50 protein-coding genes (1 of these 50 running past the window's edge) are annotated in these 56,482 nt (G+C 69.1%); 27 read left to right on the top strand and 23 right to left on the bottom strand.

Annotated features, from left to right (window positions below; translation table 11 throughout):
* Positions 1–237: 237 nt before the first annotated feature.
* From hemE to MFF07_RS15215, 3 genes are all read left to right on the top strand, one after another.
* Positions 238–1,302 (top strand): uroporphyrinogen decarboxylase, encoded by a 1,065-nt coding sequence (gene hemE / locus MFF07_RS15225; RefSeq protein WP_147817461.1) that lies wholly within the window; start codon positions 238–240, stop codon positions 1,300–1,302.
* 133 nt (positions 1,303–1,435) lie between these two features.
* A complete protein-coding gene (hemJ, locus tag MFF07_RS15220) occupies positions 1,436–1,873 on the top strand; it encodes a protoporphyrinogen oxidase HemJ (protein WP_147817462.1) in 438 nt (145 codons plus the stop codon).
* A 35-nt stretch (positions 1,874–1,908) separates the two neighbouring features.
* The gene (locus MFF07_RS15215) at positions 1,909–2,256 is read left to right on the top strand and encodes a lysozyme inhibitor LprI family protein (protein WP_147817463.1); all 348 of its coding nucleotides are present in this window, start codon (positions 1,909–1,911) and stop codon (positions 2,254–2,256) included.
* A gap of 25 nt (positions 2,257–2,281) precedes the next feature.
* Here MFF07_RS15215 and MFF07_RS15210 read toward each other — a convergent pair whose 3' ends face one another.
* The 5 genes from MFF07_RS15210 to ileS form a co-directional block, all read right to left on the bottom strand.
* Positions 2,282–3,565, bottom strand: coding sequence for a M16 family metallopeptidase (locus MFF07_RS15210; RefSeq protein ID WP_147817464.1), 1,284 nt, complete (start codon positions 3,563–3,565; stop codon positions 2,282–2,284).
* A gap of 68 nt (positions 3,566–3,633) precedes the next feature.
* A complete protein-coding gene (locus tag MFF07_RS15205; RefSeq protein ID WP_147817465.1) occupies positions 3,634–5,028 on the bottom strand; it encodes a M16 family metallopeptidase in 1,395 nt (464 codons plus the stop codon).
* A 153-nt stretch (positions 5,029–5,181) separates the two neighbouring features.
* Positions 5,182–5,901, bottom strand: a complete 720-nt coding sequence (locus tag MFF07_RS15200) for a hypothetical protein (protein WP_147817466.1) — start codon at positions 5,899–5,901, stop codon at positions 5,182–5,184.
* 112 nt (positions 5,902–6,013) lie between these two features.
* Positions 6,014–6,529: a signal peptidase II gene (gene lspA, locus MFF07_RS15195; protein WP_147817467.1), complete on the bottom strand. Its 516-nt coding sequence runs from the start codon at positions 6,527–6,529 to the stop codon at positions 6,014–6,016.
* On the bottom strand, positions 6,529–9,534 hold the full coding sequence (gene ileS, locus MFF07_RS15190; RefSeq protein ID WP_238232307.1) for an isoleucine--tRNA ligase: 3,006 nt from the start codon (positions 9,532–9,534) through the stop codon (positions 6,529–6,531). Before ileS ends, lspA begins: the two co-directional genes overlap by 1 nt.
* A gap of 470 nt (positions 9,535–10,004) precedes the next feature.
* Here ileS and MFF07_RS15185 point away from each other — a divergent pair, with 470 nt between their 5' ends.
* The gene (locus tag MFF07_RS15185) at positions 10,005–10,274 is read left to right on the top strand and encodes a hypothetical protein (protein ID WP_147817469.1); all 270 of its coding nucleotides are present in this window, start codon (positions 10,005–10,007) and stop codon (positions 10,272–10,274) included.
* Positions 10,275–10,322: 48 nt separating this feature from the next.
* Here the strand turns inward: MFF07_RS15185 and MFF07_RS15180 are convergent, their stop codons facing one another.
* A complete protein-coding gene (locus MFF07_RS15180) occupies positions 10,323–11,240 on the bottom strand; it encodes a DMT family transporter (RefSeq protein ID WP_147817470.1) in 918 nt (305 codons plus the stop codon).
* Positions 11,241–11,394: 154 nt separating this feature from the next.
* Here MFF07_RS15180 and MFF07_RS15175 point away from each other — a divergent pair, with 154 nt between their 5' ends.
* Positions 11,395–11,577, top strand: coding sequence for a hypothetical protein (locus MFF07_RS15175; protein ID WP_147817471.1), 183 nt, complete (start codon positions 11,395–11,397; stop codon positions 11,575–11,577).
* Positions 11,578–11,755: 178 nt separating this feature from the next.
* Here the strand turns inward: MFF07_RS15175 and MFF07_RS15170 are convergent, their stop codons facing one another.
* The 7 genes from MFF07_RS15170 to MFF07_RS15140 form a co-directional block, all read right to left on the bottom strand.
* Entirely contained in the window at positions 11,756–12,454 is a 699-nt protein-coding gene (locus MFF07_RS15170) for a MarR family winged helix-turn-helix transcriptional regulator (RefSeq protein ID WP_373322361.1), read from the bottom strand.
* Positions 12,455–12,566: 112 nt separating this feature from the next.
* Positions 12,567–12,965, bottom strand: a complete 399-nt coding sequence (locus tag MFF07_RS15165) for a response regulator (protein ID WP_373322360.1) — start codon at positions 12,963–12,965, stop codon at positions 12,567–12,569.
* A 142-nt stretch (positions 12,966–13,107) separates the two neighbouring features.
* The gene (locus MFF07_RS15160) at positions 13,108–14,364 is read right to left on the bottom strand and encodes an adenosylmethionine--8-amino-7-oxononanoate transaminase (protein ID WP_147817487.1); all 1,257 of its coding nucleotides are present in this window, start codon (positions 14,362–14,364) and stop codon (positions 13,108–13,110) included.
* Between the two features lie 169 nt (positions 14,365–14,533).
* Positions 14,534–14,905, bottom strand: a complete 372-nt coding sequence (locus tag MFF07_RS15155; protein ID WP_238232306.1) for a hypothetical protein — start codon at positions 14,903–14,905, stop codon at positions 14,534–14,536.
* A 219-nt stretch (positions 14,906–15,124) separates the two neighbouring features.
* On the bottom strand, positions 15,125–15,874 hold the full coding sequence (locus tag MFF07_RS15150; protein ID WP_147817474.1) for a YebC/PmpR family DNA-binding transcriptional regulator: 750 nt from the start codon (positions 15,872–15,874) through the stop codon (positions 15,125–15,127).
* Positions 15,875–16,011: 137 nt separating this feature from the next.
* Positions 16,012–17,175 (bottom strand): GNAT family N-acetyltransferase, encoded by a 1,164-nt coding sequence (locus tag MFF07_RS15145; protein ID WP_147817488.1) that lies wholly within the window; start codon positions 17,173–17,175, stop codon positions 16,012–16,014.
* Between the two features lie 8 nt (positions 17,176–17,183).
* Positions 17,184–18,536 (bottom strand): lipopolysaccharide biosynthesis protein, encoded by a 1,353-nt coding sequence (locus MFF07_RS15140; protein ID WP_147817475.1) that lies wholly within the window; start codon positions 18,534–18,536, stop codon positions 17,184–17,186.
* A 158-nt stretch (positions 18,537–18,694) separates the two neighbouring features.
* Here MFF07_RS15140 and MFF07_RS15135 point away from each other — a divergent pair, with 158 nt between their 5' ends.
* The 6 genes from MFF07_RS15135 (at position 18,695) to MFF07_RS15110 (ending at position 27,762) form a co-directional block, all read left to right on the top strand.
* Complete coding sequence (locus MFF07_RS15135) at positions 18,695–19,402, top strand: glutathione binding-like protein (protein ID WP_238232305.1); 708 nt, start codon at positions 18,695–18,697, stop codon at positions 19,400–19,402.
* Between the two features lie 163 nt (positions 19,403–19,565).
* A complete protein-coding gene (gene dapD, locus MFF07_RS15130) occupies positions 19,566–20,420 on the top strand; it encodes a 2,3,4,5-tetrahydropyridine-2,6-dicarboxylate N-succinyltransferase (RefSeq protein ID WP_147817477.1) in 855 nt (284 codons plus the stop codon).
* Positions 20,421–21,166: 746 nt separating this feature from the next.
* A complete protein-coding gene (locus MFF07_RS15125) occupies positions 21,167–23,209 on the top strand; it encodes a putative bifunctional diguanylate cyclase/phosphodiesterase (protein WP_238232304.1) in 2,043 nt (680 codons plus the stop codon).
* Positions 23,210–23,377: 168 nt separating this feature from the next.
* Entirely contained in the window at positions 23,378–24,250 is an 873-nt protein-coding gene (locus tag MFF07_RS15120; RefSeq protein ID WP_147817479.1) for an alpha/beta fold hydrolase, read from the top strand.
* Between the two features lie 246 nt (positions 24,251–24,496).
* Positions 24,497–25,348, top strand: coding sequence for an acid phosphatase (locus tag MFF07_RS15115; RefSeq protein WP_147817480.1), 852 nt, complete (start codon positions 24,497–24,499; stop codon positions 25,346–25,348).
* Between the two features lie 143 nt (positions 25,349–25,491).
* On the top strand, positions 25,492–27,762 hold the full coding sequence (locus tag MFF07_RS15110) for a TonB-dependent siderophore receptor (RefSeq protein WP_238232303.1): 2,271 nt from the start codon (positions 25,492–25,494) through the stop codon (positions 27,760–27,762).
* A gap of 140 nt (positions 27,763–27,902) precedes the next feature.
* Here the strand turns inward: MFF07_RS15110 and MFF07_RS15105 are convergent, their stop codons facing one another.
* Both MFF07_RS15105 and MFF07_RS15100 read right to left on the bottom strand, forming a co-directional pair.
* Entirely contained in the window at positions 27,903–28,643 is a 741-nt protein-coding gene (locus tag MFF07_RS15105) for a TerC family protein (protein ID WP_238232302.1), read from the bottom strand.
* A 47-nt stretch (positions 28,644–28,690) separates the two neighbouring features.
* On the bottom strand, positions 28,691–29,623 hold the full coding sequence (locus tag MFF07_RS15100) for a lipid kinase (protein ID WP_147817483.1): 933 nt from the start codon (positions 29,621–29,623) through the stop codon (positions 28,691–28,693).
* Positions 29,624–30,017: 394 nt separating this feature from the next.
* On the opposite strand from MFF07_RS15100, the gene MFF07_RS15095 reads away from it, so the two are divergent.
* Entirely contained in the window at positions 30,018–30,794 is a 777-nt protein-coding gene (locus tag MFF07_RS15095) for a hypothetical protein (protein WP_238232301.1), read from the top strand.
* Between the two features lie 25 nt (positions 30,795–30,819).
* Entirely contained in the window at positions 30,820–32,187 is a 1,368-nt protein-coding gene (locus MFF07_RS15090; RefSeq protein WP_238232300.1) for a thermonuclease family protein, read from the top strand.
* Between the two features lie 106 nt (positions 32,188–32,293).
* Here the strand turns inward: MFF07_RS15090 and MFF07_RS15085 are convergent, their stop codons facing one another.
* Complete coding sequence (locus MFF07_RS15085; protein ID WP_306424641.1) at positions 32,294–32,485, bottom strand: HigA family addiction module antitoxin; 192 nt, start codon at positions 32,483–32,485, stop codon at positions 32,294–32,296.
* A gap of 66 nt (positions 32,486–32,551) precedes the next feature.
* On the opposite strand from MFF07_RS15085, the gene MFF07_RS15080 reads away from it, so the two are divergent.
* Together MFF07_RS15080 and MFF07_RS15075 are read left to right on the top strand one after the other, a co-directional pair.
* A complete protein-coding gene (locus MFF07_RS15080) occupies positions 32,552–33,556 on the top strand; it encodes an SPFH domain-containing protein (RefSeq protein WP_147817178.1) in 1,005 nt (334 codons plus the stop codon).
* A complete protein-coding gene (locus MFF07_RS15075; RefSeq protein WP_238232299.1) occupies positions 33,553–33,984 on the top strand; it encodes an NfeD family protein in 432 nt (143 codons plus the stop codon). The genes MFF07_RS15080 and MFF07_RS15075 overlap by 4 nt, the downstream gene beginning before the upstream one ends.
* Before the next feature lies 1 nt (position 33,985).
* On the opposite strand, the gene MFF07_RS15070 is transcribed toward MFF07_RS15075, so the two are convergent.
* Both MFF07_RS15070 and MFF07_RS15065 read right to left on the bottom strand, forming a co-directional pair.
* Positions 33,986–34,441 (bottom strand): Crp/Fnr family transcriptional regulator, encoded by a 456-nt coding sequence (locus tag MFF07_RS15070; protein ID WP_147817177.1) that lies wholly within the window; start codon positions 34,439–34,441, stop codon positions 33,986–33,988.
* Between the two features lie 215 nt (positions 34,442–34,656).
* Positions 34,657–35,343, bottom strand: coding sequence for a response regulator transcription factor (locus MFF07_RS15065; RefSeq protein ID WP_147817176.1), 687 nt, complete (start codon positions 35,341–35,343; stop codon positions 34,657–34,659).
* Between the two features lie 480 nt (positions 35,344–35,823).
* Between MFF07_RS15065 and MFF07_RS15060 the strand changes: the two genes are divergently transcribed.
* The 4 genes from MFF07_RS15060 (at position 35,824) to hisG (ending at position 39,719) form a co-directional block, all read left to right on the top strand.
* Entirely contained in the window at positions 35,824–36,360 is a 537-nt protein-coding gene (locus MFF07_RS15060; protein WP_147817175.1) for a L,D-transpeptidase family protein, read from the top strand.
* 239 nt (positions 36,361–36,599) lie between these two features.
* Positions 36,600–37,031, top strand: a complete 432-nt coding sequence (locus MFF07_RS15055; protein ID WP_238232298.1) for a MarR family winged helix-turn-helix transcriptional regulator — start codon at positions 36,600–36,602, stop codon at positions 37,029–37,031.
* Positions 37,032–37,597: 566 nt separating this feature from the next.
* Positions 37,598–38,731, top strand: coding sequence for an ATP phosphoribosyltransferase regulatory subunit (locus MFF07_RS15050; RefSeq protein ID WP_147817173.1), 1,134 nt, complete (start codon positions 37,598–37,600; stop codon positions 38,729–38,731).
* Position 38,732: 1 nt separating this feature from the next.
* The gene (gene hisG, locus MFF07_RS15045; protein WP_147817172.1) at positions 38,733–39,719 is read left to right on the top strand and encodes an ATP phosphoribosyltransferase; all 987 of its coding nucleotides are present in this window, start codon (positions 38,733–38,735) and stop codon (positions 39,717–39,719) included.
* 245 nt (positions 39,720–39,964) lie between these two features.
* Here hisG and MFF07_RS15040 read toward each other — a convergent pair whose 3' ends face one another.
* Positions 39,965–40,651, bottom strand: coding sequence for a DNA-binding protein (locus MFF07_RS15040; RefSeq protein WP_147817171.1), 687 nt, complete (start codon positions 40,649–40,651; stop codon positions 39,965–39,967).
* Positions 40,652–40,790: 139 nt separating this feature from the next.
* Here MFF07_RS15040 and MFF07_RS15035 point away from each other — a divergent pair, with 139 nt between their 5' ends.
* The 8 genes from MFF07_RS15035 (at position 40,791) to MFF07_RS15000 (ending at position 52,833) form a co-directional block, all read left to right on the top strand.
* Entirely contained in the window at positions 40,791–41,459 is a 669-nt protein-coding gene (locus MFF07_RS15035; protein ID WP_147817170.1) for a response regulator, read from the top strand.
* Positions 41,459–42,802 (top strand): sensor histidine kinase, encoded by a 1,344-nt coding sequence (locus tag MFF07_RS15030; RefSeq protein ID WP_147817181.1) that lies wholly within the window; start codon positions 41,459–41,461, stop codon positions 42,800–42,802. Before MFF07_RS15035 ends, MFF07_RS15030 begins: the two co-directional genes overlap by 1 nt.
* Positions 42,803–42,914: 112 nt before the next feature.
* The gene (locus MFF07_RS15025; protein ID WP_238232297.1) at positions 42,915–45,779 is read left to right on the top strand and encodes an ATP-binding protein; all 2,865 of its coding nucleotides are present in this window, start codon (positions 42,915–42,917) and stop codon (positions 45,777–45,779) included.
* A 146-nt stretch (positions 45,780–45,925) separates the two neighbouring features.
* On the top strand, positions 45,926–46,852 hold the full coding sequence (locus MFF07_RS15020) for a ring-cleaving dioxygenase (RefSeq protein WP_147817168.1): 927 nt from the start codon (positions 45,926–45,928) through the stop codon (positions 46,850–46,852).
* Between the two features lie 184 nt (positions 46,853–47,036).
* Positions 47,037–47,810, top strand: a complete 774-nt coding sequence (locus MFF07_RS15015; RefSeq protein WP_147817167.1) for a ferredoxin--NADP reductase — start codon at positions 47,037–47,039, stop codon at positions 47,808–47,810.
* A gap of 43 nt (positions 47,811–47,853) precedes the next feature.
* A complete protein-coding gene (gene bioD / locus MFF07_RS15010; RefSeq protein ID WP_147817166.1) occupies positions 47,854–48,528 on the top strand; it encodes a dethiobiotin synthase in 675 nt (224 codons plus the stop codon).
* Between the two features lie 368 nt (positions 48,529–48,896).
* Positions 48,897–51,251 carry a TonB-dependent siderophore receptor gene (locus MFF07_RS15005; protein WP_147817165.1) on the top strand — a complete coding sequence of 785 codons (2,355 nt, stop codon included), beginning with the start codon at positions 48,897–48,899 and terminating at the stop codon, positions 51,249–51,251.
* Positions 51,252–51,261: 10 nt separating this feature from the next.
* On the top strand, positions 51,262–52,833 hold the full coding sequence (locus tag MFF07_RS15000; RefSeq protein ID WP_238232296.1) for a PepSY-associated TM helix domain-containing protein: 1,572 nt from the start codon (positions 51,262–51,264) through the stop codon (positions 52,831–52,833).
* A 58-nt stretch (positions 52,834–52,891) separates the two neighbouring features.
* Here the strand turns inward: MFF07_RS15000 and MFF07_RS14995 are convergent, their stop codons facing one another.
* The 4 genes from MFF07_RS14995 to MFF07_RS14980 form a co-directional block, all read right to left on the bottom strand.
* Complete coding sequence (locus tag MFF07_RS14995) at positions 52,892–54,073, bottom strand: L-dopachrome tautomerase-related protein (protein ID WP_238232295.1); 1,182 nt, start codon at positions 54,071–54,073, stop codon at positions 52,892–52,894.
* 88 nt (positions 54,074–54,161) lie between these two features.
* On the bottom strand, positions 54,162–55,334 hold the full coding sequence (locus MFF07_RS14990; protein WP_147817162.1) for a zinc-dependent alcohol dehydrogenase: 1,173 nt from the start codon (positions 55,332–55,334) through the stop codon (positions 54,162–54,164).
* 134 nt (positions 55,335–55,468) lie between these two features.
* Positions 55,469–56,404, bottom strand: coding sequence for a prephenate/arogenate dehydrogenase family protein (locus tag MFF07_RS14985; RefSeq protein WP_147817161.1), 936 nt, complete (start codon positions 56,402–56,404; stop codon positions 55,469–55,471).
* Positions 56,397–56,482: the 3' end of a pyridoxal phosphate-dependent aminotransferase gene (locus tag MFF07_RS14980; protein ID WP_147817160.1), read on the bottom strand. Its footprint extends 1,030 nt past the window's final position; the window shows 86 of its 1,116 coding nt (coding positions 1,031–1,116); its start codon lies beyond the right edge, outside the window — the gene reads right to left on this strand; its stop codon occupies positions 56,397–56,399. Before MFF07_RS14980 ends, MFF07_RS14985 begins: the two co-directional genes overlap by 8 nt.

The following is a 56,482-nucleotide window of genomic DNA, read 5'->3' as shown; positions in this document are numbered from 1 at the left end:
ATCCGTTAAAGCCCTCTTAACGGCGTGGCGATGGGGAGAGCCTGTGGATGGCTTTGCGAGCCCATGACTCATGCCTCCAAGAGAAGAAACAGAGTCTAAGAGTCTCTCTTCTCTTTAGGAAAGGGCCTGTGGGGGGATTGCGACGTCGCGATCGACCGAAGGGTGCGCAAGGAGGGTTTTCGAAGAGGCGCTTGGCTGTATGCTCGGGAGAACGACAGGACGGGGATCGGAAACGCGATGGGTGAGGCGAGGGCACAGGACCGCAAGGTTCTGCGGGTGCTGTCTGGCGAGGCGATCTCGCCGCCGCCGGCCTGGATGATGCGGCAGGCCGGGCGCTATCTGCCGGAATACCGAGCGACGCGGGCCGAAGCCGGTTCCTTCTTGGACCTCTGCTACAACCCGGCCTTCGCCACCGAGGTGACCCTGCAGCCGATCCGGCGCTTCGGCTTCGAGGCCTCGATCCTTTTTTCCGACATCCTGGTGATCCCGCACGCGCTGGGGCAGGGCGTGCGCTTCGTCGAGGGCGAAGGTCCCCGGCTGGATGCACTGGAGGGCCGAGCGGAATTCGAAAAACTGCGCGATGTCGGCGACGACGCGATCTTTTCGCATCTGGCGCCGGTCTTCGAGGCGGTCACGAGCATCCGGGCGGCGCTTCCCCAGGAAACCACGCTGCTCGGCTTTTGCGGGGCACCCTGGACGGTGGCGAGCTACATGATCGGCGGGCGCGGCACCCCCGATCTCGCTCCGGCGCGGGCACTCGCCGCAAGCGATGTCGGTCTGGTCGAGGCCCTGATCGACCGGCTCGTGTGCGTCCAGACCGAGTATCTCATCCGGCAGTTCCGCGCCGGTGCCGACGCCGTGCAGATTTTCGAGTCTCATGCCGGCGTGCTGCCCGAGGGCGACGACGCCTTGTCACGCTGGTCCTTGAAGCCGATCGCGAAAATGATTGCCGGTGTGCGGGCCGAAGTGCCGGATGCGAAGATCATCGTCTTCTGCCGCGGCTCCGGTCTCGATGGACACGCTCGCGTCGTGCCGGAGACGGGCGCCAGCGCCGTCGGCGTCGATTGGGGGGTCGATCTCAAGGCTCTGCGCGAGCGGGTCCCCACGACCACCGTGACGCAGGGCAACCTGCATCCGGAAACGCTGATCGCGGGCGGTGCGGCCCTCGACGCGGAGGTCGATGCGATCCTGGCGGCGACCCACGGGCTGCCGCACATCTTCAATCTCGGTCACGGCATCACGCCGCAGACGCCCGTCGCCCATGTCGAGCGGATGCTGGCGCGGCTCAGAGAGGGTGTCTGACCGGAGAACGAGGCCTCGACTGGGCGCAGAGAGCCGGGCTATTGGAACCGCTCCAGGCTGATGCCTCGGACGGACGGCAGCTTGGCCGACGTTCAGCGCAAAAAGCCTCTTACAGCCGGAAGCTCTCGAGCCCGTGGACAACCTCTACCTCTGGATCAAGGCCGGCCACGTCGTCGCGCTGATCGCCTGGATGGCGGCGATGCTCTATCTGCCGCGCCTGTTCGTCTACCATGCCGGCTTGCCGGCGGGCTCGGAGGTGCAATCGGCGACGTTCAAGATCATGGAACGGCGCTTGGCCAAGGCGATCATGACGCCGGCGATGATCCTGACCTGGATTTTCGGGATCACCCTCGCGGTCAAGAGCGGTTACTACGCTTCCTACTGGCTGCAGATGAAGTTCCTGTTGGTCTTCGCCATGACCGGCATCCACGGCTGGCTCTCGAAGATGGTCAAGGACTTCGCTGCCGACCGCAACAAGCGCAGCACCAAGTTCTACCGCATCATCAACGAAGTCCCGACGCTCCTGATGATCCTCATCGTCATCCTGGCGGTCGTGAAGCCGGGCGGCTGAATTTTTCACAACGCTGATCGATGTCGAGAAAATCAATGAATCGTGCTCGTCACTTGCTCGCGGCGGCGACGCTGATCTTGCTGCCGGCAGGCGCTCAGGCGGCGAGCTTCCCCTGCGAAAAGGCGGCAACGCCCGACGAGAAGGCGATCTGCGCCACGCTCGGTCTCAACGATCTCGACGTCGAGCTCGCCGTGCGCTTCGAGATCCTGAAGAGCCTGCTGGCCATGGGAAACCGGGCGCAGCTCCAGGACGACCAGGAAGCCTGGCTCAAGGAGCGCGGCGCCTGCTCCGCCGACACCGCCTGCCTGCGACAGGTCTACGAGACCCGGCTCAAGGTGCTGCGCGGCGTGTTTGCGGAATTTGCTAAGCAGGGGCCGCAATAGCGGCGGCCCCGGCAGGCCGCTCGACTCAGAATCCGACGGGTCGGCCGGCCGCCACGACCAGCATCTTGCCGTTCGCGAAGGTGCGCCCCGTGGCACGGCGGATATCGTCCTGTGTCACGCTGGCGACCATGTCGTTGCGCCGGGCGATATAGTCCATGCCGAGGCCCTCGAAGGCGATCTGCACGAGCTGGTTGGCGATCTTGGTCGAGGTGTCGAAGCTCAGGGCATAGGAGCCGGTGAGGTAGTCCTTGGCCTTCTGGAGTTCGTCGTCCGAGGGGCCGTCGGCGATCAGGCGGTTGATCTCCTCGCCGATCACGTCGAGAGCCTCCACGACGCGCTCGTTCTTGGTGGCGGTGTAGCCCCAGGTCATGGCGACGCCGCGATGCGAAGTCAGCGAGGTGCCGACAGAATAGGCGAGGCCGCGTTTTTCGCGCACTTCCTGGAAGAGGCGGGACGTGAAGGCGCCGCCGCCCAGGATGTGATTCAGGACATAGGCCGGGATGAAGTCGGGATCGCGCCAGGCGACGCCGCCGAGGCCGAACCGGATCACCGATTGCGGCACGTCGAGATCGACGACGATGCGGCGGCCGAGATCGTGGATATGCGTGGCCGGAACCGGCTTGAGCGGATCCTTTTCCGGCAGCCTGCCAAAGGCCTGGTCCAGCATCGCGGCGGCGCCATCGGCCTCCACCGCGCCCACGACGGCGACCTTGAGGCCGCCGCGGCCGATCAGGGCCTTGTGCATCGCGAGGAGGTCGTCGCGGGTGATCGCCGCCAGACTCTCCGTCGTGCCCGAGGAGGGGCGGCTATAGGGATGACCCGGAAAGGCCTCGCGAAAATAGCAGCGCGAGGCCATCACGCCCGGGTCGTTCTGCTGGTAGCGCAGGGATGCGATCATCTGCGAGCGCACGCGCTCGATCGCGACCGGGTCGAGGCGCGGTTCGCAGACGGCCAGCGAGAGTAGCCGGATGGCCTCGTCGGCGTGCTTCACCAGCATCTTCAGCGAGCCGCCGACGGAATCGGGGCCGGCATGGAAATGCAGCTCGATGGCGCGGGCCGCCAGCGCCTCCTGAAAGGCGTCCGAACCGAGGTCGCCCGCGCCCTCGTCGAGGAGGCGGGCGAGCATCTGGGCCGTGCCGGCCTTGCCCTCCGGATCCTGTGCGGCGCCGCCCTCGAAGTTGAAGGCGATGGCAATCATCGGGACGACGGGCGAGGGCACGTGCCAGGCCTCGATGCCGCGGGCGGCCGCCACTGGGATCGCCTGGGTGGGCGACGACGCGGTGCGGGTGCCAGTCTCGGCGAGGTTCATCGAAAAAAGTCCTTCGGCGTCTCGACGACAGACGCGGCGGCTCTCGAAGCGCCGGCTGTCCAAAAGAATCAGGCGGTGGCGGCGACGACGGGAGCGTCGAGCTCTTTCGCCTTCATCAGGTAGCCGGTCACGGAGCGGGCCGGAGTGAGGTAGCGCTCGGCCACCGCAGCTAGCCGCTCCTTGCTCACCGCCTCGATGTCGATGGGCCAGCGGCGCACCTCGTCGACGGTCTCGCCGATGGCGAGCGCCGACCCGTAGATGCGGGCGAGCGAGGACTGGCTGTCGGCGGAGTAGATCGTCTCCGCCACGAGCCGGGTCTTGGCCCGCTCGATCGCTTCCGGCGACAGGGCGTCACCGGCGCCGCGCAGGGCCTTGTCGACATGCTCTTCGAGCTGTTCGAGGCTGACGCCCTCGGCCGGCACGGCGTAGACGGAGAAGCGGGTGTCGTCGATCGCCGAGCCCATGTACCAGGCGCCGGCATTCACGGCGACGCCGGTCTCGAGAACCAGCTTGCGGTAGAGGTAGGACGTGGCGCCGCCGCCGAGCACTTCGGCAAGCAGTTCGAGCGCGTGGCACTCGCCGTCGCGCGCGGTCATGCAGGAGGGGGTCAGGTAGAGCCGCTGCAGGGTCGGCTGCTCGACCTTCGGATCGGCCACCGCGATGCGGCGGAGGGCCTTGGGCTCAGGCTCGCGGGCCCGGCGGCGCTGCGGCCGCGAACCGTGCGGGGCGACCTTGCCGTAGGTGTCGTCGGCCAGCCGGCGGACCTCGTCCGGCGTCACGTCGCCTGCGACGACCAGGATCGCGTTCTCGGGCGTGTAGAAGCGCTTGTAGTAGTCGATGGCGTGGTGGCGGTTCAGCTCCTCGATCTCGTGCATCCAGCCGATGATCGGAATCCCGTAGGGGTGATGCACGAAGAGCGAGGCGGCCATCGCCTCGGAGAGCTGGGCGTTCGGATCGGTCTCGACCCGCATCCGGCGCTCCTCCAGCACCACGTCGCGCTCGGGCGCGACGACGTCGTCCGAGAGCACCAGGCCGCCCATGCGGTCGGCCTCGAACTCCATCATCGTGGCGAGATGATCGCGGGCGACGCGCTGGAAATAGGCGGTGTAGTCGTAGCTGGTGAAGGCGTTCTCCTGGCCGCCGAGCGACGAGACCGCCTTGGAGAAGGCGCCGGCCGGGTGATGGTCCGTGCCCTTGAACATCAGGTGTTCGAGGAAGTGGGCTATGCCCGACTGGCCGAGCGGATCGTCGGCCGACCCGTTGCGGTACCAGATCATGTGCGTCGCGACGGGGGCACGGTGATCGGGCACCACCACGACGTCGAGGCCGTTGTCGAGCACGAAGGATGACACCTCGGGGCCGCCGGCCTCCGAACGCCCGAACGGCGCGGCCTCCACGCGACCGGCATTCGCGAATCCGCGCGCCGACCCGAGCAGGGCATTGGCCTTCCGGTAGAGATGCATCCTGGCGTCCTTCGTGCGGCCGTTCTCGAGGTTGTCGCGGCCCGGACTCTCGCGACCTTCGTTAGCCGGGGCAAGTCCCGTACCGCAGGGTGTGACCTCTTGGCCACCCGAGGGACGCGGAATCCTGAACCGCGAATCCCCGATATCGCGGCTTCAACGCCCGCCTTCCGCCCTCATGAAGGTGCGCGGGTCGGCCTCTTCGTTGCCGCTGATCGAGTTGCCGACCGGACCTGCCGGCCCCTTCGCCGCCTTGACCGGAGCCTTGCGGTAGCCGTTCGGCGGGTCGGTCAGACCGTCGCGATCGGGCTCGATCGCGGAGGGTTCGGCTTCGTCCTTGCTGCCCGAGAAGAGCTTGAGCGGGTTCAGCCAGGTCGACTCGCGGACTTCGCCCGGCCCCGGCGCGGGGTCCTTGGACAGGCCGGCGCCCTCACGCCGGCCGTTCTGCATCTCGAAGGCCGAGAGAGTCTCGTTGTTGTCGTTCATACGGCCTTGCGCGCCGCGGACGATGGGTTTCTTGGCGTCGAGGGCGGCGCGTTCGCGCCGGCTGGTCTCGGGATCCTTCGGCCATTGCGGATCGTCCTGCCGCGTCTGCGGCAGGGGCAGCGGCATCGTTGCGTAATCGACAGGCGGCGCGTCGGCGCCCTTGCCCTTCGCCGGTTTCTTCACGGCGGCTTTCTTGCCCAGAGCTGGCGGCATCACGAGGGGCGCGCGCTCGCGATAGGTGATCGGCGGGCGCTCGGGCTCGATCAGGCCGATGCTGCTCATGGCGTCGCGCATGAACTCGCCTTCGGCGGCACGCGCGGGAACTGCGGGGAGCAGGCTGAGCGCGAGGATGCCCGAAAAAGCCAAAGAAATCCGGCGCTGCACGATCATGCTGCCCTCAGGTCGCGGCCGCCGGGAATCGCTCTTGACTGTGCGGACGCCGATGATTCCGGCGTGAGCCGGTTTTCGGGCGAAGGTAAGGCGGTTTATTTCGCCAAACCGCTCATGGGCGGGGATTGGAAGCATCGGTCAGATCGTGTTGCCGATCGGTCTTCCGCTCCGGCATCAGGCTGTCGAGGATCAGCCCGACGACGCCGGCCACGATCGCCGCATCGGCAATGTTGAAGACGTACCACGACCAGTCGCCCGCATGCAGGTGGACGAAGTCGAACACCGCGCCGAACACCGCCCGGTCGATGGCGTTGCCGATCGCCCCGCCGACGATGAGGCCCAGCGAGATCGCCAGCAGCCGCGTGCCGGCCCGCTTCATCCAGAATCCGAGGGCCAGGGCCGCGACGACCGAGAGCCCGACGAGCAGCCAGCGGCCGAGATCGCCCTCCTGCTGGAACATCCCGTAGGAGACGCCGCGATTCCACACGACGACGAAGTCGGTGAAGGGCGCGACGGCCCAGGGCTGCGTCAGCACGAGATCGGTGCGGAGGTACAGCCAGAGTTTGGAGGCTTGGTCGATGGCGAGCGTCAGGAACGCCGCGAGCAGGCCGAGGCGGAACGGCGCCATCAGGCAGCACTCGGATGCGCGGCATCCCACTCGCGCAAAGCTTGCGCGTCGCGCGGCGTGACGTCGGGATAAGCCGGATCCGAGCCGACATCCGGCGAGACCCGCCAGGAGCGGGCGCATTTCCGGCCCTCGGCGACGTCCGGTACCACGGCGACGCCCTTGACCTCGTCGAGGCGGAAGGCGTCGGACGGTCCCTCGCCGACGCTCACCCGGATCGCGGAGGTGATGCAGACCTCGGAAAAGTCCAGGCCGTCGAGGGCGCCGAGCAGGTCGGGATCGGAGACGAACACCGTCGGCGCAGCCTCGAGGCTCGCACCGATGCGCTTGGCGGCACGTTCGATCTCGAGCGCTCCGGTCACGACGCGGCGCACTTTTCGGATTTTTTGCCAGCGCGCGGCGAGCGCGTCGTCGCGCCAGTTCGCGGGCGTCTCGGGCAGGGTCTGGAGATGGACCGAGCCGTCGTCCGATGGATGACGGTCGAGCCAGGCTTCTTCCGCCGTGAACGCAAGCACCGGCGCCAGCCAGATCACGACCCGTCGAAACGCCTCGTCGATCACCTGAAGCGAAGCCCTGCGCACCTGCGAAGAAATCGGGTCGCAGTAGAGCGCATCCTTGCGCACGTCGAAATAGAAGGCCGACAGATCGCCGGTCAGGAAGCCGTTGAGCAGGGCCACGATCCGCTTGGTGTCGAAGGCCGCATAAGCCTCGCGGATCTCGCCATCGAGCTGCGCCAGCCGGTGCAGGATGAACCGCTCCAACTCCGGCATTTCTTCGTAGTTCACGTCGTCGCCGGGCACGCGGTGGGCGAGCGAGCCGAGCATCCAGCGCAGGGAATTTCGGAGTTTGCGATACGTCTCCGCAAACGTCTTCACGATCTCCGGACCGATGCGCAGGTCGTCCGAGTAATCGGAGGCCGCGACCCAGAGCCTCAGGATATCGGCGCCGGATTCCTTGATGACGGTCTGCGGCGCGACGACGTTGCCCTTCGATTTCGACATCTTCTCCCCCTTGGGGTCGAGGACGAAGCCGTGGGTGAGCACCACGTCGTAGGGCGCATAGCCCCGCGTGCCGCAGGATTCGAGCAGCGAGGACTGGAACCAGCCGCGGTGCTGGTCCGAGCCTTCGAGGTACATCACCCGGTCCTGCCCGCCGTCGCGCACGCGCTTCACGCCGGACAGGCCGGGAAAGGCTTGCGGATCGTCGAGGACGAAGGCGTGGGTCGAGCCGGAATCGAACCAGACGTCGAGGACGTCCGTGACCTTTTCGTACTCGGCCGGGTCGTAGTCGGGTGCGAGGAAGCGGGCGCCGTCGGCATCCGAGAACCAGGCGTCGGCGCCCTCGGCGGCGAAAGCCTCGGCGATGCGAGCGTTCACCGCCTCATCGCGAAGAACATCGCTGGTGCCGGCCTTCACGAACACCGTGATCGGCACGCCCCAGGCGCGTTGGCGCGAGACCACCCAGTCGGGCTTGTTGCCGACCATGCCGTTGATGCGGTTTTTTCCTTGGGGCGGCACCCATTGCGTCGCTTCGATCGCTTCGAAGGCGACCTCGCGCAGGGTGCGGTTACCGAGCGCGTCGACGGGCTTGTCCATCGCAATGAACCATTGCGGCGTATTGCGAAAGATCACCGGCTTCTTGGAGCGCCAGGAATGCGGGTACTGGTGGCGCAGCACGCCGCGGGCGATGAGCGCGCCGGCTTCGGAAAGCGCCGCGATGAGCGCCTTGTTGGCGTCGCCCTTCTCACCCTTGTCGTTCAACACCCGCTTGCCGGTGAAGCCGGGAGCCTCTTCGGTGAGGGCGCCGTCGGCGTCGACCGTGTAGGGAATCCGGGTCTCGATACCGCGCTGTGTGAGCTGACGGCCATTGGCCATCCAGACCTCGAAGTCCTCGCGGCCATGGCTCGGGGCCGTGTGCACGAAGCCGGTGCCGGCTTCGTCGGTGACATGGTCGCCGTCGAGGAGGGGGACGTCGAACTCGTACCCTAGGCCGAAGAGAGGATGTTGGCAGACCATAGTCGCCAGATCGCTCGCAACGACATCCTGCACGCGCTCGAACGTCTCGACACGCGCTGCCTTGAATACGGTTTCGGCAAGCGCGTCAGCCAGGATATAGGCCGCACCAACCTGAGCCCAGTTATCGGCTGCCGCAGCGGTGACCTTGTAGAGTCCATAGGAAATTTTTCGAGAAAACGCGATCGCGCGATTCCCCGGTAATGTCCAAGGCGTTGTCGTCCAGATGACGATCGCGGCTCCCTGAGCCAGTATAGGCGAAATGGTGTCCGGATTTCCGGTGATGACGTCGAACGCGACGAAGATCGTGTCGCTGACATGCTCTTCGTACTCGATCTCGGCCTCGGCGAGCGCCGTCTTCTCGACCACCGACCACATCACCGGCTTCGAGCCGCGATAGAGCTGACCGCTGACCGCGAACTTCATCAGTTCGGAGGCGATGCGAGCCTCGGCCGGGTAGGCCATCGTGGAATAGGGATGTGCCCAGTCGCCGGTGACGCCGAGCCGCTGGAACTCCGTGCGCTGCTGGCCGAGCCAATGGGCCGCGAAGGTCCGGCATTCCTGGCGGAATTCGAGGATCGGCACCTCGTCCTTGTTCTTGCCCTTGGCGCGGTACTGCTCCTCGATCTTCCACTCGATCGGCAGTCCGTGGCAGTCCCAGCCGGGCACATAGTTGGCGTCGAAGCCGAGCGCGCCCTGCGAGCGCACGATCACGTCCTTCAGGATCTTGTTGAGCGCGTGCCCGATATGGATCGCGCCGTTGGCGTAGGGCGGGCCGTCATGCAGTACGAATTTCGGCCGGCCGGCGGCATTCCGGCGGATCTGCCCGTAGAGACCGTTCCGCTCCCAACGCTGTAGCAGCAGCGGCTCGCGGGTCGGCAGCCCGGCGCGCATCGGAAACTCGGTCTTCGGCAGAAACAGCGTCTTCGCATAATCGCGCGGTGCCGGGGATGCGTCGGCATCCGGCAGCGCGGCGTCGGGAGCGGATTCGGTCATCGGAGGGGTCTGCTCGTCTCAAATCGGCGATCGTCGGGAGGCGGGCTCTGCGCGACGCGGTCGCGTGCTGCGAAGCCCTGTCCGGCACCCACGCCGTCCGCGCGGCATGTGCTGCGCTCAGGCGGAGGCCGGGCCGGTAATTCGAAGACGCCGGAGCGCTCCGGCAGGATCGGTTGGATCGAGCATCCGGCGCTTCTAGCAGCGGGTTTTTCCCCGCGCCAGCGAAGGCGATGCTGCAGAGAGCCTGAACGATGAAGCCTCTGCCGAATCCAGGATGCGGAAAATTCCTGCCGGCAGCGATGCCACCTTTCGCAAGCTCGGCCGTTGGTGCCCCGACGCGCGCGGACGGACCGGTTCCGGAGCGAATCTCCTTGCGAGCGCGTTCAAGGTTTCCCAACGGCCCCGACATCGATCGGATCACAAATATCCGGCGCTGCGATCGTGTGCCGGACAGCAGAGGTAACGCCCGTATGAAGCATCTCCTGATCGCCGCCACGGTGGCGCTCTCCGCCCTGACCCTGTCGAGCGCAGCCGACGCCCAGGGCGTTCCCGGCGGCATGCGCCGTGGCGCCAACGAGGGCAATCGCGTCGCCGGGCCCATCGGCGGCATCGTCGGCGGCGCGGTTGGCGGAGCCGTCGGCGGTGTCAACGGCGTCCTCGGGATCGATCCGGGCCGTCGCGGCTACCGTACCCGCATGCGCTCGCACCGCGGCTACCACAACCGCCGCCACTACCACTGAGCGGTCGGAGTGCGGGATGGATCGGCCGGGCGCGCTGCCCGGCCTTTTTTATGACGATCGACGGCGCCGCGCCGCATCCTGCGCCAGCAATGCGAGGCCCGATCCGACGATGATCGCCGACCCGAGCAGCGTCCAGACGCTCGGCACGTCGCCGAAGACGAGGAAGCCGAGCAGCACCGACCACAGGATCTGCGTGTAGATGAAGGGCGCCAGCACGTTGGCCGGCACCCGGGCATGGGCCAGCACCAGCAGCCAGTGTCCGGCGGTGCCGAACAGCCCGACGCCGATCAGCATCGCCCAGGCGAGAGGGGAAGCCGGCGTAGTCCAGATCCAGGGCAGCAGCGGGCTCATCAGCAGGAGCCCGGCGAGACCGGAATAGAAGATCGTGGTGGCGCTGGAATCGTAGGCCGCGAGCTTGCGCGTCGCGATGATGTAGAGCGCGTAGCAGCTCATGTTGCCGAAGCAGAACAGCAGCGCCGGCTGCATCGTGCCGATCCCCGGCCGTACGATCACGAGTACGCCGACGAAGCCGAAGGCGATCGCTACGAGCCGCCGACGGGACGACCATTCCCCGAGGAGCGGGCCGGCCAGCAACGCGACGGCGAGCGGCGCCGCGAACTGGATCGACACGGTCTCCGCGAGCTGAAGCGAGCGCAACGCCAGGAAGTTGCAGGCGGTCGAGCCGAACAGCAGCAGGGAGCGCGCCACCTGCAGGGGCAGCCGCCGGGTGCGGGCGACGCCGGGCTTGGTCACCGGGTTGAGCACTGCGGTGACCAGCACGACGTTCACTGCGTAGCGCATGAAGGTGCTGAGCAGCGGGTCGACACCCTCGCGGGCCAGGATCTTTCCCGATGCGTCGAGGCCCGCGAAGAAGATCGGCGCCAGACACATCAGCCCGATGCCGACGAGCCGGTCTCGCCGGGCGCGGGCGTCCGGGGTCATGACGGGTGGGGACGGTGGGGTCATCGCCCCGGTGTCTGGCGGAATCGGCCGTGCGATGCCACGCCAACCCTCAAAAAACGAAAAAAGCCTCGCCGAACAACGCAGCTTGGCCGTCCCAAGACTCGTCCCGGGCAGGAGGCGACCCTATCTAACCTTGAGATGCAATAGAGGAGCTGGAATGTCCCGCGACCAGAGCCACAATATCGATCGCGCCGAGACCAAAGCAGCCAAGGCGGCCGAACAGCAGGCGAAGGCTGCTACGATCTGGAACGAGATCGAGGCCGACCGGCGCGCGGTGGATGATCGGACCGAGCGGCTGCGGGCACTTCGCCTCGCACGCGATTCTGACGGACGCGACTGATTACTTTGAGAAGTCTGCGATGACGGGTTTGATACGCTCTCCGTCATTCCGGGGCCGCAAAGCGGAACCCGGAACCGACAACCGGCCACAGCGTTGCGCGTGGGTTCCGGGTTTTCGCCTGCGGCGAGCCCCGGAATGACGACAAAGTGTCTCTTCCGGATGGGAAAGATCTCAAAAACTAAGCTGGGCGCGCCACCGCATCCGACGTAACTGGGCCGATCAGAGTCTCGGCCTCGTCGTCGACATCCGGATCGCCGTCCGTTTCCGGATCGGCCTCGTGGCCGGTGACGCCCGCCGCCTCTGCGAGATTGCCGGCGGCCTTGCGCAGGAGCTTGCGCAGGCGGCGCTTCTCCTTGCCGTCGAAATCGTCGAGCAACTCCGCCTCAACCTCGTCCCAGATCCGTTCGATCGCCGCCGCCTTGGCCATGCCGGTCTCAGTGAGCCGCACGCGGACGATGCGGCCGTCGCCGGCTTCGGCCCGGCGCTCGACGAAGCCGAGGGCGGCGAGCCGCGAGATGGTCTTGGAAGCGGTCGGAGGACGGACCCGCAGGGTCGCCGCGAGGTCGCCCATGGTCATCGAGCCCGCCACCGCCAGCGCTTGCACCACCTGCTCCTGCCCGGCGAACAGGTCGAGGGCGGCGAGCCGGTCGCCGACGCGGGCCCGATGGAGACGGGCGGCCTGGACGAGCGCCCAGCCGACGCTCTTGGAGGCCGGAGCCCGCATCGGTTTGGCCTGCTTGCCGTCTTTGCCCGGGCCGTCTTTGCCCACGCCGCGCTTACCCGTTTCAGGAGAATGACCGCCGGGCGGACTGGTTACGGATGCGTCCGCCGGCTCACCCTGCCTCGCCGACATGACCGATGCTCCTCCGACAGACATGCGAGCTGTCACGCCTGTCGGCGCTGCTCGATTCGGGAGCTTCTGCCAGCCTAACCGTGACGGCGCGATGACGTAAAGCTTACTCGGCTCTTCGTTGCTCCGGGACGCCGCTTCAGCAGGTCGGCATCAGCCCCTTGAGCCGGGCCAAGATGTCTTCGCCTGCGCAGGGTCGTGCGATGAACTGCGCGCCCTCCGGCATCCGGTCCGGATCGGGGGCGGCCCGGCCCGAGACGATCAGGATCGGAAGCTCGGGACGTGCCTGCGAGGCCGAGTTGGCGAGATCGAAGCCGTTGGCCTTGCCCGACAATTCCACGTCCGTCACGAGCCCGCAGATGTCGGGGCGGGCCTGGAGGATGCTCAGGGCCCGCTCGGCGGACGCGCATTGCAGTGTGTCGTAGCCGCCGTCTTCGAGGACATCACCGAGATCCATGATCGTCAGCGCCTCGTCCTCCACCAAGAGGATCACCGGGCGATCGTCGTCTGCCGGATTCGTCGTCTCGCTCGCCACCATTCACTCCTGAGCTTGTTCGAGACCCATTGGGCGGCTTTGCGCCGCTCTGCCGTCATTCGCCGTGAGGCTAGTGCTGGAATCGTGAACAGCCAACGGGGAACGGGAGCCGTGGTTGCAGCGCCGCATCGGTGTCGCGTGAAGATCACCGTCCTTCCGGGGCCGCCGCAATGTCGCAGACCGCCGCAATCAGGCGGTCGAGGTCTCCCTCCGGGATGGTCAGTGCCGGGGTGAGGTAGACGATGTCGCCGAAGGGCCGCACCCAGACGCCCCGCTCGACGAATTTTTGCTTGAGCACGGCCAGATCGGGCGTCCCTGCGAACTGGACGACGCCGATCGCGCCGAGCACGCGGACATCCGCGATTCCCGGCTTTTTCCGCAAAGGCGCGAGGCCTTCGTCGAGACGTGCACCGATGGCCTCGGCCTGCGCGAGCCGTGGCTCGGCCTCGAAGAGGTCGAGGCTCGCGTTGGCGGCGGCGCAGGCGAGCGGGTTCGCCATGAAGGTCGGGCCGTGCATCAGCGCATGAGCCGGGTCGTCGGACCAGAACTGCGAAAAAATCTCGGAGGTGGCGACGGTGGCGGCGAGCGCCATGGTGCCGCCGGTGAGCGCCTTCGACAGGCAGACGATGTCGGGCACCACACCGGCCTGTTCGCAGGCGAAGAGCGAGCCGGTGCGGCCGAAGCCCGTAAAGATCTCGTCGGCGATGAGCGGCAGGCCGTGTCGGCGGCTGAGCCGGGCGATCGTCGCCAGCACCTCGGGCGGATGCATCAGCATGCCACCGGCGCCCTGGACAAGCGGCTCGACGATCACCGCCGCGAGCTCGTGACGATGGGCGGCCATCGCCGCGTCGAGCGCGGCTTCGGGGGCAGCCGTGCGCGGCAAGTCACAAAAAACCTGGGACGGCAGGTAGGCGCCGAAACGGCGATGCATGCCCTCGTCGGGATCGCAGGCCGACATCGCGCCCATCGTGTCGCCGTGATAGCCGCCGCGGAAAGCGAGCACGCGGGTGCGGCCGCTTACGCCGCGATTCAGCCAGAGCTGAACGGCCATCTTCAGGGCGACTTCGACGGCGACCGAGCCGGAATCCGTGAAGAAGACGTGGTTCAGATCACCCGGCAGCAGGGCGGCGAGGCGCGCGGCCAATTTTTCGGCTGGGGCATGCGTCAGGCCGCCGAACATTACGTGCGGCATCCGCTGCAGCTGGTTGCTCACCGCGTCGCGGATATGGGGATGGTTGTAGCCGTGGACCGCCGTCCACCACGACGCGATGCCGTCGATCAGCGCGCGGCCGTCGGCCAGGGTGATCCGGCTGCCGGACGTCGCCACCGCTTCGAGCGGGGCTACCGCCAGCTTCATCTGCGTATAGGGCCGCCAGAGATGATCGCCGCGCCGTTCGGTCATGGCGACGGGATGCGAGGCAGGGGCGTCCCGGGTCAAGTCCAGCTGTCGGAGACGCCTCGATCACGCTGCGTTTTGATCGGTCCGATCAAAACGCAGAAAACGTAATCGGTTCAAAAGTTGAGAGCAGGCTTCGCGCAAAAAACCGTTGCCACTTTTTCGCAGCCTGCTTCTAGCGGCGCGGCTCGAGCGGGCGCCCGCTGCGGCGCTCGATCACTACGGTCGGGCGGGTCCGGCGCTCGACGACTACGGTGCGCGGGGCACGGGTCGGTGAGCCGGGACTCATGATCCGGTCGGGCATCCGGTCGAAGGTCCGTTCGGGAAGCCGCTCCCGCGGCCGCTCCTGCCGTTCCTTTGCGGCGGCGAGCACGTGGGGGCGAACCTCGTCGAGGGGAAGGCCGATCAGGCCGGCCGCGATCTCGACCTGTTGCTCGACATCGTCGGCGAGATCCTGCGCGGCGGCGACCGCCTCGACCAGCGTCGGCGGTTCCTTGCGCACCCGGATCGGGGGCAGGTCGGCGAAGTTCTTCAGGATCTTCTTCACGGCACGACTCGCAGAGGTCATCGCCCGAGACTAGGCGCTTCCATACGCTTTGTGCACCGCACCAAATGGACAAAGAGCCATCCACAGGATGCATGCCGTCGTACTCTGGACAGCGGCGCCAGCATGATCCTGTCACCGATCGGCTGCCAGAACATTGTTTAGGCAGACGATGGAATCGTCGGCATCGAACTGCGTCAGAACGACACGGTAATGCCGGGCCTACTGGTCCGCCAGCCGGGCCATCAGTTCCGGCGACAAGGAGAAATTCACGAAGACGTTCTGGACGTCGTCCTGGTCCTCGATGACCTCGACGAGGCGGATCAGCTTCTCGCCGGTCTCGTCGTCGACGTCGACCAAGTTCTGGGCCTTCCAGATCAAGGCGGTGCGGCGCGGCTCGCCGAATCGCGCCTCCAGCGCCTTCGAGACCTCGCCATAGGCGGTCTGCTCGCAAAAGATCTCGTGGCCGTCCTCGGAGGAGCGGACGTCGTCTGCGCCGGCCTCGATGGCGGCTTCCAGCACGGCGTCGGCATCGCCGACCTCGGGGGCGAACTCGACCAGCCCGACATGGTCGAACATGAAGGCGACGGCGCCGGTCTCGGCGAGGCTGCCACCGGACTTGGTGAAGGCCGAGCGCACGTCGCTGGCCGTGCGGTTGCGGTTGTCGGTCTGCGCCTCGACGATCAGCGCGGCGCCGCCGGGGCCGTAGCCCTCGTAGCGGATCTCCTCGTAGTTCTCGCCGTCGGCGCCGCTGGCCTTCTTGATGGCGCGCTCGATGTTGTCCTTGGGCACGTTCTCGGCCCGCGCTGCGACGATGGCCGCGCGCAGGCGGGCATTCATCGCAGGGTCGGGCATGCCGAGCTTGGCTGCGACCGTGATCTCGCGGGCGAGCTTGCCGAACAGCTTCGAGCGGACCGCGTCGACGCGGCCCTTGCGGTGCATGATGTTCTTGAACTGGGAATGCCCGGCCATGGCGTGACCTTTTCTTCTTGTGTCGGATGAGCGGAGGGCTCCCGAGAGCGGGATCCTCTACGCCTGACGTCTCGCGGAATGGGGCTGCGTTATAGGACCGGCGCGCGCGCGGTGGCAACGCGGGTGATGGAGAAGGCTCAGCCGCGCTTCAGCAGGCGTTTGGCCTCCGCCTTCGCCCGGTGCTCGAAGCGGGCCAGCGCCACGCGCCGCCCGATCGACAGCCGGGCCTCGCCCCCGGGCGGCATCGCGATGATCTCGGCGATCGTCTCGCGCTCGCGATAGAGGCTCTCCAGGGCCGAACCGGCGCGTGTCGCCGAGTCCAGCCGCTCGGCGAAGGCGGTCTCGTGAAAGGCGCGAACGATTTCGGCTTCCAATACCAGGCCGGGTGCGAGGGCGCGCTCGCGCTCGTCGTAGGCGGTCTTGAGAAGACAGGCCGTGCCGCCGGCGATCAGCGCGAGGCTGACGGCGAGGGGGCGCCCGTCGAGGCTGAGGGTGTCGGCCCGCACGGTGACCGGGCCTGCCGTGCCGGCAAACAGAGCGTGGGCGAGGGCAAGGGTTTTGGGGCGGCAGGCCAGGGCCGTGCCGGCCTCGCCCTTCCAGCCCGCCGCTTCCAGGGCCAGGAAGTCTTCGAGAGCCGAGGCGAGCGCCTCGCCTTCGGTGGCGGTGACGCGTTCGAGGGTGCCGGCCTCGGCGAGCCGGCGCCGGCGGCGGCGCAGGTCCTTGAGCCGGCTCATGTGCGGATGGTCCGTCAGGAAGGCATCGTGGCTCGGGCGGCGGTCGAGCACCGGGCGCTCGAAGGTTTCGACGATACCGGTGGTCCAGCCGGCCTCGTGCATCGCGGCGAGCAGGCCTTGGCCGGCGCGGCCTGAAATCGAGAGCAGCGGCCAACGCCAGGCGCGGCCGCCGGAGGCTTCTGCCAGACCCGCGACCAGGGTCGCCAGAGTATCGGCGAAGGCGTCGCCGGCCACGAGCGGCGCGCTCGACGGCATGAAGGGCGAGAGGACGGGTTGGGCCACCGCGGTGCCGAGGCCGGTGATGTCGAGGCCGCTGCGGAACGGCAGGATCGCGTCGAGCCGCTCGCCGGTGCGCACGATGACGAAGGCGCAGTCGTCGCGCAGCAGCCCGGCTTGGCGGTGCGCCTCGATGACGTGCCGGCTGAAATGCGGATGGGGTTCGACGGCGCGCGCGACGCAATCGTCCCAGGCCTGCGGCTCGGCTCTCAGGGTGGCCAGATCGACGATCCCAACCGATTGCCGGGCCCGACACGCGCCCTTTCTGGCCTCGGCTCCGCGACGACCCATCGGTGCGATCACCGCCCCGTCCTGCGCGCGAAAACCTGCGAAAACGCCGGAGTCGCAATGCCGTGGATGGCCCGGGCGCCGACCGCCATGGCGGCGGCGCGCAGGATCGTCACGCAGGCCATGGCCAAGGCCGCACCGATCAGGCCGAGCCACGGAACGAGCGCGAAGCAGAGCACGGCCCCGAGGCCGAGCATCGCCACGGTGATGCCGGCGCAGAGCTTCTCCCCGCCGAGCATGGTCAGCAGGTCTTCGCCGGGGCCGAACAGGCTGGCTCCGACGCTGCCGACGACGAGGACCGTCAGCACCGGAAGACTCTCGCGGAATTCCGGCCCGAACAGGCCAAGCAGCAGCGGCGCCGCGATCACCGTGCCCGCGCCGACGAGGGCGGTGGCGCCGAGCACCCAGCGGGCCTGATCGCGCACAAGGTTGTCGAGTCCGGCCATGTCGCCCTGCGCCTTGGCGGCGGTGAAGCGCTGCGCGGTGGCGGCAGAGGCCGCATAATGGACCAGGATCACGAGCTGCTGGATGCGGGTCGCGGCGAAGTACAGGCCCACCGCGGCGGGCGGCATCAGCAGGCCGAGCACGAGCACGTCGACGAAGGCGAAGGCGGCCGCCGCGAGTTCCACGGCGGCGATCGGCAGGCAGGCGGTCATCCATTCCCGCCAGCGGTAGCGGCGCTCGCCCCGTAGAAGCGGCGGTCCGAGCCGCACCAGGAGCAGGCCGCCCTGGACGGTCACGGCGATGCCGGTCGCCAGCAGCATGCAGGCCAACGCCACCGAGGCCTTGGCCGGTGCGCCGGCCAGGACCGCGACGACCATCGCGGCCATCATCAGGCCCTGGCGCAGCAGGTAGGGCGGCGCGATGGCGAGCACGGCCCAGTTGCGGCTGCGGGCGACACCTTCGAGGTAATCCTGGAAGGCCAGGAGCGGGAGGACCAGGGCGCCGATCACGATCGGCACGCCGTAGGGGCCGGCGAGCAGATGGCCCTCGGCCCGCAGGGCGACGAGTCCGATCAGCGACACGGCCAATCCGCCCGCCATGCTCGCCGCCGCCCCTCCGGCGAGGAAGCCGCGCATCTCGGCCCGGTGCCCCCGCGCCTCGGCTGCCGGCAGGAAGCGGCAGGCGCCCTGCGAGAGACCGAGCGTGGCGGTGTGTCCGAGGATGGTCATCCAGACCCAGACGGTCGCGAAGATCCCGTATTCGGTCCCGCCCATCAGCCGGACCATCAGGACCTGCGCCGCGTAGGCGAAGCCGGCGGCCGCGATCCGCACGGCGAACACGCTCACGGCCGAGAGACCGGCGCCGGAACGGGCCGCCTTCAGCCGTCCGACCGTAGCGTCGAAGGAAAGACCCGCTGCCATGGCGATTCTTCGCGAATCGGCGTGCGCAGGCGCACACGCACCAGTTCACATCGTACCCGCCGCAGCGTTTCGAGCGGGTTAAGCCGGTTGCCGACGCTCCGGGGCAGGGTCATGTGGGCCCTCGAGAGGGTAGCCCGTCAGCGTCTCCGGAGCATGCGATGATCGACCTGCATTACTGGCCCACCCCGAACGGTCACAAGGTGACGCTGTTCCTGGAGGAGACCGGGCTGCCCTACCGGATCCAGGCCGTGAACATCGGGAAGGGCGACCAGTTCAAGCCGGACTTCCTGCAGATCGCCCCGAACAACCGGATGCCGGCGATCGTCGACCACGACCCGGCCGACGGTGGCGCGCCGGTCGCGCTGTTCGAATCCGGCGCGATCCTGCTCTACCTCGCGGACAAGACCGGGCGGTTCATCCCCGAGGACATCCGGGGCCGGGCCGAGGTGCTGCAATGGCTGTTCTGGCAGATGGGCGGGCTCGGGCCGATGGCCGGGCAGAACCACCATTTCTCGCAGTATGCGCCCGAAAAGATCCCCTACGCGATCGACCGCTACGTCAACGAGACCGACCGCCTCTACGGCGTTCTCGACCGGCGCCTGGCCGACCGGGCGTTCGTCGCCGGGCCCGACTATTCCATCGCCGACATGGCGGCCTATCCCTGGATCGTGCCGTGGGAGAAGCAGGGCCAGCGCCTCGACGACCATCCGCACCTGAAGCGCTGGTTCGACGCGATTGCCGAACGCCCGGCGACGAGGGCCGCCTATGCCAAGGCCCCGGAGGTCAATCCCGATCACGGCAAGACCATGAGCGACGACGCCAAGAAGGTGATGTTCGGCCAGACCGCCGGGAGTACGAAACGCTGACAGGCGCCCCCGGACCGTGACAGCGACGGGCGGCTTTTGTAGAGAGGCCGCCTGTCTCAGGCCTTCGGCTCTGAGCTTCTGTCTTGCCGCGCCTTCTTTCGACGAACCGGAGACCACTTCGTCGGAAAGCGCTCTTGCCGTCCCGCCCGCCCGGAAACACCCGATGTCCCACGACGCCCTCGCCCAGACCATCGAAGCCGCCTGGGAAGACCGCGCCGGCATCTCCACCACGACCACCGGCGCGGTGCGCGAGGCCGTCGAGGACGCGCTGAACCTGCTCGATTCCGGCCGGGAACGCGTCGCCTACAAGACCGGCGACCAGCCCGGCGAAGGCTGGCAGGTGAACCAGTGGCTGAAGAAGGCCGTGCTGCTCTCCTTCCGCCTCAACGACATGGTGCCGATCGCCGGCGGCCCGGGCTCGTCCACCTGGTGGGACAAGGTGCCCTCGAAGTTCGAGGGTTGGGGCGAGGCCGAGTTCCGGACCGGCGGGTTCCGCGCCGTGCCGGGCTGTTTCGTGCGTCGCGGTTCCTTCATCGCGCCGGGCGCGGTGCTGATGCCGTCCTTCGTCAACCTCGGCGCCTATGTCGGGGAGGGCACCATGGTCGACACCTGGGTGACGATCGGCTCCTGCGCCCAGGTGGGGAAGAACTGCCACATCTCCGGCGGCGCCGGCATCGCCGGCGTGCTCGAGCCGCTGCAGGCCAACCCGGTGATCATCGAGGACAACTGCTTCGTCGGCGCCCGCGCCGAAGTCGCCGAGGGCGTGATCGTCGGCGAGGGCTCGGTGCTTTCCATGGGCGTCTATATCGGCGCCTCGACCCGCATCATCGACCGTGCCACCGGCGAGACCTTCTACGGCCGCGTGCCGCCCTACTCGGTCGTCGTCTCCGGCACGACCCCCGGCAAGCCGCTCCCCGATGGCAGCCCGGGCCCCGGCCTGTACTGCGCGGTCATCGTCAAGCGCGTCGACGCCAAGACCCGGGCGAAGACCGGCATCAACGAGCTGCTACGGACCTGAGGCCGGTCCCCGTCGCGACGTCGGTATGCGATCGCGGCTCCTCCATGATCGCGACCGATGCGCCGATGGCGGGACGGCGCGTCACGAGGATCGCCGAGAGCGCCTTCCGGCCGAGCGGAGCGCTTCCACCGGCCATTCCGGTGTCGCAGCTGTTTCGTGATCCCGTTTCCGGTCGATCGGATCGGTATGCGGCAGGTCCCTCCTCCCCCTGTGGGGGAGATGGCCGCGAAGCGGACGGAGGGGACGCGGCGTTGCCGGCACAGGCTCGGCGCTGCCACTCCACCGTGCTAGCGCGCGGTCTCCCTCGCCCAGGGGGCGAGGACAGGCACGGCGCCGCTGCAATCGACCGGAAACGGTAGGAGACGCCCTTCGGCGATGTGGACCTGTCCCTGGAGCCGTCGGAGGCCTGTTCCCGCCATACGGCGAAACACGAACGGCTCATCCGAAAGCCAGGTCGTTCAAGTCCATCCCGAAGAAAAATACAATTTCTGATAGTCTATTTGGCGGATGCTGACAATTTTCGACTGTATCAGCGGGATAAAAATTAATCATATCAACAATATGAAATGTTAACAAATAGATACTCATCTTTGAAGACAAGCTTACGATAAATTCAGCCCTGCAAATTCGTCGAGGCCGGTCTGATGCAGTTTCAGAATAAGATCGACGGAACAACATTGCTGCGGCCTGAGATGACCTTGTCGAGCTCCGATGCTTATCGTGACTCCGATCTCGACGCGAACGCCATGCAGAACGATTTCCGCATGCTGCTGGAGGCCGTGAGCGATTACGCGGTCTACAGGCTGACGCCAGAGGGCAACGTATCGAGTTGGAACAAGGGCGCCGAACGGAACAAGGGCTATACCTTCGCCGAAGCGATCGGGCTGCATGTCTCGGCCTTCTACACTGCGGAGGATCGCGCCGCGGGAGCGCCGGCCAGGACCCTCGCGGCAGCGGCGGAGTCCAAGTTCGAAACCCATGGCTGGCGGGTCCGCAAGGACGGCAGCCGCTTCTGGGCGCATGTCGTCCTCGAAGCGATCCGCGATCCGGACGGCCGGCTCGTCGGCTTTGCGAAGGTCACCTGCGACGTGACGGCCCAGAAGATCGATCGCGACGGTCTGGTGCGGAACCTCGATGCCGCCCTGTCCAACATGTCCCAGGGGCTCTGCCTGTTCGATGCCGAGGAGCGCCTCGTCCTCGCGAATTCCCGGATGGCCGAGATCTGCGGCCTGTCGGCCGGCGAGATCGTGCCGGGAACGCCGTTCGTCGACATCGTGCGGGCCTTGCTCGGCCGCCGCCGGATGGAGCCGGCCGTCTCGGTCGGCGCCCTGTACGGACAGCAGCGGGCGCTGATCCTGCAGGCGGGCGGGGGCGGCGCCGTGCTGAAGATGCTGCCCGACACCGTCGTCTCCGTCATCCACCGGCCGATGGCCGACGGATCGTGGGTGACGACGATCGAAGACATCTCGGACCGCAGCCGGTCCCAGGATCAGATCGCCCACATGGCGATGCACGACGCCCTGACGGATCTGCCCAACCGGGTGATGTTCCGCCAGCGGCTGGACGACGCCCTGCGCCGGGTCAAGCGCGGCGAGCCTTGCGCGGTCCTCTGCCTCGATCTCGACCGCTTCAAGACCATCAACGACACGCTCGGACACCCGGTGGGCGACACGCTGCTGGTCTCCGTCGCCGAGCAGTTGCGCGGCCTCGTTCGCGAGACCGATACCGTCGCCCGGCTTGGCGGGGACGAGTTCGCCATCGTTCAGACCAATGTCGGGCATCCGGACGACAGCAAGGTCCTGGCCGATCGCCTGATCCGTGCGCTGTCTGTTCCGAAGGAGATCGACGGCCATCTCGTCGCGAGCGGGGTCAGCATCGGTATCGCGCTCGCGCCCGGCGACGGCATGGACCCCGACCAGATCCTCAAGTCTGCCGATCTGGCACTCTATCGGGCCAAGGCCCACGGGCGCGGCCGCTACTGCTACTTCGAGCCGGGGATGGACGTGCTGCCGCAGGAGCGGCGGCGGCTCGAACTCGATCTGCGGACCGCCCTGGCGGCCAACCAGTTCGAACTCTACTACCAGCCGATCGTCGACATCGAACGCGACCTGGTCTGCGGGTTCGAGGCCCTGATCCGATGGCATTCGCCCCAGCGGGGCCTGGTGCCTCCCGCCGATTTCATTCCCCTGGCCGAAGAAATCGGCCTGATCGTCGACATCGGCGCCTGGGTCCTGCACTCCGCCTGCCGCGAGGCGGCGGCATGGCCGGAGCACATCAAGGTCGCGGTCAACGTGTCGGTGGCGCAGTTCAGGGGGTTCGGGCTCGTCGACACCGTACGGTCGGCGCTCGCCGCCTCGGGCCTCGCCCCGACACGATTGGAAATCGAGATCACCGAATCGATCATGATCAACGACAGCGCGCATACCTGCGCCGTCCTGCATCAGCTGAAAGCCCTCGGGCTGTCGATCTCGATGGACGATTTCGGCACGGGCTATTCCTCGCTCGGCTATCTGAGGAGCTTTCCCTTCGACAAGATCAAGATCGATCGCTCCTTCATCGAGGGATTGGGAGAGGCCGCGGATTGCAATGCGATCGTCCAGGCCGTCATGGGCATCTGCGACAGCCTGGGCATCATCGCCACGGCCGAGGGGGTCGAAAATCAGGAGCAGATCGCACAGTTGAAATCCAGGAATTGCCACCAGGCGCAAGGCTATCTGTACAGTAAGCCGCGCCCGTCCTCGGAAGTGAACTGCATCATCGATCGGATCGACCTGCAGGTTCGGCACTAAAACCGTATCCGATCCGATTGCATCGGACCGGCGTCTCTCGGATTCTGTTTTTCGACGATTTTTATTGCGACCGGCCGGCATCCCCTTGGATCGGTGCGCCGCGAGGATGCCGGGCGGCCGCTGCGACCTACCTTGAGCGCTGGCCGCCGCGTATCGAGGAATCCGAGCATGGCAAATCCCGTCCCTACCACCCGCACCCTCGACCTGACGGTCGCCGGCTGGCGCGTGCCGACGCCCTGCGACGTGATCGGCGAGGGGCCGGAGGCGCTGCTGCTGCCGGCCCTGTCCTCGATTTCCGCACGCGCGGAAATGCGGCCGCTGGCTCGCGAGCTGTCCGGCTCCCATCGCTGCCTCGTGCCCGACTGGCCGGGCTTCGGCGCGCATGACCGGGTACGGGTGCCCCTCGAACCGGCGACCTTCCACGCTTTCCTCGATGCGCTCATCGCCGCCGCCCCCGGCCCCTACGCCCTCGGGATCGCGGCCGGCCACGCCGCCGGCTATCTCGTGGCGGCGGCGCGGCGGCATCCGCAGGCGTTCGGGCGGCTGGTCCTGGTCGCCCCGACCTGGCGCGGCCCCCTGCCCACCGCGATGGGTGCGGGCCGGGCGGACTGGTTCGGGCGCATCCGCAGGGCGGTGGAGATGCCGGTCGTCGGCGAGGCGCTCTACCGGGCCAACATCAGCAGACCCGTGATCGGGCGGATGATGCGCGCGCATGTCTTCGCCGACCCCGCCCATGTCACGCCGGAGCTGATCGCGGCCAAGCACGGCATCACCCGCCAGCGCGGCGGACGCTTCGGCACGGCGGCCTTCGTCACCGGCGGGCTCGATCCGGTCGGCAGCCGCGAGGCCTTCCTCGACCTGTTCGGATCGGACCTGCCGCCGGTGCAGGTGCTGCGCTCCGAGGGGGCGCCCCGCCGCTCGGGGGCGGAAATGGATGCGCTATGCGCGTCCGGCCGGGTCGTCGCGACGCGCATTCCCGGCGCGCTCAGCCCGCACGAGGAGTTTTCTCGCGAGACGGCTGCGGCGATCCGCGGGGTGTGAGGCCGGGGCCTCGCCTTTCGCCCGCCCGATCGACGCAGACCGGCAAAAGATAAAGGGATCGATTCCGGCGTCGGATTCCTCCGGTTCATCCGGGACCCCGTAAGATCGGATCGTGACGATGCCGTCGCATGCCGGCATTAAGCCTCTGCGCGTTGGTTTGCCGACCCGGAACCCGCTTCGGCAAACCGCATAGTGTCCCAGATCTCGCCTCGCCCGCGTCTGCGGGTCTCATCCAAGGCCGTTTCGATGCTTCGCCTGCCGACCCTGCTGGCCGCCCTGCTCCTCGCGGCGTCGCCCGTCTCGGCCGAACCGGACAAGGCGCCATCCAAGGAGCCGTCGGCCCCCTCGATCGCGTCCGATCCGGTCAACTCCGACAAGCCGGCGCATAAGCCGTATCTCAGCGACGAGGCCGCGCCCGACACGCTGGCGATCCTGCCGCCGCCGCCCGGCGGCCACTCGGCCTCCGAGAGCGCGGACCGGGCGATCTACAACGCGACGCGCGCCTATGCCGGCACGGCGCGCTGGGAGCTCGCCACCAACGACGTGGCCGAGGGCGCCGCGGCACTCCTCGAGGACTTTTCCTGCGTGCTCGGGCAGCGCCTCGACACCGCGCGTGTGCCGCACCTGATCACGCTGCTCGAGCGCGCGCGCCTCGACCTCGTCCGGGCGGTGCGGGCACCCAAGCGCCATTACCGCCGGCTACGCCCCTTCGTCGGCAACGAGGCGCCGATCTGCGTCGCCCGCGACCCGAAGCTCGCCGACAGCTTCAGCTACCCTTCCGGCCATTCGACGCAGGGCTGGGCCTACGCCATGATCATGGCGGGCCTGATGCCGGAGAAGGCGACGCAGTTCCTGGTGCGCGGACGGCTCTACGGCGAGAGCCGCGTCGTCTGCGGCGTGCATTGGATGAGCGACGTGGTCGTCGCGCGCACCAACGCCTCGGTCGTGTTCGCCGCGCTGATGAGCGATCCCGGCTTCCGGGCGGATCTCGACCGCGCGCGCGTCGAACTGGCGAAGGCGCTCGCCGGCAACGGGACCAAACCCGATGCCGCCATCTGCGCCCGCGAAGAGGCGGCCGCGCGCGAGCCGTTGCTGTGAGCGGCGCGTGCAACCCGGCTTGGGCCACTAGTTTGTAATCAATCTAACTATCTGTTCGAAAACGCGAATTCCTTGCGAAGCTTGACCATTGTTGGCATCCTTGAGTTGTGGCCCTTCCGGGTCAGTGGCGTCGAGGAGTACCCATGCCAACCTGTCGTACCCAGCCGCCGCGTCTCGCCGCGATCCTGACCCTCGGGACGGTGCTGGCGACATCGGTGTCGGTCGTGGCGTCCCCGACGCAGGCGGTCGCGCAGCCGGCGACGACGCTGGAGACCATCTCGGTCGAGGGCGGCGGCGCAACGCGCGGACGCGACGGTGAGGGCCGCGGGCAGGGCGGCGCCCCGGTGACGATCCCCGGAGACGGCAATGGCGGGGCCACGAGCGGCGGCGGCGGCGGTCCCTCCGGCGTCACCGGCTACACCGCCCGCGTCAGCCCCACCGCGACCAAGACCAACACGCCGCTGATCGAGACACCGCAATCGGTCTCGGTGGTGACGCGCGAGCAGCTCAACGACCGCAACGTTCAGAGCCTCAACGAGGCGCTGGCCTACACGCCGGGCGCGGCGACCAACGTGTTCGGCTTCGATCCGCGCTTCGACGCGATCTACATCCGCGGCTTCGACGTCACCTACAACGGCATCTTCCGCGACGGGCTGCGCCAGTCGGCGGTCGGCCTGACCGTCCCGCGGATCGAGCCCTACGGCGCCGAGGCCGTGACCATCCTGCGCGGGCCGGCCTCGGGCCTCTACGGCCTCGGCTCGCCCGGGGGCATCCTCGACGTCACCACGAAGCGCCCGGTCTTCACCCGCTTCGGCGAGGTACAGTTCCAAGCCGGCAACTTCGACCGCTTCCAGGGCAATTTCGATTTCGGCGGCCCGGTCGAGGGCTCGGACGGCACCATGGCCTACCGGATGACCGGCGTGGTGCGCCAGTCCGACACCTTCCTGCCCGGCGCCACCGACGACCGCGTCAACATCGCGCCGGCCTTCACCTGGCGGCCGGATGCCGACACCACCTTCACCGTGCTCACCGAGTTCCAGAAGACCAAGCTGCCCGGCACCTCGGCCTTCTTCAACTTTCCCGGCTTTCAGGTCTCGCGGATCTATCAGGGCGACGGCGCCTTCAACGCCTTCCGGTCCGAGCAATACCGCATCGGCTACGCCTTCGAGCACCGGTTCTCGCCGGACCTGATCGTGCGCCAGAACTTCCGGCATTACGGCGTCGACGGCGACTTCCCCTACGTCCAGATCGATTCGGTCACCGGGCTTTCGGCGCAGCGCTCGACCGGGCTGTTCCGCGAGAGCCTGCGCTCGGTCGCCGTCGACACCCAGGTCGAGGGCCATGTCGCGACCGGGCCGGTGGCCCACACCCTGCTCGCCGGAATCGACTACACCCACTACGATTGGAACCGCCGCTTCGGCTTCGGCACCGCGCCGGATCTCGACCTGACCACCCTGAACTACGGGCGGCAGTTCATCGCCCGGCCGAGCCTGACCAGCTCCGCTCAGCAGGCCCAGGACCAGGTCGGCCTCTACCTGCAGGAGCAGGCGAAGTGGAATCGCTTCGTGCTGACGCTGACCGGCCGGCAGGACTGGGTCTCGCAGGACACGTCGAGCGCCGCGGGTGGCATCGCCGGAACGCCGCAGAGCCAGAACGACGCCGCCTTCACCTACCGCGTCGGCCTCAACTACGAACTCGCGCCCGGCATGGTGCCCTATGCGAGCTACGCGACCACCTTCAACCCGCAATCGGGCACCGACATCAACGGCCGCGCCTTCAAGGCCGCCACCGGCGACCAGATCGAGGCCGGCGTGAAATACCTCGTGCCGGGCACCAACATCATCGCCTCGGTGGCCGGCTTCGACATCAACCAGTCGAGCATCCTGCGCCAGGACCCGAACAACATCGCCAACCAGGTCGCCACGGGCGCGGTCAATTCCCGCGGCTTCGAGATGGAGATGACGGCCAACCTCGCGCCGGGGACCAATCTGACGCTGGCCTACACCCACCTCGACTTCACCTTCGTGCGCCAGACCACCGCCGACGGGGCCGGCAACCCCGTCGCCATCGACGGTAATTCGCTCTCCGGCATCCCCGGCGACACCTTCACCGCCTTCGCCAGCTACCTGTTCCCGCCCTCCTCGGCACTGTCGGGCCTGACCCTCGGCGGCGGCCTGCGCTTCGCCAATTCGAGCTTTGCCGACGACCTGAACACCGTGCGCAACCCGACGGTGACGCTGTTCGACGCCCTCGTCGCCTACGACTTCGCCGCGATCGATCCGAAGTACCGGGGCTTTCGCGCGCAGATCAACGGCTTCAACATCTTCGATCGCGACTACACCAACTGCCAGGCCGGCTTCTGCTACCGCGGCGCCCCGGCGACCGTCATCGGGAGCCTGATCTATCGCTGGTGAGGGGCTGATCCGGCCGCGTTATACTGGTTTCGCGGAAACAGTATAACGCGGATGCCTGAAGGAAGCCGATACCAGCCTTCGGCCCTGCTGCCACGAGCCCCTATCGGGTTGGCCCAACGGCCCCGCTTCCACGTGAAACATCACGCTCCCGCCGCCTTCCGCTTCCTCCGCCGCCGGGCCAGCATGTTCAAGCCTTCGACGGCGGCCGAGAAGGCCATGGCGGTGTAGACGTAGCCCTTGGGGACATGCGCGCCGAAACCTTCGGCGATCAGCGTCATGCCGATCATGATGAGGAAGCCGAGCGCCAGCATCACCACGGTGGGGTTGGCTGCGATGAAGCGCGAGAGCGGGTCGGCGGCGACCAGCATCACGGTGACGGCGGCGATCACGGCGACGACCATGATCGGCACGTGCTCGGTCATGCCCACCGCCGTGATGATCGAGTCGATCGAGAACACGAGGTCGAGTACCAGGATCTGGCCGATCGCCGCGGCGAAGTCGAGGCCGGGACCCTTCTTTTCGGCCTGAGTGCCGTCCGGGTCGACGCTGTGATGGATCTCCTTGGTGGCCTTCCAGAGCAGGAACAGCCCGCCGGCGATGAGGATCAGGTCGCGCCAGGAGAAACCCTGGCCGAACACCGCGAAGACCGGCTCGGTGAGGTGGACAATCCAGGCGACGGTGCCGAGCAGGCCGAGCCGCAGCACCAGCGCCAGCCCGATGCCGATGCGGCGCGCCCGCGTCTGCTGGTGAGCCGGCAAACGGTTGGTCAGGATCGAGATGAAGATCAGGTTGTCGACGCCGAGCACGATCTCCATCACCACCAGTGTGGCGAGTGCCACCCAGGCCGTGGGATCGGCGGCGAGTTGCAGGATGTGGTCCACGCGCGGTCGGTCCTCGTCGTCGTTTCGTCCTCAGGTGAGCCGGCGTGTCAGAACGGCATCCGGAAGCCGGTCTGCGCCGAGGGCCGTGCGCTCCGCTCCGGCGCGAAGATCCGTACGGCCTTCGGCAGCACCTTGAAATGGGCGGGCGTGTGCGTGGCGAGCTCGCCGTCGGTGTTCACCGGGCGTGGCTTCTTCGTCTTCAGCACGATCTCGGTGGTGCGAAAGGCGCGCACGTCCGCGGCCTCGCCGTGGGTGCCCCGGCGCAAAGCCGGCAGCAGGGCGATCAGCCGCCACCAATGGTCGACCTCGAGGCTGTAGAAATCGAGCTTGCCGTCGTCGACGGTGGCGTCCTCCGACACGGTCATGCCGCCGCCGTAGTGGCGGCCGTTGCCGACGGAGGCCTGGATCGTCGTGACCTTCTCCACCTTGCCGTCATGCTCGATCGTGATCGAGAACGGCCGGGCGCGGCGCAGCAGCCGGAAGGCGGCGATGGCGTAGCCCACCGTGCCCCATTTCTTCTTGGCCTCGGCCGTGAGCTCGCCGGCGAGGTCGGCGGAGAAGCCGATGCTGGCGACGTTGAAGTAGTAATGCCCGTTGACGCAGCCGAGATCGACCGGCTGGGCCGCCTCGGTGGTGATGGCGCGCGCCGCCGCCAGCGGATCGAGGGGCAGGCCGAGCGAGCGGGCGAGGTCGTTGGCGGTGCCGAGCGGCAGGATTCCGAGCGGAAGGCCGGTCTCGACCAGCGCGGGCGCGGCCGCGTTGAGCGTGCCGTCGCCGCCGCCCAGGATGATCAGGTCGGCGCCCTTCGCGTTGCGGGCGATGACGGCACTGCAATCGGCCTGGCCGCTATCCGGTCCTCCCGGCTCGACCGGCTCGATGCCGCCACTGCGCAAGATCTCGCGGATCTCATCGAGCGGTACGCCGCCGTTGCGGGCGTTCGGGTTGACCAGCATCAGGGCACGGCGTGGCGGCGCGCTCATAGCGACCATCCGCGGGCCTGGGTTTTCGCGAGGGGAGAGGGCATGGGCAGCCTGATGGCGCGGCGTGAGCGCAAGGCGCGAGGGGGCCCGACATCACGGTCGACGCCTCGACCGCCAGAGGGGCCCGGACCCATCACGCCCAAGGTGGGGAGTCCGAGCGTGGCGGCAAGGCCGGACGACCGAGGGAAATGCGGCCGGCCGCGGTGGCGCTCGCCGGATCCCCGCAGGCAAGAGCCGCCTCGCGGCAGCTTGCTCCGCCGCCGCCGCCCTGGCATGCACCGGGACCCGCGCGATGGAACCGCGCCGGCATCCGCCGACGTTGCAAGAGGTCGAGCCCGTGACGCTCGGCCACCAGTCTCGACCGGAATCCCGGTCCGCCATATCCCGGTCAGTCATGCGCCCCTTCCTTGCCCTCACCGCATCCAGTCTGACCGCGCTCCTGCTCGCCGGTGCTTCCGCGCGGGCCGAGCCGGCCGCCGGCTGGGTCGACCCTCCGGCGAAGACGGATGTGGTGAAACCGAGGGCGGCCGAGCCGCAGGCGGAGCCCGAACGCGAGGCAGAGTTCCAGGCCAAGTTCGAGCCGGCACGGCCGGACGTCGCGCCGAGCCGGCAGGCGGCCGCTCCCCGCCGCCGCGCCGAACGGGCGGAACGGCGCGAGCGGCGTCAGGACCGTCGCCGGATGGCCGTCTCCTCCGAGATCGACACCACGGCGCCCGATCCGCGTTTCGGCGGCTGGGCCGGGCAGGCGCAGCGGCTGACGGGCGAGTATCTCGACAGCGTCTCTGCGCCGAACGGCGCCATGCTGGCCGCGGCCCCGCGCTTCTACGGCGACCGGGTGCGCTTCCATGGCCGTACCATGAGCATCGCCGCCCTGGTCGCCGAGAAGCGCCGCTTCGTCCGGCGCTGGCCCGAGCGTCGCTACGCGGCGCAGGATGGCACTCTGCGCACGGCCTGCAACGCTGCCAGCGCGACCTGCATCGTGCGCACCGTCATCGGCTTTTCGGCGCAGAACCCGGAGCGCGGAGCCCGCTCGCAGGGCTTGTCGGAATTGAACCTGACCATCAGTTTCGCGGGCGACCGCCCGGTGATCGTCTCGGAATCGAGCCGGGTGCTCCGGCGGGGCAGCGCCGCACTGAGTTCGGCCGAACGCGGCCGTGACGGCGGAGCCTGATCGGGCTCTTGGAGAACAACGACGCATGACGGCCGAAGCCGCCGAAAAGGCGAGAGACCGGGCGGACGCGGCGCGCATCGGCGCTCCCGCCCTCAGCACGCCGACGCCGGAGGACGACGAACGGCTGCGCGGCCTGATCCGGGTCGAACTCGACCGCCAGCATGCGATGCCGCTGGCGCGCCGGACCCTCGAATTGCTGGCGGAGGCCGAAATCGAGCCGACGGGGGACGAGCCCGGCTACCGCATCATCGATCGCAATGGCGACACCCGACTGATCCGGGACGGCGATGCCGACCCCGAGGAGAGCGTCGACGTCGCTGCGCCGATGACATTGCGCGGCCTCGTCGCCGAGCTGCGCGAGCGCCATCCCGATCTGTTCGCAACGCCGCCCGAGCCCGAGGTGGTCGATCCCGTCCCGCCGCCCCCGCCCGAACCGCCGCACGATGCCCTGGCCGACGTGAAGGCGGCCGGCGCCCGCTTCGTCGAGACGCAATCCGCCCTGGCGAAGTCGTTTGCCAACACCTCGGCCGAGCGCGGCCGGACCTTCGCCAGCGCCGCGAGCGGTCGCTTCGCGGGCTGGCGCACGCAGCTGAGCCGGCGCCTGACGCCGACCCCGACCCCGGCTCCGGTCGCGAGCGCCCCGCAGCCGGATCTTTTCGCGGGCGCGCCGCCGCAACCGCAACCGCAGGCGCGACCCGTGACCGAGCCGTTCGACGGCGGCCGGGCCGTTCCGCAGGCCAGGACGGGTGGCGGCAGTCACTGGGCCGACCTCGCCCGGCGCGGGCGCGAGGCCCTGCCGACGATCGACCGCCACGCCTTCGACCTGCAGCGCATCGCCTTCATCGGGCTCGCCGTCGCCACGGTGCTGGTGGTCGGCGGAGTCGTGCTGTCGAATCTGGGCCGGGAGACCGGCCCATCCTCGACCGGGATCGAGGCGTCCCGCACGGATGCGTCCAAGCCGGCCCCGAAGACCGAGGCCAAGACCGAGGCCGTTCCGCCGGAGCCGAGGCCGATCCCGTCCGAGGCCGCGCCCGAGGATGCGGAAGCCGCACCCGTCGAGGAGCCGCCGCGCAATCCCAACGACGTCGCGGGCGTGCCCCAGGTGGTCGACACCGCCACCCTGAAGCTCTCGGGCAAGGTCATCCACCTGTTCGGCGTCGAGTGGGTCCGCGGCGGCCAGGCCGACGAGCTCGCCAAATACATCCGCGGCCGCTCCGTGACCTGCCGTCCGGCGGCCGGATCGAGCGCCTTCCTCTGCGCGCTGGACGGCCGCGACCTCTCGGAAGTCGTGCTCTTCAACGGCGGCGGCCGCGCCTCCTCGGAGGCCTCCCCCGACCTCGTCGCCGCCGAGGACCACGCCCGGACCGAGCGGCTGGGGGTGTGGAAGCGGTGATCCCGAGAAGATGAACGGCCGCTCGATCAGGCGTAATCGGCTTCGGCGAGCGTCGTGTCGTCGTTCTCGGCACCGGCCTTCGACAGGTCGTGGGCGACCTGCAGGTTCATCCGGAACTCGGGCGTCGTCCGGAAGTGGAGGCCGTGTCGGCCGTCATGCCCCGACGCCCGCGAACGAGTTCGGAAATCCGGTTCGCCGGCACCGCGATCGCCGTCGCCAGGGCGTTGGCACTGAGACCGAGCGGCTTCAGGTAGTCTACTTTCGACACGTCGCCGGGGTGCGTGCGAACGCGTGACATCGTCTATCTCCTGCCGTCACATGATACCCGTATTGAACACATGAGCGGAATCAGGCGGGGGGCTCCATGACCATTTCGATCGGCTTGAGCGCCGTGGCCATCGTCTTCGCGCTCCTAGTCGTCGTCACGCTGGCGATCGGCATCCGCACGATCCCGCAGGGCCATGTCCACACCGTCGAGCGCTTCGGGCGCTACAACCGCTCGCTCGAATCCGGCCTCGGGCTGATCATCCCCTATGTCGAGCGCGTCGGCCGGCGGGTGAACATCATGGAGCAGGTCGTCGAGGTGCCGAGCCAGGAGGCCTTCACCCGCGACAATGCCGGGGTGCGGATCGACGCGGTGGTGTTCTATCAGGTGCTCGACGCGGCCCGCGCCTCCTACGAGATCTCGAACCTCGAAGTCGCGCTGCTGACGCTGACCATGACCAACATCCGCACGGTGGTCGGCTCGATGGATCTCGACCAGCTGCTCTCGCATCGCGACGAGATCAACGACCGCCTGCTCAAGGTGCTCGACGCCGCCGGCGCGCCGTGGGGGGTCAAGATGAACCGCGTCGAGATCAAGGACATCCTGCCCCCCGCCGACCTCGCCGGCTCGATGGCCCGCCAGATGAAGGCCGAACGCGAGAAACGCGCCTCGGTGCTGGAAGCTGAGGGCCAGCGCCAGGCCGAGATTCTTCGCGCGGAGGGGCGCAAGCAATCGGCGATCCTCGAGGCGGAAGGGCGCAAGGAGGCGGCGTTCCGCGATGCCGAGGCGCGCGAGCGCTCGGCCGAGGCCGAGGCGAAGGCCACCGGCATGGTCAGCGAGGCCATCGCCCAGGGCGACATCGCCGCGGCGAACTTCCTGGTGGCCGAAAAATACGTCGACGCGATCAAGGCGATCGCCACCGCGCCGAACCAGCGCGTCGTGGTGGTGCCAATCGAGGCGGCGGCACTCGCCGGCACGCTCGGCGGCATCGCCGAGATCACCCGCAGCGTCTTCGGCGATGGCGGAGCGGGACAGGGCGCGCGTGCGTCCGGCCTGCCGCCGCGCGTCGGCAACCCGGCCGCCAAATCCACGACGTCGTCGTGAGCGGCTTCTCCGAGATCGATCCGGCCTGGGCCTGGATCCTCGCCGGACTGCTGCTGATGGGCGGGGAATTGCTGCTGCCGGGTGTGTTTCTGGTCTGGCTCGGCCTCGCCGCCTGCGTCACCGGCCTCGTCGAGACCGCCTTCGACCTGCCCTGGCAGGCGCAGCTTCCGCTCTTCGCCGTGTTCTCGACGAGCGCGGTGATCCTCGCGACGCGGCTCGACCGCGGGCATGCGCCGGTGCTGAACCGCGGGGCGCACGGGCTGATCGGCCGGGAGGTCCTGCTCGACGCGCCCATCGTCGCGGGCCGTGGGCGCGCGCGGATCGACGACACGCTCTGGCCGGTCTCCGGCCCCGACCTGCCGGCCGGTGCGCGGGTGCGGGTGACGGGGGTGGAGGGGACTGTGCTGACGGTGGCGGCCGCCGCCTGAATCACTGCGCCCGCGTGTCGACCAGCTTCGCCCGCACTGTCGCCAGTCCGCGCGTGAGCTCGTCGAGGTCGTCCGCGAGCCAATCGTAGATCGCGCCGGCCGCCTCGGGAAACTCCTTGAGGACGCGGTGCATCAGCTGGGCGCTGATCCGCATCACCTCGGCCTTGGTCGCCGCCACGGCATCGGCCGGGCGCTTGCCCGGCGTGAACAGGGCGGTGCGGCCGATGAGGGCCGCGCGGCCGGCGACGACCGGCGTGCCGCCCTGGCCCTTCAGTTCGATCGTGCCGGACAGGACGACGTAGCCGCCATCGGCCCGGTCGCCGCGCCTGAACAGGGTTTCGCCGGTGTCCAGCGCGAGGCGTTCGCCGGCAAAGCTCAGCAGGCGCAGCGCACCGGAATCGAAGAATCCGAACACGGGGGCGGCGGAGAGGATCGCGATGTCGTCGTCGAACCCCAATGCGTGCCCATCCCTCGGCCGGTTCCGCCTGCGACAAGACCCTTAGCCGAAGGAGGGCCGCCTGCGAAACGCAAGGATTCGCGCCGTCTCCGGACCGGCTGTCCCCAACCAGCCGCACGGCCCGAGACGGGCCTGCATCCGGATCGCCAGCCGACGATGGATCATCAGTATCGCCAAGATCTTAACCCGGCGTTGAGCACGCGCCGGGCGCCTGTTCACGGCAGCAGCTTGTAGCCGCCACCCTCGGTGATCAGGATCGCGGCGGCGGCCGGGTTCGGCTCGATCTTCTGGCGCAGCCGGTAGATGTGCGTCTCGAGCGTGTGCGTGGTGACGTGGGCGTTGTAGCCCCAGACCTCGGCCAGCAGGGTGTCGCGGCCCACCACCTCACGGCCGGCGCGGTAGAGATAGCGCAGGATCGCCGTCTCCTTCTCGGTGAGCTTCAGCTTCGAGCCGCGCTCGCCGACCAGCAGCTTCGCGCCGGGCCGGAAGGTGTAGGGGCCGATCCGGAAGATCGCGTCCTCGCTCGCCTCGTGCTGGCGAAGCTGGGCGCGGATGCGGGCGAGCAGCACCGCGAACTTAAAGGGTTTCGTGACGTAGTCGTTGGCGCCGGCCTCCAGTCCCTCGACGGTGTCGTCCTCGGAATCCTGCGCGGTCAGCATGATGATCGGCCCGCGAAACCCCTCGCGCCGCATCACCCGCACGGCTTCGCGGCCGTCCATGTCGGGCAGCCCGACATCCATCACGACGAGGTCGATGCCGTCGGCTGCCACGAGGCTGATGGCGCCCTGCGCCGTCGCCTCGCCGATCGCCGCGAATTCCTCGTAGTGGTCGATCTCTTCGGTGAGCGTCTCCCGCAGGGCATCGTCGTCGTCGCAGACGAGGAGACGGTGGGTGTTGGACATCGGAAACGGGACTCCGGCGCAATGTCATGCGCGGCGGCTCCCGATCGATCCGCGATCGGGTCCGGATGTGTCAGAAAGCGCGTGCGCGGCGACGAGACCGCCCCATCCGGCCGCCGGCTGCACTGAGGAGCGGCCAGGACGGCCGGACCCGATGGCCAACCTAATCGGTTTTTCCCGTCAGGGAATAAGCAAAGCTCCGGTTTTGCAGCGTTTTCGGGGCTGCGTCGCGCTTCGTGCGCCGCCGGGCTCCGTCGGCGCCCGTGCGGCCACGGCCGCGCTGACGCCGACGGCCGTAAGCTTCGACTCTTCAGGCCGCCGGCCGTCGGCAAACGCGAAGGCGCGTCGCCGCACGCCGTCGCATGCTGGCAGATAGCGTAAACGTGTCTGTCTGCCGCGGACGCCTTGGACCGGTCACGGTCGAAGGCCGCTGATATAAGACGCGGCGGGCGAGGGCGGTCCGGACGCCGCGACGAGGGCACCATGAAGCGCACGACCGTTTCCCTGCTGCGGGTGCGCCCACTCGTCGGCGACAGGACCCGCGGGCACCTTGTCGTGGGGTCGGCGATCGTCCGTTGCGCGTTGGGGCGTTCCGGCATCGTCCAGACCAAGCGCGAGGGCGACGGCGCCTCGCCGCGCGGTGTCTTCCGCCTGCGCGGCGGCGCCTACCGGCCCGACCATTTCGGCACACGGCCGCCGACGGCCCTGCCGATCCGGGCGACGCGGCCCGGCGACGGCTGGTGCGACGACCCGCGCGACCGGCGCTACAACCGGCCGGTCCGCCTGCCGCTCCCGGGCGTCGGCGCCGAGGAGATGTGGCGCGGCGACGGGCTCTACGACCTCGTGATCGATCTCGACTGCAACCGCGGCCCGATCCGCCCCGGCCGCGGCTCGGCGATCTTTCTGCATGTCGCGCGTCCGGGCTATGGCCCGACCGAGGGCTGCGTCGCGCTCGCCCGGGCCGATCTGGTGCGCCTGCTGCGGCGCATCGGCCCACGCACGCAGCTGTCGATCGGGTAAGTCGGAGCCGGACCGGCCGCTGGCGTCGTAGCCGACCCGATACCATCGGGCCGACGGCTCTAAGATGTTGTTTCGACGTACTTTCTTTCGACGGATTTGCATCCGCCCGGTCGGAAGGCACACGACTTTGCACGGCCGGAAGGAGGGTCTGCGCAACCTCTGCCTGTCCGCGCCGGGGGACGTGTGCTATGACACCTGTACGAAAGTACACATTGACATCCTGGGAAGGGCGGCCTGCCGTGCCCGAGCGTTCCTATATCGCCGTCCCCTGCCATTGCCTGACGATGCGTCAGGCCTCGCGGCAGGTCACGCAGCTCTACGATCAGCATTTCGCGCCGACGCGTCTGCGCGTCACGCAGTACTCGGTGCTGCGCGTACTCGGACGCAACGAGCCGCTTTCCATGCAGGGTCTCGCCGACCTCATGGTCATGGACCGCACCACACTGAGCCGGGCCCTGCGCCCGCTCGAACGCGACGGTCTCGTCAGCGTGGCGCAGGGCCGCGACGCGCGCACCCGCCTGCTGTCCCTGACGCAGGCCGGCCATGACCTGCTCGACGAGCTGGCACCGATATGGAGCCGGGCGCAGGCCGAGTTCGAGACGCGATTCGGCTCCGACGAGACCCGGGACCTGCGCGGGATGCTGTCGCGGGTCGTCAGCCAGATCGCCTGAACCGGCCGCCGCCGCTCAGGCCGATCGCTTGAACAATGACACGACGTTCCCGGAATAATCCGGCTGCATCATAGGCTGCGATGCCGGCTCCCGCGTCTCGGGTTCGCTCGGCCGGCCCGCATTCCAGGTGATCCAGCGTGCCACCGGCCGGTCGCTGATTCGCCTCTGGACCCAGGCGGGTACCTTCGAAAGTGTCGCCATGCCCCCCTCCATCAGACTTGACCAGTCCAAAGTCAGCCCAGTTGCGGCATTTACGCAAGGGTTTAATGACACCTGACGTTGCGACGTCCCCGAATTTCACGCCGGGCTCGGTATTCGTCCGCGCCGATGCCTGCCGCGCGGCGGGGGATCGGAGCCGCGTGGATCCTGCGTAATCCACGGGCCGTCTGCTCGGGCCGGCCCTGTCGCCAAGAGCGGCGGCGGTTGCTAGGAGAGCCGGGCATTCAGCATCTTCGCAGGCAGGCCGAGGCCGTCCACGCGAAGAAGCGGCGTCACGACAAGGCCTTAGCGCTTTCTCCATGAATCGGGGTTCATGGCGTCGGACCAGTCGAGCCCGGACGAGGACCATGACGAGACCGGAGGCCAGCGGAGCGAGCGCAGTCGAGGCGGAGGCCCATGCGCGGCTGCTCGCCCATTTCGCGGAGACCGGATACGCCCCCGTGGCGCCGCCGGTGCTGCAGCCCGTCGAGCCGTTCCTCGAACTGTCGGGCGAGGATATCCGCCGCCGAATCTTCGTCACGACCGACGGCGCAGGAGCCGAACTCTGCCTGCGGCCCGAATTCACGATCCCCGTCTGCCGCCACCACCAGGCCACGCGTCCCGGTGATTCGGCGGATTATTCCTATCTCGGCCCGGTCTTCCGGCTGGCGGCAGGCGATCCCGACGAATTCACGCAGGCCGGCATCGAATCGATCGGCCGCACCGATACTCCGGCGGCGGATGCCGAGGTGCTCGGCATGGCGCTCGACGGGCTGGAGCGGCTCGGCCGCAAAGACGTCGCCGTCCGCCTCGGCGACATGGGCCTGACCCATGCGCTACTCGATGCGCTCGCCGTGCCGCCGGTCGCCAAGCGTCGGACCCTGCGGGCCATCGCCGCCGGGCGCCCGCTCGACGAGGTCGCCAACGCAGCCCAGGCCGAGGATCCGCATGCGGGGCTCCTCGCCACCATCCAGGGCCAGGACCCCAAGGGCGTGCGCGCCTTCGTCGAGGACGTCCTCTCGATCGCCGGGATCTCGCGGGTCGGCGGCCGCAGCGCCGGCGAGATCGCCGAACGCTTCCTCGCCAAGGCCGCCGCGCAGGCCCATGGCGGGGCCGGCCTCAATGCCGAGAACCGTGCCCTTGTCGAGCGCTACTGCGCCGTCACGGGCGACCCGGACCGTGCCATCGCCGCCGTGCGGGCACTGGCCAGTGAGGCTGGCCTTCGCCACGACGGACTCGACGCCGCGCTCGCGCTCTTCGAAGAGCGCACCGGCTTCATGGCCGCGCGCGGTCTGCCGGTCGAGCGCTTCGCCTTCTCCGGCGGCTTCGCGCGCAACCTCGACTACTACACCGGCTTCATCTTCGAGGTGACGGAGCGTCCCGGCGCGCCGACGCTCGTCGGCGGCGGCCGCTACGACGGCCTGCTCTCGCATCTCGGCAGCCCCGTCCCGCTGCCGGCGGTGGGCTGCGCCTTCTGGCTCTCGCGATGCGGCGGGAACTGACATGACCGACCAGACCAACGCCCCCCTGGTGCTCGCCGTCCCCTCCAAGGGACGCCTGCAGGAGAACGCCGCCGCGTTCTTCGGCCGCGCCGGGCTCAAGCTCGCCCAGCTCAGCGGCGCCCGCGACTATCGCGGCACCCTCGTCGGCGTGCCCGGCGTCGAGGTGCGCTACCTCTCGGCCTCCGAGATCGCGAGCCAGCTCGCCAGCGGCGCGGCCCATCTCGGTGTCACCGGCGAGGACCTGATCCGCGAGACGCTGCCCGATGCCGAAGGCTCGGTCGAGTTGCTCACGCCGCTCGGCTTCGGGCAGGCTACCGTGGTCGTCGCGGTGCCGCAGGCCTGGATCGACGTGCGCGCCATGAGCGACCTCGACGAGGTCGCCAGCGAGATGCGCCTGCGCCAGGGCCGAAAGCTCCGCATCGCCACGAAATACGTGAACCTGACCCGCCGCTTCCTCGCCGAGCACGGCATCGCCGATTACCGCATCGTCGAAAGCCTGGGGGCCACCGAGGGTGCGCCGGCCGCGGGCTCCGCCGAGATCGTCGTCGACATCACCACCACCGGCGCGACGCTGCAGGCCAACGCGCTCAAGATCCTCGACGACGGCATCATCCTGCGCTCGGAGGCGAATCTGGTCGCCTCGCTCAAGGCGTCGTGGGGCGAGGGTCAGCGCAGCGCATTGCGGGCCGTGCTCGGCCGCATCGCCGCCGAGGAGCGCGCCCGCACCAGCCGCGAGGTCCGCGCCGCCCTGCCCGAGAGCGGCGGGATCGATCTCGCGGGCATTGCCGCCCTGCACGAGGCCGAGCTGCCCTACGGCGCGCCGAAAGGCCTCGACGGCGAGATCGTCCTGCGCTGCCCGGCCGAGGCGGTCTTCGCCCTCTCCGACGCCCTGGTCCAGGCGGGAGCCCGCGCCGTCAGCGTCCGCCGCATCGACTACGCCTTCGCCGCGGAGAATCCTTTGGCGGAGCGGCTGCTCGCGCGGTTGTAGGGTCACTGATCTTTTTTCGGCGCGATGAGCCTTTGAGGCCGACGCCTTCCCCTCCCCCTTGTGGGGAGGGGTCAGGGGTGGGGGTGGTTCAGGACCGAGCGCCGCGGTGCCGCCTGCACCACCCCCACCTCCGGCTCCTCCCCACAAGGGGGAGGAGAGGCCCACGGGTCCGCCAGAACCTCAGGCGGACTGGCGACGTGTGAACGCGCGAGCGGCTTGCGGGGAGAGGGGGACCGCGGCGGCGCTCAATACGCCCGCACCTCCCGGATCTTTCCGTCGAACCCGACGTGCAGCAGGCGCTCGCGGCCGTCCGAGCCCTTGGCGGCGACTTCCAGGTGGCGCGGGCCGCGGCCGGCGACGCGGAGATCGGTGTAGCCGGCGGCCTCCACCGACTTCGTGAGGGCCGGGACATCGGCCTGCGGCCCGAGGCCGACCTTGTCCCGCGCCCAGTCGAGGCCGCCGGGGGGCGGGCCGCCGGCCGGTCCGAGGCGTACCACCGAGCCATCGCCATGCGTCAGCAGCCGGGCGTGCAGGAAGCCGTTCTCGAAACGGCCCTGGACGGTGATCGTCTCCCCCTTCTTGGCCAGCGTGCCGCCCTCGCCCTCGCGGCCTGTCTCGACCAGAGCCCGGCCGGTGCCGTCCTGGATGATGAGCTTGTTGCCGAAGATCTCGGCGACCTCGCCCTTGGCGGCGACGGCGCCGGAGGGCGCCAAGGCCGAGATCGCCACCGGCGCGACCGGATCGAGCGACGCCTCGCCGCGCTGCGCCAGCGAGAGGCCGACGGCGCCGAGCGCCAGGGGAATCGCCAGGGCGCCGACGACGAGGCCGCGGCGGTGCCCGGACTTCGGCGCGGCGGTCTCGGTCCTGGCATCGCCGGGCGGGATCTCCCTGGCGGTGCCGTCGATGACGTTGTCTGTGTTCGGGGTGGTCATGATGCGTGTCCTTGTCCGTGGACCCTTTCGGGATGACGGCGTTCTAGGACACGCCCCGAAACCCGGACTGAACCCGGCGGTTCAGCCCCGGTTAAAGCCCCAGGCCTACCCACCGGCGCCGCACGGAACCCGGGAAACCATGAAACTGCTCCTCGCCGAGGATGACGGACCGCTGGCTGCCGAGCTCCTCAAGGCCCTTCGCGCCGAGCACTTTGCCGTCGATCATGCGGTGAACGGCGAGGACGCCTGGCATCTCGGCGAGACCGAACGCTACGACGCCGTGGTGCTCGATCTCGGGCTTCCGAAGCGCGACGGTATCAGCGTGCTGCGCGACTGGCGCGCGGCCGGGCGCACCCTGCCGGTGTTGATCCTCACCGCCCGCGACGGCTGGAGCGACAAGGTCGCCGGCTTCAAGGCCGGTGCCGACGACTACCTCGTCAAGCCGTTCCGGGTCGAGGAACTGGTGATCCGCCTGCGCGCGCTGGTGCGCCGGGCGCAGGTCGGCGGTGCCAGCCGGATTGCTTGCGGGCCGTTGAGTTACGATTCCGGGCTCGGCAGCTTTGAGCGCGATGGGCTGCCCCTCAAGCTCACCGGGCTCGAATGGCGGGTGCTCACCGCGCTGATCCTGCGCAAGGAGAGCGTGGTGCCGCGCACCCAGCTGATCGAGCGGGTCTACGAGGGCGACGCCGAGGTCGATTCGAACTCCGTCGAGGTCATCATCACGCGCCTGCGCAGAAAGATCGCACCGGCCCGGATCGAATCCGTACGCGGCCTGGGCTGGCGGCTGCATGCGGACCCGGCAGCGTGATGCGTCTCTTCCGGCTCGGCTCGCTGCAGCGGCGTCTGTTCTTCGGGGCGGCCCTCTTCATCCTGGCGGCGCTCGTCGTCGCTGGGCTCGCCATCGGCCTCGTGCTCTACCGTTTCGCCCGCGCCCAGATCGACGGCCGGCTCGATGCCGAGATCGCCGCCCTCGTCGCCGACCTGAGGCGTGGGCCGGAGGGCCTCCATCGCGCCCGCGAACCAGGCGCGGCGGGTTCCGAGCGCGGGCCGGCCGGCTGGTACTGGCAGGTCCGTTCCGGCGACACGGTGCTGCGCTCCGCCTCGCTGAAGGGCGCGACGCTCAGTCTGCCCGCCCAGCCAGCTCCATCGGACGAGGACGGCCCGCGGCCGGCCGACGGCAATGGCCCCGCGGGCGAGGCGCTGATCCTGCGCATTCTGACCCTGCCGTCCGCGAACGGTGCGCCCCCGGTGACGATCGCCGCCTCCGCTCCCGCAGCGGCCCTGCACGGGCCGCTGCGGGAGGCGGCGCGGACGCTGGTACTGACGCTCGGCCTGCTCGGCCTTGGCCTTCTCGCTGCCGTCACCGCCCAGGTGCGGCTCGGGCTCAGGCCCCTCGACCGCCTCCGAAGCAATCTCGCGGAGGTGCGTGCCGGCAGCCGCGCGCGGGTGCCGGTCGATCAGCCGAGCGAGGTCCGGCCGCTGGTGGACGAGGTCAACCTGCTGCTCGACCGCAACGAGGCCGGCTTGGAGCGGGCGCGTGCACAGGTCGCCAACCTCGCCCACGGCCTCAAGACGCCGCTCGCCACCCTCACCATGGCGCTCGATCGGACGCGCGATCCGGACGGGCGGCTTTCGCATCTTGTCACCGGCATGGACCGGCGCGTGCGCCACCACCTGCGCCGGGCACGCGCGGCCGCGCTCGGCAGTCCGACTCGCGCCCGCACCGACCTCGCCGCGCACGTGGCCGATCTCGCCGATACCTTGGCGCGGCTGCATTCCGGCAAGGTGCTGCGGATCGACAGGGCCGTCGCGGCCGGCACGTTCGTCTCCTGCGATGCGGAGGATCTCGACGAGATGCTCGGCAACCTCGTCGACAATGCCTGCCGCTGGGCGAAGGGCCGCGTGCGCATCACTGCTACGCGCGAAGCCCCGGACGTGAGCGTCGGCATCGAGGATGACGGCCCCGGCCTCGAACCGGAGGCGATCGCCCACGTCCTGCAGCGCGGCCGCCGCCTCGACGAGAGCGTGCCCGGCGACGGCTTCGGCCTGCCGATCACCCTGGAACTGGCCGGGCTCTATGGCGGCGGCCTCGATCTCGGCCGCTCCGATCTCGGCGGCCTGCGCGTGGTGCTGCGGCTCCCAGCCGCGTGATCGCGCGCCCGGCCCGATAGGTGGCTTCGTAAGGGGTTAATGCCTTGCGCGTTAACCTGGCCGGGCGCGGCGCCAGTCTCGCCAGCCCCGTTGCCACGGCGAAGATCTCACGATGGTCCCGATACCCCCGAACGAGGCCGAGCGGCTGCGCGCGTTGCAGGACCTGCGCATCCTCGGCAGTGCGCCCGAACCGCATTTCGATGCGGTCTGCCGCACCGCCTGCGCCCTGTTCTCGGTGCCGGTGGCGCTGGTCACGCTGGTCGACGCCGACACGCTCTGGGCCAAGGCGAGCTGCGGCATCGCCGTCGGGACGATCCCGCGCGAGGGCGCGTTCTGCAGCCGCACCATCCTCTCGGACGCAGTCGTGGTCGCCGAGGACGCGGCCTGCGACGCGCGCTTCGCCGACAGCCCGCTGGTGACGGGGGCGCCGCACGCGCGCTTCTATGCCGGCGCGCCGCTGATCCTGCGGACGGGCCTGCGGGTCGGCAGCCTCTGCCTGCTCGATGTCGTGCCGCGGACCTTTTCGGATGCGCAGAGCCGGCAGTTGCAGGATCTCGCCGAGATCGTGGTGGCGCATCTGCGCCTGCGCGCGGCGAACGCGGACAAGGCCCAGGCCGTCGCCGACCAGCAGAGCGCGATCCTGGCCCAGCTCGCCGAGGGCGTGATCGTCACCGACGCCGAGGGCCGCATCGCCCTCGTCAACGAGGCCGCCGCCGCGATCCACGGCGTCGCCCGCCTCGCCGTGGCGCCCGACGACTACAGCGACACCTACCACCTCTACACCGAGGACGGCCTGCCCTACGCTCCGCTGGAGCTGCCGCTGGCGCGGGCCGTGCGCGGCGAGACCGTGCGGGATGCGCGCTGGCGCATCCAGCGCCCCGACGGATCGGAGGTTCTCGCCATCGGCAACGCCCAACCCCTGCGGGGGCCGCAGGGCGACCGCATCGGCGCCGTGCTGACCTTGCGCGACGACACGGCGCGCGAGGCCGTCACGCGCCGCCTGCGCGAGAGCGAGGCGCGGATGCGCGCGCTCACCGACAACATGCCCTCGGGCATGGTCTTCCAGCTCGCGGCGGGGCGGGACGGGAGCGGACGGCGCTTCCTGCACCTCTCGCGCAGCTACGAGCGCCTGACCGGCCTGTCGGTCGAGACGGTGCTGGCGGATGCGCGCGTCGCCTACGGACTGATCCTGCCCGAGCACCATGTCGTGATCGCCGAGGCCGAAGCGCGCTCGATCCGCGATTGGGCGCCGTTCGACGTCGAGGTGCGGTTCCGGCGTGCCGATACCGGCGAGGTCCGCTGGGCCCGGATCGTCTCCGCGCCGCGGGAGCTGTCCGACGGCTCCCTGATCTGGGACGGCATCCTGATCGACGTCACCGAGCAGAAATGCACCAGCGAGGCCCTGCGCGAATTGAACGCCACCCTGGCGCAGCGCGTCGCCGCGCGCACGCAGGAGGCGGATGCGGCGCGGCAAGAGGCCGAGGCGGCACGAGAGGAGGCCGAGGCGGCGAGCTTGGCGAAATCGGATTTCCTGGCCTCGATGAGCCACGAGATCCGCACGCCGCTCAACGGCATCCTCGGCTACACCGACCTGCTGCTCGAACACGCCGCGCTCGACCTGGGCCTGCGCCGCTACGGCGAGCGCATCCGCTCGGCCGGGTCGGCGCTGCTGACCATCGTCGACGACATCCTGGATTTCTCCACCGTCGAGGCGGGACGGATCGCGCTCTCGCCGGCGCCGCTGGCCCTCGACCGCCTCGCCGAGGAGGCGGCGGCGATCGTGCGGCTCAGCGCGGAGCTCAAGGGCCTGGCGCTCAGGGTCGAAGCCGCCCCCGGGCTGCCGGCCTTCGTGCTCGGCGACCGCGACCGGCTGCGGCAGGTGCTGCTCAACCTGCTCAACAACGCGGTGAAGTTCACGGCGAGCGGCAGCGTCGTCCTGGCGATCGACGCCACGCGGATCGCCGGCGCGGCGCGGCTGCGCTTCGCCGTGCGCGATACAGGCATCGGTATTCCGGCGGCCAAGCAGCACCTGCTGTTCGCGCGCTTCAGCCAGATCGACGGCACCATCCGGCGCGAATTCGGCGGCACCGGCCTCGGCCTCGCCATCTCGAAGCGGCTCGTCGAGCTGATGGGCGGCACCATCGGCCTCGACAGCGAGGTGGGGCGCGGCGCGACCTTCTGGTTCGAGGTCGCGCTGCCGCTGGCCGAGCCGGCGTCCGCGCCGGCGCAGGTTCTGGCGCCTCAGCCGCCTCCCGGACGCCGCCGGCTGCTGCTCGTCGAGGACGTCGTCCTCAACCAGGAACTGGCGCATGCCGTGCTGACGCGCGCCGGCCACGCCGTCGACGTCGTCTCCGGCGGGGCCGAGGCGATCGCGGCGGTCCAGCAGAAGCCCTACGATCTCGTGCTGATGGACATCCAGATGCCGGGAATGGACGGGATCACGGCCACCCGCCTGATCCGCGCCCTCGACCACCCGGCCTCCGCGCTGCCGATCGTCGCGATGACCGCCAACGTGCTGCCGCAGCAGATCGCGCGGTATCGTGCCGCCGGCATGCAGGACCATGTCGGCAAGCCGTTCGAACGGGCCGCGCTGCTGGCCACGATCGAGCGCTGGGCACGACGGGGCGACGACGCCCCGGTCGAGGCCGGGTCGGCCGGCCTCGACCGCGACGCCTTCGAGGGAATGGTCGCCGTGCTCGGCCGCGGCGCCATCGACCGACTGCTCCTCACCCTCGTCGAAGAGCTCGACGGCCGGCTCGGACCGGAGGGGACGCTGCCCGACCGCGACAGCCTCGCCGAGGGCGCCCACGCGATGATCTCCGCCACCGCCATGCTCGGTTTTTCGGACTTGGCGACACTCTGCCGCGAGGTCGAGACCGCCTGCCGCGCCGGCGCCGACTACCGTGCTCTGGTCGCGCGGCTGCACGCGCAACGGCGGCTCACCGTCGGCCAGATCGCGACGCTGCGGGCGGCGTGACGCGGAAACGAAGCCGGGGCGGCGGTGAGGGTGCGACCTCGGAGGCGGCTCTCCCGTCGAAGTCCCCGCAGCTTCGGCTCCCGGCTTTGGCAATTCCGATCCGTCATCCCATCTGAGCCTCACGCTCACGACGGGACCAGGCGCGGATGCAGCTCACCGGACTCCACCACCTCACCGCCGTGACGGCGCGGGCCGCCGACAACGCCGCGTTCTACACCCGCGCGCTCGGCCTGCGCCTCGTCAAGAAGACCGTGAACCAGGACGACGTCTCGGCCTATCACCTGTTCTACGCCGACGGGCTGGCCTCGCCGGGCTCCGACATCACCTTCTTCGACTGGCCGGCACCCCCCGAGCGGCGCGGCGCCAACAGCATCAGCCGGACGGGCCTGCGGGTCGCGGGCGGCCTCGACTGGTGGCGCGACCATCTCGCGCGGGAGGGCGTGCGGGTGGCCGAGCCGGCAATGCGCGACGGACGCCTCACGCTGGATTTCGAGGACCCGGAGGGCCAGCGCCTGAGCCTCGTCGACGACGGCGGCGAGGGCGAGGCGCATCCCTGGGCGAAAAGCTCTGTTCCGGCGGAGCGCCAGATCCGTGGGCTCGGCCCGGTGCGGCTCAGCGTCGCCGCGCCCGAGCGCACCGAGGCGGTGCTCACGGACGTCCTCGGCATGCGCTTCGAACGCGGCTTCGACACGCCCGAGGGCGAAGTCCGCGTCTTCGCCATGGGAGAAGGCGGCCCGGCGGCGGAGGTGCAGGTCCTGAAGGACGCGAGCACCCCGGCCGGCCAGGGTGCCGGCGGCGTCCACCACGTCGCCTTCCGCATTCCCGACGTCGACTACAGCGCCTGGGCCGACCGGCTGAAGTCCCGCCGCATGCCGACGAGCGGGCCGGTCGACCGCTACTACTTCCGCAGCCTGTACTTCCGCGAGCCCAACGGCATCCTGTTCGAGATCGCCACCGACGGCCCCGGCTTCACCGCCGACGAGCCGCTGGAGACCCTCGGCCAGGGCCTCGCCCTGCCGCCGTTCCTGGAATCGCGCCGGGCCGAGATCGAGGCGGGGCTGAAGCCGCTCTGAACCGGCGTCCTCACGCCACCTGCCCATGCCGCGATTCAGTCATGAACCACAGGCATGCGGCGCTTTCGGCAAGCTGCGTCTCATCTGTCTTCGCAGGCTCTCGGCAAGCCCCCTGGCTTGACGCGCCGGCCGCACCTGCGAGAAGAGCCGCCAAAATGAATCGGACCCGGGACAGCTTAGAATTATGAGCAAGTACTACGAGGAGCGGGTTCTCAGCGTCCATCACTGGACCGACACGCTGTTTTCCTTCCGCACGACCCGTGATCCCGCGTTCCGTTTCCGCAACGGCGAATTCACGATGATCGGCATCGAGATCGAGGGCCGGCCGCTGCTGCGCGCCTATTCCGTCGTCTCGGCCAATTACGAGGAGGAACTCGAGTTCTTCTCGATCAAGGTCGCGAACGGCCCGCTCACCTCGAAGCTGCAGCACCTCAAGGTCGGCGACCCGATCATGGTCGGCAAGAAGCCGACCGGCACGCTGGTGCTCGACAACCTGCTGCCCGGCCGGAACCTCTATCTCCTCGGCACCGGCACCGGGCTCGCGCCCTTCATGTCGATCATCAAGGACCCGGAGACCTACGAGCGCTTCGAGAAGGTCGTGCTGGTCCATGGCTGCCGGCAGGTGCAGGAGCTCGCCTATGGCGAGACCATCACCGAGGCGCTGCCGAACCACGAATTCCTGGGCGAGGTCATCTCTGCCGGCCTGATCTACTACCCGACCGTGACCCGCGAGCCCTTCCGCAACCGCGGCCGCATCACCGACCTGATGGTCTCCGGCAAGCTGTTCGAAGACATCGGCCTGCCGAACATGGCGATCGAGAACGACCGCTTCATGCTCTGCGGCTCGCCGGAGATGATCAAGGACACCCGCGAATTGCTCACCAGCCTCGGCTACGAGGAGGGCAACCACGGCGAGGCGGCGCATTACGTCATCGAGAAAGCCTTCGTCGAGAAGTGAGTCTCCAACGATCGGCCTTCCCGGCGCCCGGGAGGGTCTGACGTTGCCGCCGCGCGCGCTCTTCATCGCCGGCTCCGGCACCGAGATCGGCAAGACCTACGTCACCGCCGCGCTGGCCCGCCGCCTGCGCGGGCAGGGCCGCGCCGTCCTGGCGCTCAAGCCGCTGGCGAGCGGCGTCCCGCCCCTCGACGATCCCGCCTTCGCCGAGACCGACACCGCGCTGCTCCTCGCCGCGCAGGGATTGCCCGTCACGCCCGCGACGGTGGAGGCCTGCTCGCCCTGGCGGTTTGCCGCGCCCCTCGCGCCCGATCAGGCGGCCGCCTGCGAAGGACGCACGTTGGGCCTCGACGACCTCGTGGCGTGGTGCGAGGCGCAACGCGCCGCCCACCCGGAACCGACGCTTCTCATCGAAGGCGTCGGCGGCCTGATGAGCCCGGTCACCGCCGACGCCACCGGCCTCGACTGGCTGAAACGACTTGGTTTGCCGGCTCTCCTCGTCTCCGGCAGCTATCTCGGCGCGATCAGCCACGCGCTGACCGCCATCGAGACCCTGCGCGCCCACGGCGTCCTGCTCGCCGGTGTGGCGGTGAGCGAAAGCGACGGAGCGCCGACCCCGCCGGAGGTGGTGGCCGAGGCGATCGCGCGGCGCGTCACGGCGCCGGTCGCGGTGCTGCACCGGGGCGGGGCGTTCCCGGATGCGCTGGCCGGCGTGATCTGACCGGCGGCCTCGCCGGCATCCGGGGCCATCGCGTGCAGGCCGGGACCCGAAGCCTGCAACCGCTGGCGTCGAGGTGCTACCGAAAGTGTCACCATTTCATCACATCGCACAGGCCGCATGAGCCCGCGCATGCGTCGGCGATCGGACGATGGAAGCGGTCGCAGACCCCGCCGCCCCTTCGACGGAGGCGCACGGGCGGCGAGCCGGTATCATCCAATCCCGCATTGCCGCACCCGAGTTTATAACCGTTCCACAACATAGAAATTGTCGTTCTGGATAGAGTATCCAATAGGTCGATCACACCGCCGTGAAGCCATGACGAGTCCGGCACTATCCTGCCGTTCTGTGCTGCGTTGAGGATCGACACCATGAACCGGTACTACCCGAATGCTGTGTCCGGTATCGCCCCCCGGCCGCTGGGCCGTTCGCTCTGGATCGCATTGCTGTCGACGACCTGCGCCCTGATCGGGCCCGGCGCGGCGTTCGCCCAGGGCCGCCCGGGGAACGACATCGAGATCGAGGAACTGAGCGTCACCGGCGAAGGCGGCGGGCGCAACCTCGGCGGCGCCCTGTACGAGCGCGGCGGCGCGGTCGGCCCCGTGCCCGGCTACGTCGCCACGCGCAGCACCGTCGCCACCAAGACGGACACGCCGATCTTGGAGACAGCGCAGTCGATCTCGGTGATCGGCCGCAAGCAGATCGAGGACCAGAACGCGCTCTCGATCAACCAGGCCCTGCGCTACACCCCGAGCGTCACCACCGAGCAGCGCGGCGGCGCCGGCTCGACCCGGCTGGAGCAGTTCCTGATCCGCGGCTTCAACGCCCCGGTCTTCCTCGACGGCATGGCGCTGGTCGGCGGGCGCGACGCCAACGCCACGATCGACCCCTACCGGCTCGAGCGCGTCGACGTCATCAAGGGGCCGGCCTCCGTGCTCTACGGGCAGTCGGGGCCGGGCGGCATCGTCAACCTCGTCTCGAAGGTGCCGCGCTTCGTCCAGCACGGCGAGGTCTTCGTGCAGGGCGGCGGCTTCAACGAGGTCCGCGGCGGCTTCGACGTCGGCGGCCCGATCGCGTCGGACGTGCCGGGACTCGCCGACCAGTTCGCCTACCGCGTCGTCGGCTTCGGCTGGAAGGGCGACGGCCCGGCGGTGACGACGGAGGTCGAGCGCGCGCTCATCAACCCGAGCGTAACGTGGCGGCCTTCCACCGACACCTCGCTCACGATCATCGGCAACTACCAGCGCGACCCGTATTCGGGCTTCTACGGCGGCTTTCCGGCGGTGGGCACGGTGTTTCCGCGCAACTTCGGCAGCGGCTTCGTCGGCCGCCTGCCGGTGAACTTCTACGACGGCGACCGCAACATCGAGCGCTCGGACCGGACCCAGGCCTCGATCGAGTACCTGTTCGACCATCGCGTGAACGAGAACATCCGCTTCCACTCGGCCGGGCGCTACCTGCGCACGGAGGGCGATTATCGCAGCGTCTACAGCGCCTTCAACGTCAACAACGGCCCCACCGCCTCCGGCCCGCTGCTGCCGCGCGCAGTCATCGCCACCAATGTTGACGCCGAAGCCTACACGATGGACTCGAACGTCGTGGCGAACTTCGACACCGGCTTCATCGCCCACACCGCACTCGTCGGCGTGGACCACCGTACCTTCAGCACCCGGACGCTCAGTTCGCCCTTCCCGGCCGCGCCCGACCTCAACGTGCTGGCGCCGAACTACGCGATGAACATCGCGGTCCCAGCCTTCAACACGGCCTCGCGGGTCGATGCGCAGCAGACCGGGATCTACTTCCAGGATCAGGCGAAGTTCGACCGGCTCGTCCTGACGCTCGGCGGGCGCTACGACGTCGCCCGCCAGACCGGGCCCACGCGCGCCTTCAACTTCGCCGCCGGCACGAGCACGCTGACGCGCCAGGACGCGCCGGCCGACGCCATGACCTACCGGGCGAGCCTGCTCTACCTGTTCGAGTCCGGCGTGGCGCCGTACGTGTCCTACGGTCAGGCCTTCGAGCCGATCGTCGCCGGCCGGGTCTTCGACACCGCCTTCGGCACCGTCGGGCGCGTGCCGGACCCGCAATTGAGCGACCAGTACGAGGCCGGCATCAAGTACCAGCCTCCCGGCACCGACATCCTGCTGACCGCGGCGGCCTTCGACATCCGCCAGTCGAACCGCACCACCGCCGACCCGCAGCGCCAGGGCTTCGTCGTGCAGACCGGTGAGGTCGGCGTGCAGGGCGTCGAGTTCGAGGCGCGGGCCAACATCACCGAGAGCCTGACCCTGATCGGTGGTTTCTCGCTTCTCGACATCCGCAACGTCCGCGACGACGGCCGGATCCTGAACGACGTGACGGGGCAGATGGTGCCCCTCCAGGGCCGCAGCCCGGTGCTGGTGCCGGACAAGACCGCCTCGCTGTTCGTGGATTACCGCTTCACCGAGGGTCCGCTGCTCGGCCTCGGGCTCGGCGGCGGCGTGCGTTATCTCGGGCCGTCCTGGGGCGATGCGGCCAACACCTTCCAGGTGCCGGAGAGCGTACTGGTCGACGCGGTCGTCTCCTACGACCTGAAGCACCTCGACCCGACGCTGCAGGGCTTCACCACGCAGATCAACGCCAACAACCTGCTCAACGAGACCTATGTCAGCGGCTGCAACGGCTACACGAGTTGCTATTACGGGCTGCCGCGGACGGTCTACGCGACGCTCCGCTACCGCTGGTAAGGGATCGACGATGCGCAACGGCTTGCGGCAATCGATGGCGTGGCTGCACGCCTGGTCCGGCCTCGTGGTCGGCTGGGTGCTGTTCGCAGTCTTCGTCACCGGCACCGCGAGCTACTACCGGCCCGAGATCTCGCAGTGGATGCGGCCGGAACTGACCGCCGCGGCCGCGCCCCTCGAGGCCGCCGGCCTCGGCCGCGCCGCCGATTTCGCCCGGACGCACCTCGAGACCGCCGCCAAGGGCGCGCGCTCCTGGTTCATCACCCTGCCGACGCCGGCTCACCCGGTGGTCGACGCGATCTGGCGCACGAAGCCGGGAATGCCGCCGGAATGGGCGACGCTCGACCCGGCGACGGGCGCGCCGATGCCGGTGCGCCAGACCAAGGGCGGCGACTTCTTCTACCGCTTCCACTTCGAACTCAGCATGCCGCCGCTCTGGGGCCGCTGGATCGTCGGCATCTGCGCCATGGCGATGCTGGTGGCGCTGCTCAGCGGCATCGTCACCCACCGCCGCATCTTTTCGGACTTCTTCACCTTCCGGCGGGGGGCGAAGTCGGCGCAGCGCAGCTGGCTCGACGCACACAACGTCACCGGCGTGCTGGCGCTGCCGTTCCACCTGATGATCACCTATACCGGGCTCGTCACCCTGGCGCTGATGTACATGCCCTGGGGCGTCACGGTCGCCTATGACGGCGACGCCCAGAAGTTCTACGCCGCGTCTGGACAGGTCACGGCCGCGCGCCCGCCGGCCAAGAGCCCGGCGCCCCTGGCGCCGTTCGGGCCGATGGTCGAGCGGGCGCTCGCCCTGAACGCCGAGACCCTGGAGCGGCTCACCGTCCAGAATCCCGGCGACGCGAACGCCGTCGTCGTCGCGGTGTTCGAGGAGCCGCACGGGCTGATGCACCGCCATCCCCAGATCGCCTTCGACGGCGTCACCGGCGCGGTGATCGAGACCACCGGCGCGATGAAGCCGGCGGTGGGCACCTTCGCGACCATGGTCGGCCTGCACGAGGCGCATTTCGCAGGGACGGCGCTCCGCCTGCTGTTCTTCGTCTGCGGCCTGATGGGCACCGCCATGGTGGCGACCGGCCTCGTGCTGTGGTCGGTCGCCCGGGTGCCGAAGCCCGGCGCGCAGGCCGGCTTCGGTCAGCGCCTGGTCGAGATGCTGAACGTCGGCACCATCGCCGGCATGCCCGCCGGCGTCGCCGCCTACTTCCTCGCCAACCGGCTGCTCCCGACGGGGCTCGCGGAGCGCGCCGACTGGGAAGTCCGCGTCTTTTTCGCCGCCTGGGTCGTGCTGGCGCTCCACGCCCTGCTGCGCGGCCCCGCACGCGCCTGGCGCGAGTGCTTCTTCGCGAGCGCCGTGCTGTTTTTCGGCGTGGCTTTGGCCGACATGCTGACGACCGGCGGGGCCCCGCTGTTCGGCAGCCCGACCGCCGCCGGCCCGTTCCTCGGCTTCGATGCGGTGATGCTCGCCCTGAGCGGGTGCCTTGCCTATGCCGGCTACAAGATCCGGCTGCGGCGGACGGCACCCTCCCGGGCGACGCCACGCCTGCAGCCGGCGCACGGCCTGCCTCAGCGCTGAAGCGGACCGCGCCGCGCGACGGATATTGCTGCCGATCGGCGAAAGCCGGGTCTCGGCTTCAGCGCGGCGCGCTGGCCGGGCCGGCCACCGCCGCTTCACCCGGCTTGAAGCTCCAGAGTTCGGTCGGCAGGGAGGCTGGTGCGCCCTCCTTGTAGAAGGCCGAATCCTGGATGTGCGAGGTGGTCACGTAGAGCGTGCCGTCCGGTCCCTCGGAAAAGGTGTCGGGCCAGCGCAGCTGCGGGTCCTGCACCAGCGTCGTCAGGCCGGAATTCGTGCCCGAGAGGGTGCGCACCTTGATCGCGTCGTCCTGCGGCGAGGTCACGTATAGGCGGCCGTCGCGCTTCGCGATGATCAGACCGTCGGCCGGGCCGTTCTCGCCCACCGTCGTGATCTTGCCCGACAGGCTCCTGTCGGTGAACGCGTCCGGGACCACCGCGGACGTGATCCAGCCGGTCAGGGCCGCGGTCGGCAGGCTGTAGAGCGTCTTGCCCTTGATCGCCTGCCAGTACAGCGTCCCCCCGTCGGGCGAGAGCGCGATGCCGTCGGCCGAGAACTCGACGCCGCGCCCGTCGGGCCGGCGCAGGGGTTTGCCGTCATAGGTCACGGTCACGCTCGTATCGGGCATGGTGGTGGGATCGCCAGCCAGCACACGGCGCGCCCGGCCGCTGTCGACGTCGACTACGATCAGCGCGCCCTCGGCGCCGGAATCGGTCAGATAGGCGGTCTTGCCGTCGGGCGAGATCCGCACGTCGTTGAGATACGACCCCTGGGGCGCGACCCCGGCATCGAAGGGAATCGTCTTGGCGACCGTGTTGGTCTTCAGGTCGATCGCGACGAGCTTCGGGCCGTCCTTCACCGTCGCGGCCATGGCGGGGGCGGCGGCGTCGACGACCCAGAGGCGGTCCTGCCCGTCGGCCACCACGCTCTGCACGCAGACGAAGTGGTTCTTGGGGTCGACCGCGTCCTTCTTCGCGTTGCGCCAGCCGTTCCATTCCGCATCGGGAAACGGCGTGACCTTGCCGTCCTTCACCTCGGCGACCGAGACCGGAGCATCGTCGGTCCATCGCGGAAAATTCACGAAGATGCGGCCGTCCCTGGCCACGGTGACGCCGGTGACCTGATGCTCGAAGCTCGCGACCTTGGTGAGGGTGCCGGAGGGTGCCTCGGCCGCGGCGGGCGACAGCAGGGCGGTACCGAGCAGCAACGCGGACAACAGCGTGCGGGCCTTGAAGGGCGTCATGACGAACTCGTGCGATGGGAGCTTGAGGAAACGGGACCGTGCAACGCCTCGGCCCGGCCGAAGTTCGGGCCGAGGCGCTGTGCAGCAATCAGTTCGGGTGGAAGACCACCTTGGTGCAGGCGTCGGTCTTGTCGCGGAAGGTCTTGTAGAGCTCCGGTCCGTCGGCGAGGTTCGTCGAGCGGTGCGAGATCATCGAGGTCATGTCGAACTTGCCCTCCTGGATCAGCTTGGTCAGCGGCTCCAGGTAACGCTTCACGTGGGTCTGGCCGCTCTTCATCGTCAGGCCCTTCTGGACGATCATGCCCATGTTGACCGGGATCGGCCCGCCATAGACGCCCGGCACCGAGACGATGCCGCAGGGCCGGACCGCCTTGATCGCCTCCATGAGGGCGTAGGGACGCTGGGTGGAGGTGAGCTTCTCCTGGATCGTGTTGACGAGGCTGGCGACGCCATGTCCGGCGGAGGCTTCCATGCCGACGCAGTCGATGACCGCATCCGCGCCTTCGCCCTTGCTGATCTCCTTGATCCGCTCGAACACGTCCTCGTTCATGAAGTCGATGACGTCGGTGGCGCCGTAGGTGCGGGCGAGGGCGAGGCGCTCGGGCACCGTGTCGATGGCGATGATGCGCTCGGCGCCGAGCACCTTGGCCGACTGGATCGCGAACAGGCCGACCGGACCGGCGCCCCAGACCGCGATGATCTCACCGCCCTGGATCTCGCAATGCTCCGCGCCCTGCCATCCGGTCGGCAGGATGTCGGTGAGGAACAGCAGGGATTCGTCGTCCATGCCCTCGGGCGCCAGCATCGGCGCGACATCGGCCATCGGCACGCGCACGTATTCGGCCTGTCCGCCGGCATAGCCGCCGGTGATGTGCGAATATCCGAACAGGCCGGCGGTGGTGTAGCCGAACTGCGCGGCGGCCATCTCGGCGTTTCGGTTCGAGCGCTGGCAGACCGAGTAGTTGCCGAGCTTGCACTGGCGGCACTCGCCGCAATTGATGTTGAAGGGGACGACGATGCGGTCGCCCTTCTTGAACTTGGTGAAGCCTGCGCCGACCTCGACGACCTCGCCCATGAACTCGTGGCCGAGCACGTCGCCCGCCTCCATGGTCGGCATCTGCCCGTCCATGAGGTGGAGGTCCGAGCCGCAGATGGCGCAGGACGTCACCTTGATGATGACGTCGCGGACATCCTCGATCTGCGGGTCCGGCACCGTGTCGCAGCGGATGTCGCCCTTGCCGTGCCAGCACAGTGCTTTCATGACGCGTCTCCGGAATGCTGAGAGGCGCCCCGGTCGAGGCGCATCAGGGCATCCGCGGGCGGGCCATCAATGTTCCTCTGCGATCCGCGCGTCGGGCCGCGCCGTATGTCGCACCGCTCGCGGGTCGCGGCCGTCTACCGGCCCGCGCCGGTCCCATCCGGCCGTGCCCGGCCGAAATCGGCCTCGGCCGTCTCCTGGCCCATGGCGACGATGCCCTTCCGGATCGCGCGGGTGCGGCTGAAGAGATCGAACAGGGCGTCGCCGTCGCCCCAGCGGATCGCCTTGGTCAGCGCCGCGAGGTCCTCGTTGAAGCGGCCGAGCATCTCGAGCACCGCGTCCTTGTTGGTGAGGAAGACGTCGCGCCACATGGTCGGGTCGGAGGCGGCGATGCGGGTGAAATCGCGAAAGCCGCCGGCCGAGAACTTGATCACCTCGGACTGCGTCACCGTCTCGAGGTCGGCGGCGGTGCCGACGATGTTGTAGGCGATCAGGTGCGGGACGTGGCTGGTGATGGCGAGCACCAGGTCGTGATGCTCGGGGCTCATCGTCTCGACGATGGCGCCGAGTCCCTCCCAGAACGCCGTCACCGCGGCGACGGCCTCCGGCTCGGTGCCCTCCGGCGGCGTGAGGATACACCAGCGGTTCTGGAACAGCGTGGCGAAGCCGGAATCGGGGCCGGAATATTCGGTGCCCGCCACCGGATGGGCCGGCACGAAGGCGTTGTCGGATTTGAGATGCGGCATCACCGCCGCGACGACCGAGCCCTTCACCGAGCCGACGTCCGAGAGAATCGCGCCGGGCTTCAGATGCGGCGCAAGCTCGGCCGCCACCGCGCCGATCGCGCCGACCGGCACGCACAGGATCACGAGGTCGGCCCCGGCCACCCCCTCCGCGAGGCTGCCGGTGGCGTGGTCCGCGAGCCGAAGCGCCCGGACCCGCTCGAGCACGGCCGGTTCGCGGTCCACCGCGACGAGGTTTTCGGCAAGTCCATAGGTCCGCGCGCCGCGGGCGATCGACGAACCGATCAGGCCGAGGCCGACGACGGCCACGGTATGCAGCCTGTCACGCATCCCGATGATCGCCGTGACTGGCCAAGGCAGCAACGAAAGCGCGGTTCGCCTCCTCGCTGCCGACGGTGACCCGAAGCG

Origin of the sequence: Methylobacterium thuringiense, assembly GCF_022179645.1 — a bacterium.
Taxonomy (GTDB): domain Bacteria; phylum Pseudomonadota; class Alphaproteobacteria; order Rhizobiales; family Beijerinckiaceae; genus Methylobacterium; species Methylobacterium thuringiense.
The sequence above is the reverse complement of the archived record's forward strand: the minus strand, read 5'-3'. Positions and strand labels throughout refer to the sequence as shown.

Excerpts from the sequence above, each read along its gene's own strand:
- hemE (WP_147817461.1), top strand. The coding sequence starts at position 238 with ATGGGTGAGGCGAGGGCACAGGACCGCAAGGTTCTGCGGGTGCTGTCT.
- MFF07_RS15215 (WP_147817463.1), top strand. The coding sequence starts at position 1,909 with ATGAATCGTGCTCGTCACTTGCTCGCGGCGGCGACGCTGATCTTGCTG.
- MFF07_RS15210 (WP_147817464.1), bottom strand. The coding sequence starts at position 3,565 with ATGAACCTCGCCGAGACTGGCACCCGCACCGCGTCGTCGCCCACCCAG.
- MFF07_RS15205 (WP_147817465.1), bottom strand. The coding sequence starts at position 5,028 with ATGCATCTCTACCGGAAGGCCAATGCCCTGCTCGGGTCGGCGCGCGGA.
- MFF07_RS15200 (WP_147817466.1), bottom strand. The coding sequence starts at position 5,901 with ATGATCGTGCAGCGCCGGATTTCTTTGGCTTTTTCGGGCATCCTCGCG.
- lspA (WP_147817467.1), bottom strand. The coding sequence starts at position 6,529 with ATGGCGCCGTTCCGCCTCGGCCTGCTCGCGGCGTTCCTGACGCTCGCC.
- ileS (WP_238232307.1), bottom strand. The coding sequence starts at position 9,534 with ATGACCGAATCCGCTCCCGACGCCGCGCTGCCGGATGCCGACGCATCC.
- MFF07_RS15185 (WP_147817469.1), top strand. The coding sequence starts at position 10,005 with ATGAAGCATCTCCTGATCGCCGCCACGGTGGCGCTCTCCGCCCTGACC.
- MFF07_RS15180 (WP_147817470.1), bottom strand. The coding sequence starts at position 11,240 with ATGACCCCACCGTCCCCACCCGTCATGACCCCGGACGCCCGCGCCCGG.
- MFF07_RS15175 (WP_147817471.1), top strand. The coding sequence starts at position 11,395 with ATGTCCCGCGACCAGAGCCACAATATCGATCGCGCCGAGACCAAAGCA.
- MFF07_RS15170 (WP_373322361.1), bottom strand. The coding sequence starts at position 12,454 with ATGTCTGTCGGAGGAGCATCGGTCATGTCGGCGAGGCAGGGTGAGCCG.
- MFF07_RS15165 (WP_373322360.1), bottom strand. The coding sequence starts at position 12,965 with ATGGTGGCGAGCGAGACGACGAATCCGGCAGACGACGATCGCCCGGTG.
- MFF07_RS15160 (WP_147817487.1), bottom strand. The coding sequence starts at position 14,364 with ATGACCGAACGGCGCGGCGATCATCTCTGGCGGCCCTATACGCAGATG.
- MFF07_RS15150 (WP_147817474.1), bottom strand. The coding sequence starts at position 15,874 with ATGGCCGGGCATTCCCAGTTCAAGAACATCATGCACCGCAAGGGCCGC.
- MFF07_RS15145 (WP_147817488.1), bottom strand. The coding sequence starts at position 17,175 with ATGGGTCGTCGCGGAGCCGAGGCCAGAAAGGGCGCGTGTCGGGCCCGG.
- MFF07_RS15140 (WP_147817475.1), bottom strand. The coding sequence starts at position 18,536 with ATGGCAGCGGGTCTTTCCTTCGACGCTACGGTCGGACGGCTGAAGGCG.
- MFF07_RS15135 (WP_238232305.1), top strand. The coding sequence starts at position 18,695 with ATGATCGACCTGCATTACTGGCCCACCCCGAACGGTCACAAGGTGACG.
- dapD (WP_147817477.1), top strand. The coding sequence starts at position 19,566 with ATGTCCCACGACGCCCTCGCCCAGACCATCGAAGCCGCCTGGGAAGAC.
- MFF07_RS15125 (WP_238232304.1), top strand. The coding sequence starts at position 21,167 with ATGCAGAACGATTTCCGCATGCTGCTGGAGGCCGTGAGCGATTACGCG.
- MFF07_RS15120 (WP_147817479.1), top strand. The coding sequence starts at position 23,378 with ATGGCAAATCCCGTCCCTACCACCCGCACCCTCGACCTGACGGTCGCC.
- MFF07_RS15115 (WP_147817480.1), top strand. The coding sequence starts at position 24,497 with ATGCTTCGCCTGCCGACCCTGCTGGCCGCCCTGCTCCTCGCGGCGTCG.
- MFF07_RS15110 (WP_238232303.1), top strand. The coding sequence starts at position 25,492 with ATGCCAACCTGTCGTACCCAGCCGCCGCGTCTCGCCGCGATCCTGACC.
- MFF07_RS15100 (WP_147817483.1), bottom strand. The coding sequence starts at position 29,623 with ATGAGCGCGCCGCCACGCCGTGCCCTGATGCTGGTCAACCCGAACGCC.
- MFF07_RS15095 (WP_238232301.1), top strand. The coding sequence starts at position 30,018 with ATGCGCCCCTTCCTTGCCCTCACCGCATCCAGTCTGACCGCGCTCCTG.
- MFF07_RS15090 (WP_238232300.1), top strand. The coding sequence starts at position 30,820 with ATGACGGCCGAAGCCGCCGAAAAGGCGAGAGACCGGGCGGACGCGGCG.
- MFF07_RS15085 (WP_306424641.1), bottom strand. The coding sequence starts at position 32,485 with ATGTCACGCGTTCGCACGCACCCCGGCGACGTGTCGAAAGTAGACTAC.
- MFF07_RS15080 (WP_147817178.1), top strand. The coding sequence starts at position 32,552 with ATGACCATTTCGATCGGCTTGAGCGCCGTGGCCATCGTCTTCGCGCTC.
- MFF07_RS15065 (WP_147817176.1), bottom strand. The coding sequence starts at position 35,343 with ATGTCCAACACCCACCGTCTCCTCGTCTGCGACGACGACGATGCCCTG.
- MFF07_RS15060 (WP_147817175.1), top strand. The coding sequence starts at position 35,824 with ATGAAGCGCACGACCGTTTCCCTGCTGCGGGTGCGCCCACTCGTCGGC.
- MFF07_RS15050 (WP_147817173.1), top strand. The coding sequence starts at position 37,598 with ATGACGAGACCGGAGGCCAGCGGAGCGAGCGCAGTCGAGGCGGAGGCC.
- hisG (WP_147817172.1), top strand. The coding sequence starts at position 38,733 with ATGACCGACCAGACCAACGCCCCCCTGGTGCTCGCCGTCCCCTCCAAG.
- MFF07_RS15040 (WP_147817171.1), bottom strand. The coding sequence starts at position 40,651 with ATGACCACCCCGAACACAGACAACGTCATCGACGGCACCGCCAGGGAG.
- MFF07_RS15035 (WP_147817170.1), top strand. The coding sequence starts at position 40,791 with ATGAAACTGCTCCTCGCCGAGGATGACGGACCGCTGGCTGCCGAGCTC.
- MFF07_RS15030 (WP_147817181.1), top strand. The coding sequence starts at position 41,459 with ATGCGTCTCTTCCGGCTCGGCTCGCTGCAGCGGCGTCTGTTCTTCGGG.
- MFF07_RS15025 (WP_238232297.1), top strand. The coding sequence starts at position 42,915 with ATGGTCCCGATACCCCCGAACGAGGCCGAGCGGCTGCGCGCGTTGCAG.
- MFF07_RS15020 (WP_147817168.1), top strand. The coding sequence starts at position 45,926 with ATGCAGCTCACCGGACTCCACCACCTCACCGCCGTGACGGCGCGGGCC.
- MFF07_RS15015 (WP_147817167.1), top strand. The coding sequence starts at position 47,037 with ATGAGCAAGTACTACGAGGAGCGGGTTCTCAGCGTCCATCACTGGACC.
- MFF07_RS15005 (WP_147817165.1), top strand. The coding sequence starts at position 48,897 with ATGAACCGGTACTACCCGAATGCTGTGTCCGGTATCGCCCCCCGGCCG.
- MFF07_RS15000 (WP_238232296.1), top strand. The coding sequence starts at position 51,262 with ATGCGCAACGGCTTGCGGCAATCGATGGCGTGGCTGCACGCCTGGTCC.
- MFF07_RS14995 (WP_238232295.1), bottom strand. The coding sequence starts at position 54,073 with ATGACGCCCTTCAAGGCCCGCACGCTGTTGTCCGCGTTGCTGCTCGGT.
- MFF07_RS14990 (WP_147817162.1), bottom strand. The coding sequence starts at position 55,334 with ATGAAAGCACTGTGCTGGCACGGCAAGGGCGACATCCGCTGCGACACG.
- MFF07_RS14985 (WP_147817161.1), bottom strand. The coding sequence starts at position 56,404 with ATGCGTGACAGGCTGCATACCGTGGCCGTCGTCGGCCTCGGCCTGATC.